Genomic DNA, 57,671 nt, shown 5'->3' on the forward strand with positions numbered 1-57,671 from the left:
TAATTCTAAGCGTAGATAACCAAAGCGCATTACAATATTGAGCTATTGCTTAATTAGACTTTCTTTCTATGGTTGTCTGCTTCGAATTAGAGGCTTATTAGATAGTGGAATTACGGCCTGCTATCAATATTAATTATAAAAGTATAAATAGAAAGTGCGCCTTGTTTTAACAGGGCGCACAGATAGTTTTTTATTTAAATTCATAGTCAGATCTTTATCGAACTGACATTTTTATCGACAACGATTGGCATAAGGTATCGGAGACTTCATATGTCTAAAGAAGGAAGTGTAGCTCCTAAAGAGCGGATTAATATTAAATATATTCCGGCTACAGGGGATGCACAGGCTGAAATTGAACTCCCTTTAAAAACGCTCGTAGTGGGTGATTTTAAAGGACATCCAGAAGAAACACCGCTTGAAGAGCGTTCAGCAGTACGAGTTGATAAAAACAACTTTGAATCTGTAATGCGTGAAAGCGAGCTGCATATTTCTACAACAGTAAAAAACAAGCTCGTAGATGATGAAAACGCTGACCTCCCAGTTGAGCTGAACTTCAAATCTCTAGCGGACTTCTCACCAGATGCAGTGGCATCACAAGTACCTGAATTAAAAAAACTAATTGAGTTACGTGAAGCATTGGTTGCGCTAAAAGGTCCTCTTGGCAATATTCCAGCTTTCCGTGATCGTCTTCAAACACTTCTGAATTCAGAAGAGTCTCGTGAAAAGCTTTTGGCTGAGTTGAACTTGGTCGGCGGCGAGAAAAAAGAAGAAGAGCCTCAAGCTTAATTGAACGATATTCGTTACTAATCAAAATTTAGGATTTACTTAATGTCTACAACTGAATCGGTATTGGAAACCCCCCAGTTAGCGGAAGGTAGCCTGCTAGACGAGATCATGCAGCAAACGCGCATTGCTCCTAGTGAAGATGGCTATGATATCGCTAAGAAAGGTGTTGCTGCATTTATTGAAAACTTACTGGGTTCTCCACAATCAGAAGAGCCAGTAAACAAATCTTTGGTTGACCAAATGTTGGTTGAACTGGACAAGAAAGTCAGCGCGCAGATGGATGAGATCCTTCACAACGCAGACTACCAGCAAATGGAATCTTCATGGCGTGGTCTTAAGTTATTCATTGATCGCACAGACTTCCGCGAGAATAACAAAGTGGAAATTCTGCACGTAACAAAAGATGAATTGCTAGAAGATTTTGAATTCGCTCCTGAAACATGTCAGGCGGGCTTGTACAAACATGTTTATTCGTCAGGTTATGGTCAGTTTGGTGGCGAACCAACAGGCGCGATTATCGGTAACTATGCATTTTCGCCATCAACACCTGATATGAAACTTTTACAGTACATGGGTGCATTGGGTGCAATGTCTCATGCTCCATTCATCTCGAGTGTTGGCCCTGAGTTCTTTGGTATTGATTCGTTTGAAGAATTACCAAACATCAAAGATTTGAAGTCTACATTCGAAAGTCCGAAGTACACAAAATGGCGTTCTCTACGTGAGTCTGAAGACGCACGCTATTTAGGTTTGACAGCACCACGCTTCTTATTACGCGTTCCTTATGATCCAACAGAGAACCCGATCAAATCATTTAACTACACAGAAAATGTAAGCAGCTCTCACGAGCATTACCTGTGGGGTAATACTGCCTTTGCGTTTGCGACTCGCTTAACTGATAGCTTTGCGAAATACCGTTGGTGTCCAAACATCATTGGCCCACAAAGCGGTGGTGCCGTTGAAGATTTGCCTGTACACGTATTTGAATCAATGGGTGCGCTGCAAAGCAAGATTCCTACAGAAGTACTGATCACAGATCGCAAGGAATTTGAATTGGCAGAAGAGGGTTTTATCGCTCTTACTATGCGTAAAGGTAGTGATAACGCAGCATTCTTCTCTGCGAACTCAATTCAAAAACCAAAGATCTTCCCGAATACTAAGGAAGGTAAAGAAGCTGAGACCAACTACAAACTGGGTACTCAGCTTCCTTACATGATGATCATCAACCGTCTAGCGCATTACGTTAAGGTACTGCAACGTGAGCAAATTGGTGCATGGAAAGAGCGCCAAGACCTTGAGCGTGAACTAAACACTTGGATTAAGCAATATGTGGCTGACCAGGAGAACCCACCAGCAGACGTACGTAGTCGCCGCCCATTACGTGCAGCTCGTATTGAAGTTGCTGATGTTGAGGGGAACCCAGGTTGGTACCAAGTATCGCTTTCAGTTCGTCCTCACTTTAAATACATGGGTGCGAACTTCGAGCTTTCTTTGGTAGGTCGTCTAGATCAAGCTTGATTATGACGCACATAGCACCTGAAGAGAGTGCATTTGGTGTTGGCTTTTTTGAACGTTTGGAAGCCAACGCCAAACCGATGTCTTTGACCCAAGGGCCAGACGCATCAGATGTACTCGACTCAATTAAACGTAATGTATCAAACATTTTGAACTCTCGGATCGGTGGTTCTCAAAGTGCACCGGATCTGGGCTTAGTAGATTTTAACGATGCAACGCTCGAAACCTTAGATTTATCAGTTCGTATCAAGCTCGCGATTCAAAATTGTTTGGAGCGTTATGAGCCTCGCCTGACACATGTGGTCGTAAACGCAGAACAAGATACGTTCAATCCGTTAACTCTTAGGTTTCATATTATCGCGACGATTAATAGCGAAGCGTTACACGAAAAAGTCCAGTTCAGTCTGTTATTGGATCAAAACAGAAAATATCGAGTGTTTTAACCTTTATGACGCAAGACAAGTATTTCAGAGAAGAACTCGCGTTTCTAAAAGAGCAAGGGAAAGAGTTTACAGAAATCCACCCTCAGCTTTCACGCTTTCTTCATGGCCGAACAACAGATCCTGATGTTGAACGTTTGCTAGAGGGCTTTGCCTTTCTAACTGCACGCCTGCGTGAAAAAGTAGAAGACGAATTCCCAGAGCTTACTCATTCAATTATTAATATGCTTTGGCCTAACTACTTGCGTCCTATTCCTAGTATGAGCGTTGTCGCCTTCGCGCCAGATAAAAGCGTCAGCGAAAAGCAGGTAATAACTCGTGGCACTCAGTTGGATAGCAAGCCTGTATTTGGGACGCCTTGCCATTTTAAAACATGTCGAGATGTCGAGCTTTATCCACTTCAATGCGAAGATGTAAGCGCAGAGCACACTCGTGAAGCAACCACCATAAAGCTCTCTCTTGCTATGACAGGAGACATGACAGCAGGAGATGCCAAACTTGGCACGCTTCGCTTTTACTTAGGCGGAGACAAATACAGCTCTCAAACTTTGTATTTGTGGCTACACCATTACCTACAAAAAATGACCGTTGAAGTTGACGGTGTTGAGTTTGCACTACCTGCTGACGCATTTGCCACAGTCGGTTTTGATAGCGAGCAAGCACTGTTGCCTTACCCTAAAAATGTCTACGACGGCTACCGAATCTTACAAGAGTATTTATCTTTCCCCGAGGCATTCCACTTTTTCGACGTGAAAGGTCTTGCTAGCGCTTTACCAAAATCTGTTACGGGTGAATTTACGTTAAATATTCATTTTTCTAAAACGTTGCCAGCAGATACGCGAGTCAGAAAGGATAACTTCCAACTTTATTGCACTCCTATTATCAATTTATTTAGACATGACGCAGATCCGGTCGACTTAAACGGCCGTCGCACTGAGTACAGGATTTTCCCCTCTAGTCGCTATCCTGCGCATTATGAGATTTTCAGCGTTGACAGTGTAGTCGGTTGGCAAGATACAGAGTCCGAAGGCAGACGCATCAGAGGTGCAAAGCGAGTTTATGAGTCTTTCGAGAGCTTTCAACACGAAGTAGAACGTGTACGTAATCGCCAAGCTCTTTACTACCGTACGAGAGTGAAGGAAAGCATCCGAGGCGATGGATTTGATTCATTTATTTCGTTTATTCGAGGAGATGAAACATCTGCTGTCGGTGTTGATGAAGCGGTTTCAATTAAACTTACATGTACGAATCGCCTATTGCCATTAGAGCTAGGAGTGGGTGATATTTGTGTTGCAACCGATACTTCACCACCATTTGCGACATTCCAGAATATAACCGTCCCGTCGCAATCGCTTAGACCCGTTCTAGATGGCAGTTTGCTATGGACGCTGATCTCCAACTTGTCACTCAACTACCTGTCATTATTGTCGAAAGAGGCACTGAGCTGCGTCCTAAGAGCCTACGACTTTAGAGCGCTTGTTGATCGTCAGGCAGAACGAGTTGCTCGCATGCGTTTAGACGGAATCGTAAAAATCGAGTCTCATCCGGTCGACAAAATTCTAAGAGGTTTACCTGTTCGAGGGCTACAGTCGACTTTACATATTGACCAAAACGGATTTGGCTCGGAAGGAGACTTATTTTTGTTTGGCACGGTACTGAGTCACTTCTTTGCGCTCTACGCCAGCATTAACTCATTCCACGAACTTGTCGTGGTGAACGTCACGAACAAAGAGAGATACACATGGGGAACCCAGAGTGGAATGCAGCCGTTGATTTAGACGGTGAAGAATTTCACCCCCCAACGGGTGAGCTGTCAGCCAAAGTTAGAGAATACAGTTTCTATCAACTAGTTGAATTGTTGCAGAAACTCAATGATTTAAACCCAGAGTCAGAAGAATGGGAGCGACACTGCCGCCTCGTGTTTAGTGCAAACCCAAGTCTGGGGTTTTCGCCATGTGATGTAAAGGCGTTAGAAACACGACACGATGAAAGGCAAGTGCTTTTAACCAACTTTTTTGGACTTTCCGGAGCTCAATCGCCTTTACCGAGCTTTATTTTGGAGCAGTTAGCAACGGAAGAAGCTGGTGGGTTTAAACAGCCATTTTTAGACTTTTTTAATAACCGCTTGATCAACCTCGTTTATCGAGTATGGCGAAAGTACCGTTATTACGTTCGCTTTCAAGCTGGAGCACAGGACCAGTTCTCTGCGCAGCTATTCGCCTTGGTAGGACTAGGTGATCCTGACCTTCGAGGTGAAACACCGATTAACTGGTGCAAAATGTTGGCGTATGCAGGCACGCTGGCTGGTCGAAGTCGCTCACCCCAGGTTGTGGCAGGCATCATCGCCCACTGTTTCGACTTAGAAGATGTCACTATCAGGCAATGGGTGAGACGACGGGTGCTCATTGATAAAAGTCAGCAATTAGGTTTAGGCGTGCAGAATGCGAGCCTTGGCATTGATTCAATCATTGGTGAATCGGTTGTTGATTGTAGTGGCAAGTTTGTCATTTGTATCGGTAATTTAACGCAGGAACGCTTCGCAGACTTCTTGCCATCTGGGAAAGAGCATCAGCCACTGTGTAAGTTGGTCGAGTTTATTTTACGAGAGCAGATGGCCTATGACGTTGAACTGACGATGAAAGAAAGTGAAGCCCCTGATTTTTGTTTACATCCAGAACAAGGTGTTGCACTGGGTTGGACCTCGTTCCTTGGAAGCGACACAACGAATAAAAACGTATTGATTCAGGTAAGGCAATAACCATGAATAAACCAAAACTGCCATCTTTGACTTTATTGGTAACAAACGCGCAGCGTTTGGAATCTGGTTTGTCGGCTCAACATACTTGGAAGGAAACTGGCGGAATTATCGGCGCGGCGACGACATCAGAGTGGCGACTCACCGACTCGGATGGACAAGTAAGCTCAGAGCATTGTGAAGTGGTTGTACTCGATGGAGCGTATTGCTTAAAAGATATTTGCGGGAGCACGTACGTCAACGGCGCTCACTTACCGCTAGGGAAAGGCCAGTTAGCTCGCCTGAATCATAAAGACGAAGTTTCCATTGGGCCGTATCAATTGCGCATCCTATTTGGTAACGCTAATGAAGTCGAGGAACAGCATGGCTCATTGGACGCGCTGTTTACCTCACAAGACGAAGATCTACTTTCTGATTTGGCATACGAAGAAGAGCCTGAATTGGAAAGTGAAAGTATCGATGCTGACCCACTAAACGCGCTTGATGAATTAATGGGTTCTCAAGAAGCCAACGAAAACAGGTTAATTGAACCAGATCCTGAGCCAAGAGAATTACCCAAGCAATCATTAGTGCCGGATGAGGATTTGGGATTACATGAAGTTGCGTTTACCCCACAAGCGGATAGTGAGTATGAAATGACATCATCTATTCGTCTCAAGAAGATTTTAGGTTTTGGTTTTAACAAATTGAAACCCTCGAATAAAGAAGAGCGAACCAACGTTTCTCAATCTGTGGCACAGCCCACCCAACTAAATAACAACGATAGCAACGTATCAGAAGGTTTCACAATGGATGAAAAAGTACTGGATCTGTTAGAAGAGGAAGTGGCAAAGAGCATCCAGCCACAGACAGAGACATTTAACCATAGTAATACACAAACTAACCACCTTATCACGGGCCCAATGCTTGACGGTTTAGGGGTGGATTTGAGTGATGAAGACAATATGGCTCGAATGCATTTATTGTCACAAGAAATGGGTGAATCTCTTCAAGCATGTGTGCGCGGATTACTGGATTTGCATCAACAGGTGAGCGAGGGGCGCTTCGGAACGCTAAACCGAAACCTTCAACCTATCGAAGATAACCCACTGCGCCTAGGACTGTCATATGAAGAAACGGTTAAAACTCTTTATGACGCAGACAAAAGTTTGGTGCACTTATCTGCACCTGCGGCGATAGCAGAAAGCCTCAAAACGGTGCGCGATCACAACGAAGCAATGCAGCATGCAACCGCAGACGCGTTGAGTCAGATTTTAACTGCGTTCTCTCCGGAGGTGATGCTACGTCGCTTTCATCACTACAAACGCACCACTGATACGACGCAAACAACAAGTGATGAGTGGGCTTGGAAGATGTATTGCAACTACTACCGCGAATTAACTTCCAACCGCCAGAGAGGGTTCGAGAAACTGTTCTGGGAAATCTTTGAGCAGTCATACGACCGAAAAATTCGAGAAAAGCAACGGGAGCTATAGCCGTGATAAGAGTGCTATGGATGTTGTGCTCATTACTGATGCTGACCGCATGCAGTAGCGCGCCGGAACCTTATGAACCCGCGAAAGCACAAACAAAATTGACGTTCAGTTTGGTCAGTGATGATTTGGTCAACCCCAACATTTGGGGTGAATCATCACCAGTAGAGATTCAGGTATTCGAATTAAAAGACGATTCGATGTTTATGTCAGCGGACTATGACCAGCTAAAAAAAGACTACAAAACAGCGCTTCGAAGTAACTTCGTCAAAATTTACGACTACGTGTTGCTACCTGAACAGTTCAAATTCATCGATGCTTTTGAAGTCGACGAAGAAACCAACTACATCGGAGTGATGGCCCATTTTGCTGAACCAGAGCTCAGTGAATGGAAAAAAGCCGTCAAAATACTGAATAAGGGCAGGGAGTACCACTTGCTCATGATGTTTAAAGATTACAACGTAAAATTGGACAGGGTGGAATAGCATACGATGTTTGCGCGTAACCGAGTGATCTGGAATGAAGGCTTGTTCATTAAGCCTCAGCACTTCCAGCAACAACAGAGATATACAGAGTACTGCATCGATGAGCGTCTAGGCTCCGTTAGTCGTTACTTATACGGTGTTTCCGAGTTGTCATTAAACCCTGAGTACTTATCGTTTGGTCGTATTGCAATTGAGCGAGCTGTTGGGGTGATGCCTGATGGTACAGTCTTCCGTATTCCTCAAGAAGACCATATGCCCGACGCTCTAGAAGTTGATGATGCGTCGCTCGCGAACCAAATCGTTTACCTTGCCGTCCCTTTACGTAGTGAATCCTTGATGGAGATAAACTGGCCGGAAGAGCGAGGCACAGGACGTTATGTGAGTCGTCGTCAAGAAGTTCGTGATGTGCACAGCGTACAAGGTGACACCACTACAGTAGAGGTATCACCGATCCGTATGCAGATCATGTTAGAGCGAGAAGACAGAAGCTCTTACGCATCAATCGCTATTGGCCGTATTTTAGAGAAACGCCCAGACGGAAGTGTGGTATTGGATCCAGACTTTATCCCGTGCCACTTGAATGTGGTTGGTATGTCCTCATTGCATCGTTTCATCAACGAAATGTCGGGATTGATGAGGGAACGAGCAAAAAACATCGCACAACGCATTAGCTCACCGTCTCAAGGCGGCGTTGCAGATGTGTCCGATTTCATGCTGTTGCAGGCGCTTAACCGATTACAACCTCAGATGAAACATCTAGCGGAGCTTAGAAGTTTGCATCCAGAGCGGTTGTTTGAGTGTCTTTCAACCGTATGTGGTGAGCTTGCTACATTTACAGATGAAAGTCGATTGCCACCAAGCTTGCCAAGTTACAGTCACGATTTACCGAGTCAATCATTTCAACCATTGATTCGAAACTTACGTCAGAGTTTGAGTGTTGTATTGGAACCAAGAGCGGTCTCAATCCAACTAGAAAAACGCAAGTACGGATTAATGGTTGCACCGATCCACGATCCTCAATTGATGGAAAGTGCAGAGTTCATTATTGCTGTCAAAGCAAGAATGCCACTAGACGAGTTACGCCGTTTGTTCACGCAGCAAACCAAAGTGTCTTCAGTGGAGAAGATCCGCGAGCTGATCTCACTTCAGCTTCAGGGTATTCCGCTAACGTCACTACCGGTCGCTCCTCGCCAGCTTCCATATCACGCGGGTTATACATATTACCAGCTGGACAAAACAAGCCCTGCGTGGTCAATGCTGAACCATTCCAGTGGTTTTGCGTTCCATGTAGCTGGTGCATTTGAAGATCTAGACCTTCAGTTCTGGGCGATCAGGAGTTAAACATGGAGCCAACCAAAAAAGACTCCCCATTGTCGAGCTTACTGTTTGACGATGTGGAAAAAATCAACCACGACCAAGACTACTGGTTTCAACTTCGTGGCGACAACCCAAACCCTTTGATCGATGCAGCCACACCCTTGTTTGGCCTTTCGCTACGAGTTCGCTCACTTACTGAGTGTGAAAATATCGACCTCATTTATCGTCAAACAGTCGAAGAAATCAAAACGATAGAAATCGAGCTGTCAGAGCAAGGCTATGAGCATGCCATCTTAATGGCGTATCGCTACATTTTGTGTGCATGTCTGGATGAGTCTGTAATGGGCACCGAGTGGGGTGCGTCAAGCGTATGGGCAGAGCATTCGATGCTATCGCGCTTTCATAATGAAACCTGGGGTGGTGAAAAAGTATTTACCATTCTAAATCGTTTAGAGGGCGAGCCGGAGCGATACAAATCTTTACTCGAGTTTATCTATCACTGCTTGATTTTGGGCTTTGAAGGAAAATACCGCGTTATGGAAGGTGGTCATGCAGAGCGCGAAAAGGTGATTACACGTCTGCACGATATTCTGAGTAGCTTTGACGAACGTGAACCTCAAGCTCTTACTAGCGCGACTGAACATGTCGTTCGTGCCAAATATAAGTTAAGTCGACAAATTCCGGTTTGGTCGGTGTTCCTAGGGTTCGTCGTTCTCTGGGCTGGGCTGTTTTTGGGGTACACATACGTACTGCATAACAAATCAAGCGACGTTTTAAATCAATTAAATCAAATACTTTAATAATAATTAGGCTAGGTGGTACGTTGTGATCCGTATAGAATTACCAACTCTTATCTCAAAACTTAACGCTCAAAGTAAATTAGCTTTAGAGCAAGCGGCTTCGATTTGTATTGAACGCCAACATCCAGAAGTGACACTAGAGCACTATTTAGATGTGCTTCTAGATAACCCACTATCGGATGTTCGCCTAATTCTGAAACAAGCTGGGTTGGAAGTAGAAACGGTAAAGCAAGCAATTGTCGAGACGTACAGTCGCGAGCAAGTGCTTGATACTTATCCTGCATTTTCCCCACTACTCGTTGAGTTGCTTCAAGAAGCATGGCTTCTCTCAACCACAGAGCTAGAACAAAATGAGTTACGCTCTGGTGCAGTATTTCTTGCTGCACTAACTCGAGTTGACCGTTATCTTCCTTTCAAACTGATTGCTCTTTTCGAAGGCATCAACCGAGAAAGCTTAAAGAAAAACTTCGCGTTAATATTAAACGAATCAGCAGAAACTGCCGTTGAGAACAAAAGTGAGCAGCGTCAATCACCACTTCAAAATGCTGCAGAAACGCCACTTGGTAAATTCTGTACCAACGTAACAGAGCAAGCACGTCAGGGTGAACTTGACCCAGTATTGTGTCGTGAAAACGAACTAAATCTGATGATTGATATCCTCTGCCGCCGTCGCAAAAATAACCCTATTGTTGTCGGCGACGCGGGTGTTGGTAAAAGTGCCATGATCGAAGGTCTAGCCTTGCGCGTGGTTGCTGGTAATGTGCCGACTCAACTACAAAACGTAGAGTTATATTCATTAGATTTGGGCCGATTGCAAGCGGGTGCTTCGGTTAAAGGTGAATTTGAAAAACGCCTTAAAGGTGTTATCGATGCCATTAAGGACTCGCCAAAGCCAATCATTCTATTTATCGATGAAGCGCATACACTTATCGGTTCAGGTAACCAAGAAGGTGGTAGCGATGCCGCTAACCTTCTCAAGCCTGCGCTAGCACGTGGTGAGCTAAGCACTGTTGCCGCCACAACTTGGAAAGAATACAAAAAATACTTTGAAAAAGATCCTGCGCTAACTCGCCGATTCCAGCTCGTAAAACTCGATGAGCCTAGTATCGAACAGGCCGTTGATATTTTACGTGGTCTAAATGGTGTGTATGAGAAAGCGCACAATGTATTAATCACTGATGACGCTTTGAAAGCAGCGGCGGAACTGTCTGCTCGCTACATCTCAGGACGTCAACTTCCGGATAAAGCGATTGATGTGCTCGATACTGCCTGTGCACGTATTGCGATCAACATGACAACGCCGCCTAAACGTTTAGCGATGCTAGAAACACTTTGTCACCAGCGCCAGCTTGAAATTGATATGTTGGAGCGTGCCCAGTACCTTGGGCAGACTGTCGATGCAGAGCGCCTTGATGTTCTTCGCACGCAAGAAATGGTAGATGAAGCAGAAAAAGCTGAACTCACAGAAAGCTGGCAGCACCAAAAAGAACTGGTGGAATCGATCATCGAGTTACGTGCTGAACTCATGTCCCTGAGCAAAGCAGAAGAACAAGACGCGGAAAAAACCGAGCAGGTTTACACTGAGCTGCAAGAGAAATACGGTGAACTGGACGCGATTGCACATGAGCAACGTTTGATGTATCCCCAAGTTGATTCAGACCAAATCGCAGAGGTTATCGCCGATTGGACTGGTGTGCCGGTTGATCAGATGAATACCAATGAGCTGAACAAGATCACTCACCTTACAGCAACACTAGGAGAGGCGATCAAAGGGCAAGATATCGCAATTGAGCGCATTCATCGCCACTTGCTAACCGCTCGTGCTGATTTACGTCGCCCTGGCAGACCAAAAGGCGCTTTCTTACTTGTTGGCCCAAGTGGTGTTGGTAAAACAGAAACTGTTGTTCAGCTAGCCGAGCAGTTATATGGTGGTAAGCAGTTCTTAACAACGATCAATATGTCGGAGTATCAAGAGAAACACACAGTATCTCGCCTAATTGGTTCACCTCCAGGTTACGTTGGTTACGGTGAAGGTGGTGTATTAACCGAAGCCATCCGTAAAATGCCTTACTCAGTTGTCCTTTTGGATGAAGTAGAAAAAGCACACCCAGAAGTATTGAACATCTTCTATCAAGGCTTTGATAAAGGTGAACTTGCCGATGGTGAAGGCCGCTTGATCGACTGTCAAAATATCGTGTTTTTCCTAACCTCTAACCTTGGTTACCAAACCATAGTGGATTACGCAGAAGACAAAGAAAAACTCGATGATGCGCTATATCCAGAACTGGCAGCATTCTTCAAGCCTGCACTATTAGCTCGTATGGAAGTGATTCCTTACCTTCCGTTAGGTAAAGAAGTACTTGATCAAATTGTTCGCGGCAAGCTAACACGCCTAGAGAAGCTATTTAAGTCTCGCTACAACGCAGAGATGGAAATAGGTGAAGGTCTAATTGACGAAATTCTAAGCCGAGCAACTCGTAGCGAAAATGGTGCTCGTATGCTTGAGGCCATCATCGAAGGTCAGCTATTACCACCAGTATCGCTTGCTCTCCTTAACAAGTTAGCCGAAAGAGAGCCGATTCATCGCATTCGTCTTGCTGCATCGGATGGCGAGTTTATCGGGGAGGTAGAGTAACCATGAGTCAATGGTTGGCGTTTGCTACCGAATTGGTGGGGATAAGAAAACCCCACCTGCTCGCGTTGCGTTTTGTCGATTTGCTTAATAAAGGCATGAAACTAAGGGACAGTTTTTTATTGTTACCGTCGTCAGATGGTCGCAATTTGGTTCCGCATGACTCTCAGCGCCAATACGCATGGTCAGTAACTGATTTCGATGCCCCATTTGCACATGTTCTGCAATCACTTAAAACGATGCACCTTACCGCAGAAGACTTGATTTTCTGGCGTTCAAACCGAGCGTTCTCTGAACTGGTCGAGAACGTTGGAATGTTTGATTCAGTTTGTGTGCAGCCTTTGCCAATGGGTGATAGACAAGTCCATTCGATACTGCTGATGATTGGAGAAAACCACACGGTCTCAAACGTACTTAAAGACACGGGCTTCATAAGGTTTGTTGATGTGTTTGCGCAGCAATGGAAATTGCTCACGGAAATGGAACGTGAAGAGCAAACTCGTATGGAAATGAAAGAGTCGCTTTATGATATACAACGCGACTCAGCGCAACGAATGATGGCAAATAGCTTGGCAACCACGTTAATCGGGGAAAGTGCGGCAATGCAAAAGTTGAGAGAGCAAATCGTATCTGCAGCAAACTCTCAGCTTTCCATAATGGTTCAAGGTGAAACAGGGACAGGGAAAGAACTTGTTGCTGCCGCTGTTCATGAGCTTTCATCTCGTCAGTCTGCACCAATGGTCGCTGTTAACTGTGCCGCCATCCCTGAACATCTCCTAGAGAGTGAGTTGTTTGGTTACTGTAAAGGTGCTTTCTCCGGTGCAGATACCGATAAGCAAGGTCTCATCGCACAAGCAGACGGAGGCACATTATTTCTTGATGAAATTGGTGACATGCCCCTGACGCTTCAAGCAAAGTTACTTCGCGTACTCGAAACTCGAACATTTCGCCCTCTTGGTGGAAAGCAAGAGCAGAGCTCCGATTTTCGATTGGTTTCAGCAACACATGTCAATTTGATCGAGCAGGTAAGAAAGAAAACCTTCCGACAAGACTTGTATTATCGACTGTTTCAATATCCGATTTCATTGCCTAACTTGTCAGTTCGATTAGACGATTTGGCTTTGCTATGTAGTCACTTTGTACGCATGTTTAACCAGCAACACGGCACAAGTATTCGTGGGCTCAACTATCGAGCACTGGACTGTTTAAAACAGTATGATTTTCCGGGCAATGTCCGTGAGCTAAAGCATCTGGTGGAGTTTGGTTGTGCACAAACACTAGATGGAACAGAAATCGAAGCGGGTTGCTTTGTTCACCGTTTAAACTTAATGCGTAATCTTGACCCCGTTGCTGAATCGGACTCTGCTTCCGTTTCGGAGCAAGTACTTTCTATTGAAGAACAAAGTTATACGCCTAACTTTGCGGTTATTGATGACTTGAAGCAAGCCATCAACGACTTTGAAGCTACCATTATTACCGAAAGGTTAACGCGTTTCTCTGGTGATCGTGCCAAGGCAGCAAAAAGCCTAGGCATTCCAAAACGGACGCTGGCGTACAAGTGTCAAAAACTGGAGATCAAAGCATGAAACAGTGCCTTGTAGCAGTAATTGTTGCATCCAGTTGCCTTAGCGTTAGCTCGGACAGTTTTGCAAATCAAACAGAGACATTGGTAGAGCAGGCAAATCAGTGCCGAGAAATACCAGCGCGCCTAGACCGCCTTGCATGTTTTGACGGTGTCTTCGCGACGCCATTAGAAGAGCATACTACCCCCGTTGCTGATAACCCTTACCCTTCTGAGTGGAATCGGGCGATCGAGGCTCGTGATGGTCTAGAGCCCGGAGAGGGGTGGGCCTTAGTTGTTGAAGGTGAAGGTAAAGATGGGAGTGCTTGGGTCGCTTTACCTGCTCAAAATACCACGTTTGCAGAGCAAGACGCGCCAGTGCTTCTGCTCAGTTGCATCAACAACTTGAGCCGTGTTGAATTAGCGTTGCCTCAAGAAGCGGCCGATGCTCGTATCCAAGTTTCTGTTCGTGGAGCGATGCAATATTGGCGTAGTGATGACTATGGCGTGTTGTTTTCGTCGGCGCGGGGGTTACCTGCAATCGACATGATGAAGCGCATTGGGAATGACTCATATCTGACGCTGCGCTCCAATTCAGATCTCGCTGATGGCCTTCAGTTTAACACTCGCGACTTAAAGCATGGCCTTCGAGCGTTACGCGAACGTTGTGGTTGGTAGGAGGACAAATGGAAATTACCGAATACCGCCAATGTATCGCTAAACCGATCAGTAATGATAGCCCGGTAGGCGAACGACTTGTCGATCATCCCCTTTTTGACTTTGTCGAAGATCAGATGATGAAAGTTGGCTCGCTTGCACATGCATCGGTCCAGTGGGATGAAGTTGAGCACAGCACGCTGAAGCTTCTTGGAGAGCAGAGCAAAGATATTAAACTGCTCGTTTATTTACTCCAGTGTTTACACAATCAAGTCACGCCAATGCGCCTTATTACGTCGTTTGAAGTAATGGGGGAGTTTATAAGTCACTATTGGAACGAGAGCTTTCCAGCACCGGGACCAAGGGGGAACTTGCCAAGGAGAAAGTTCTTCAGCCAAATGGCCCAACGCTTTACTTTAGTGATTGATAAGTTTGACTTCTCCACGTTAGACGAAACAGATCGCCAAGCGTTACAAAAAGCCGTAGCAGAATGGCAAGAGGCGATTGAGAAACTGGAACTTACCTCAGAGCTAGTCGACTCTGTCGTGGTTCGAGTGAAAGGAGAGCTTTCTCGTGCTGAAGAAAGCCAACGAGTAACGGAACAAAGTGCGCAGAGTGAGGCGAAAACCGAGCAAGTTGCACCGACATCTGTCACTCCATCATCTTCTAGTGTTGTGGTGGATCACTCAAGCGATAAAGCGGCTAAACAAACACTGTTGAAAGTGGCTGATTTCCTTTCCGAACAGGATTACGGAATTGCGCTGGCGATTCGACTTAGACGTTTCGCCGTATGGGGCAGTATTTCTTCATTACCAGATCATAAACAAGATGGCGAAACCATGCTTCGTGGGATGCAAGTTGATCGAGTAAAAGACTATCAAGATCAGCTTCGTCACCCAGACCTTGCTCTATGGCGAAAAGTAGAACAAAGCCTGACGCTTGCTCCCTATTGGTTTGAGGGTCAACTCATGAGCCATACCATCGCCAAACAGTTAGGCAAAGAAGACTGGTGCAAAGCCATAGTGGAAGAGACGCAAAACTTTCTCAATCGCATGCCTTCTTTATTCGAACTGAAGTTTAAAGGTGGTGAACCATTCGTTTCAGAAAGTGTGAAAGAGTGGTTAATCAACGTTGGTCAAGCTGACGGTTCATCAGGTCAGTCTGTTGGGGGAGATTGGCAGGAAAAACGTAAAGAAGCGTTTCAGTTGGCAAAAGAAGGTGGCATCGCCGTCGCGCTTTCCATGTTGAATGATGGCCTAGTCAGCGCTGTCGAGCCAAGAGACCAGTTTTATTGGCGACTTTTGGCGGCTGATCTAATGCGCACCAACCATCTCGATGCAATGGCAAAAGAACAATACCAAACACTCAATAGTCAGATCGAAAATCTCACCGTTCCTGACTGGGAGCCGAGTTTGGTTGAACAAATACAAAGATATACAACGTCAGAGTAAACAAGGACACAATTCATGTGGAAATTTATTGTCGGAATAGTAAAACGGCTTAAACCTGGGCTTGCTGCGGCAATGCCTATTTTGCTATTCACAACGTTCATATTGTTGAACGTTGCCATTTGGTGGGCAGGACCATGGTTAGTTATTGCGGAGCAAAGGCCGCTGGAGTCCATTACGGCTCGTGCTGTTGCTAGTAGCTTGTTTACTCTGGGCGCATTAGCGATTTGGGGCGTCTGGCAGTGGCGTAAATTACAAGGATTTAAAGCGGAGCAAGTACGCGAAGAGAAACTGCGTCAAGATCCAATCAAAGTCTATGAAGAGCGCCAAGAAGTTGAGCTGAATCAGGTCATGGTAAACATGAAACAAAGCCTGAACAAGCACAACTATTTGTATGCATTACCTTGGTACCTTGTCCTCGGGTTAGAGAATGCCGGCAAAACAAGTTTGATCAACCGTTCGGGTCAAAATTTCGTATTCTCATCAGTAATGCGTGCTTCGGGCCAGAAAAGCGAAAACCCTTACTCATTTGATTGGTGGGTAGGGGATGAATCGGTTTTGATCGACCCTGACGGAGAGTTGCTAACACAAGGTAACCGAAGCGAAGAAAACAACGGTGAGATGGAGCGTCGACTGTGGTTACACTTTGTTAATTGGCTAGAGCGTACGCGTAGTCGTCGACCGCTTAATGGTATTGTATTGGCGTTAGATGTTTCGCATTTGGCAACCGCAACCGCATCAGAGCGTAAAGCATACGCAAATTTATTGCGTGCCCGCTTACGTGAATTAATGGAGACATTATCGACTCGTTTACCAGTGTACATCTCACTAACAAAACTCGATTTGCTATACGGCTTTGAACCTTTCTTCAAGCATTACACAAAAGCGCAGCGAGAAGAGGTGCTCGGTTTTACTTTTTCAATGGATTCCGTTGATAACCTAGACTCTTGGTTGGAAGAATTTGTCTCTGAATACACGCAATTCGTTGAACGTATTAACGATATGCTGCCTCATACCGTATCTGCACCAATGACATTGGAAGAGCGTAATGCTATTTACAGCTTTACGCGCCAGATTGCAGGCTTAAAAGACATACTAGAGCTCTTCTTCCAGGAAGCATTGGCAAGTGACCAGTTCTCTACCTCCGCTCTGGTTCGTGGTGCTTACTTTACGTCCGTGTATCAGCAGGGTGTTCCAAGCAATGCATTTGATGATGCAGCCTCGCGTCGTTACGGTTTATCCCATGCGATCAACACCGCGCAGAGAGCAAAAAACTCCACGGTATACTTCACTGAGAAACTGTTCACCCACATAATTTATCCAGAAGCTGGCTTGGCATCCGATAACTTCCGTGTGGCGAGAAACAAACGTCGTCTGCTTATGCTTTCTTTCGTTGCGTGTTCTATTGCGACGGTACTGCTAGTCGGTAACTGGCACCGTAACTACATGAGTAACGTTCAGCATGCGGATAAAGTGCTAGCCAAAGTTAACCAATATAAAGAGCAGTTTAGTGGTAACAAGAGTCTGAAATCGCAACAAAATGTTCTAGATCCTCTTAATCAGATCCGTGAAGCCACACTTGAATTTGGTTTCTTCCGAGAAAAGCCTAAGTACATATCAGACTTTGGATTGTACCAAGGCCATACCATCGGGCCGAAAGTTGAGGAAACGTACCTAAATTTACTAGAGACTCGTTTACTGCCACTGTTGATGGCCGATGTTGTTGTAGATCTAAACCAAGCTCAAACCGACGAAGAGAAGTTGGCAGTACTTAGAGTCTATCGAATGCTAGTTGACAAGAGTGGTCGCTACCAAGATTACGTTCTGGACTACTTTGCCAAGTACTGGCAACAAGAGTTTTCAGGTCAGCGTAAAATTCAAGAAGACTTGCTAGGGCACCTAGATTACGCAATGCGCCATACTGACTTAGAGGCAGATCGCCTAAATGGTGACAAAGATGCTGAGTCGGTGATGAAGCCTTACGATAGAGTGATCGCACGAGCACAAACCGAGCTAAGCACAATGCCAAACGACCAGCGTGTTTACCGAAACTTGAAACTAAGTGCTCAGACGCTACTAGGCCCAGCAGTCAACTTAAGAAGTCTTGTTGGCCCAGTGTTTGACGTGGTTTTTGAAGAACGCGTGATGAACAGTGAGAGCCTTTACATTCCGCAAATGCTGACGAAACGAGGCTTTGAAGATTTCTTCATGCCACAATCTGAGTCGGTCTCAGAGTTGGCGCTGATTGACAGTTGGGTATTGGGGCAAACCAAAACCGCGCAGTTTAGTGAAGCCGACAAACAAGCGCTTAGAGATAAGATTCGCAGCTTGTACGTAGCCGATTACACAAACACATGGCGTGCAGCGCTGAATGAAATTGATGTGAAGTATTTCAATGACATCAACGACGCAGTTATGGTGTTAGAAAATCTCACCAGCAACCTTGAGCCGATGCAGCGTCTATTGCGTACGCTGGACAATAACACCCAACTATTTACCACGTTACCTGCAGACGACGCAGCACAGAATGAGTTGTTGAAGAGTCCAAAATACAAAGTCGCCTCCATGATCGAGACACCGTTTGCGGATCTTAACGGGATGCTCACTCAAGTGGATGGCCAGCCAGCATACATCAACGAAGTTCTGGCTTCCGTTGACGAGCTTAAGAGCTACTTAACGGCTATTAAAGATGCGCCAGATGTCGGAATGGCAGCCCTTGATGCTACCAAAGCACGAGTTAAGTTAATTAACGCAGACCCAATCTATACGTTGAAGCGAATCTCATCTGGTTTGCCTAAACCAATGGACAGCATGTTTGCGAAATTGGCAGATGAAAGTTGGTATGTTGTGAAGCAAGAGGCGATCAAGCATTTGGAAGTTCGCTGGACAGAAGATGTGTATGCGCCATTCCAGAGCAAACTGGCAGGGCGCTATCCATTTACGCAAGGTTCTAAGAAAGACGCGTCGCTACAAGATTTCGAATCTTTCTTTGCTCCTAACGGCACGCTGGATAGCTTTTACAACAACCAACTGAAAATGTTTATTGAAGAAAACATTACAGTGACAGCCGATGATTCTGCTCAATCGATCATTCGTAAAGAAGTGCTGGATCAGATCCAACAAGCCCAGAAAATTCGTGAAGCATTCTTCAACAGAAAAGGCATATTGGATGTGAACTTCTCGGTAGAACCGATGAGCCTAACCAACAATAAGCGTCGCAGTTTGCTTAATGTGGACGGGCAATTCCTTGCTTACAGCCACGGCCCGCGTGAAAGCGTAGAGCTGATCTGGCCTAACACACTGAGAGACTCTGCTGTATCGAAAGTGACTTTGATTCCAACCAAATCAAACATGTCACCTCGCAGTGTTCAACTTCAAGGTCCGTGGGCGTTCTTCCGCCTGCTAGACAAAGCGTCGGTTGTTTCAGCAAGCCCAACCTCAGTCGACTTTAAGTTTGATGTTGATGGTGGTGAGATGATTTACCGCGTTAACTCAGAGGCAGATGCGAACCCATTTACTGAGCGTTTATTCAAATCGTTCAAGTTGTCTAAAACACTTTACTAACCCAAAGAGCCAGAGCGAGTGATTCGCTCTGGCCTTTTCAGGACGATATCTACAATGTCCAATGTGATTTATATTGATAATGCGTTTTTTCGACTAACTCAGGATTCTGACTCAATTCGAGTCTTAGAGCCTTACATCCGAGTAAGAGAAGAAATCAACCGTCGCTTTAACCCTATTGCTGGTGGCAGTGATTGGGAGGCAGTTAAAGAAAACTGTGAAGTATTAGCACGTGGCCCTGGGATTGATTTTATGATGTGCGGCTACTACACAGTGGCATGTCTAAAGACTCAAGGCTTGACTGGCTTCGCTACGGGTCTAGAGCTATTAAGCAGTAGTCTAGCGAATCAGAGTGGCGGTGATACCAAAACAGCCAAAATGCGTAAAGAGCTTCTCGATTGGGTCAACGGGCGTGTTGTACAAGAGCTGAAAGCGTTGAAACCGGATCACGGTACTCTCCGTGAACTGTATCGAGCAGAGCGATTTTGCGATCGTTTACACCAATTAGTTGAGAAGCAAAGTACCGATTATAAAGTCGATTTTGAAGGAGTGGGGTTCGCGCTTTTTGAACATATTGACCGCATAGAAACCCAATACCACAATTTACTCAAGAAACAGGAGCGAAGTGAACCACCTAAGCTAAAGTTCTGGCAAAAAGGACTCGGCATGTCGACGATAGCGGCGTGTGCTGTCGTTGTGGGTGTATTGGCCGGGTGGAAAGGTTGGCCATGGTACCACTCTACACCTTATGGGCAGCCTCAGCTTATTAGCAAAATAAATGATACGCAGCAGGCTAAGTTGTTTGTTGAGCAGTCTTCCGACAAGCAACGAGCACGTTGGCAAAAAGATCTTGTTCCATTATATGGCGAGGCACTAGAGCACGACATGTTGGAATCATTCTCCGATTCCAAACGACAAGCGATGGCTCATGTTCAACTGCTTAAAACGTTATATCCTCAAGATGATAAAACAACACAGCTCGAAGCAATGTTTTCAGAGCAGCAGCAAGTAGCACTAGAACAAACCGAGTTATTTGTTGCTAAGTTCAGTGACATTCGAACTAAGATGGCGAACATTTCCTTACTAGCGAAGCGTGGAAAATGGCGAGACTTACAAAAGCAAACCAAATCCTTGGAGGCCTTTGCCATTAGCTTATCTCCAATCTACGGGCGTGTGGATTATGTTCAAGAACTCATAAAAAACGGTGAGCTAGAAACCGCTGAAAAAGAGTTTGATATTCTTAAAGATCGGCTTAACAACCTTAGCTGGAAGATAGCTGTATTAGAACAGGAAATTGATAGTTCCGGCAGTATCACTCAATAGGATGAATTGATTATATTTTTATAGCGAACCAATTAGGTTCGCTATTTATTATATTAAAAGCACGTGAATGCTGATTATGGGAAAGGAAAATTCCTCTACAGAAAAGCAGGATGCTCAAATATATGGAATAGATAATGAGCTTTATATTTCATTGGTCTGCAAAAATGCAGCAAGCTTTTGAGGAGTTTGAGCATACAATGGGTGTGCATCGTGGTTTCCCCATCGTTAGCAGTACACCAGTCCCCTCTGAGGTTCTTGAACAATACGACGGAGTATTGCCTAAAAATCTGCTTGCCTATTGGGAGCGCCATGGCTGGTGTGGATACGATAATGGGATGTTTTGGACGGTAAACCCTAACGACTACCGAGAAATTATTGAGCGCCTATCAGCAATCAGTCAGCTAGATGACCCGTCGGAGAATTTTGTGATAGCCAGAGGGGCATTTGGTGATCTGGAAATCTGGAATCGCAAACGAGGTGATGTCATGTCTTTCTGCCCAGTGATTGGGTTGTTATATAAGTGGCATATTGACGTCAAGCCTGAGAAAACCGAAGAAGAACTAGAGTCGAATATGGCCTCTTTCTTTTGGCGAGCTTCAAGCTATGACCAAGACCAAGAAGATGAAAATGACGAACTTTTGTTTGAACGTGCTTTAGACAAACTCGGCCCTTTAGCGGAAAACGAAATGTATGCGTTTGTTCCAGCGACTTGTTTAGGTGGAAAGTGGCTTTTGGAAAATCTGCAAAAAGTGGATATCACCACCCACATAGAAATGTTAATGAATCTTGAAGAGCCGAATATTAATATCATGCGCTAGTTTCATTATTTGGATAAATAGACGACAAGTTAAATCCGTTCATCGGTTAAAGGGCTGGCAACAATTCATTCAACGTGCTTTGAAAAGAGAATGCCACGCCTTAGCTAAATAGAGAGCTAACACTATGCCAAGAGCGAGCTTAGAATTCGCCGCAACATTATATCAAGAGCAGAACGAACTATTAGAAAGCATGCGGGATGATAATGATAGTGTGCTTGATGCCATTTATGATGCGCAAAAGCGCTATGATGATTATGTTCGAAAATTATCAACTCAGCCAGAAGTCGTAGCGGCGGTGCCTAGTTTTGTAAACGACCGATACAATGCTTATTTTCAAGCGGCTGCGTGGCATGTGGTGTATTTGTCTCAAAATACAGACGTTCTTGATAAGATGTTTATGCTCGAATTCGCCCCCGGAGATGCGCCTAGGTGGACAGACCATAGAAGCTTTCATTTTTTGGAGGAAAAGGAAGCCGATTATATTATTAATTACTTGAAAACGAAGGAGGAGGAAGATTGGTTGTCCACTGTGGATAACTACATTTCACGCAACCGTCGAGCTGAACATTTAAATTTGTTTGTACGCGAAGGAAAGCTTCGTTTTTCAGGAAATTTTTGGGACGTTGCTAGTTATTTTAATACCCCTCAATCGGTACAACTCATTAAAGAGTTGGATCAAACGTCTGGCACAGGGATATACATTCGTGACCTACTTTTATTACAACAGTCTGAAGCTTGGGAGCGAGTCAGGACGCGAGAGGGTATAGAAAGTGACTTTGGCGATACCCTAGCGCGATATGGTACGCCCGATGATTTGGACTTGTTTACGCAGTTTATTGAATCCACTCCCCTTGACCTCAGGTACCTTTATCTAAAGACCATAGTCTCTTTTGGTAATTTACGTGCCTTAACTTGGTTGTTCAGTCAGCTCAAGCATTCAGATGCGGTCTATCGTGCAATTTGCTTTCAAAAAATGTGTGAGTTCTTTCCTGAAGAGTTGGATGATGACCCTGACTTTGAAGACATTTTAGAAGTGTATGAGGACACCCTGTCGCTTGAGGGGGAAGAGGAAGAAGAGTGGGAAGATCGAGTCCCAGAGCCAGCGTATCTTCAGTCGTTATGGGTTGACGTTCAAAGTAACGTGTTAGCCGTCAGAGACATCAATAAGCGCTATGATGGAGCTGGAGAGCGTGATCATGAATTTGACTTACTCTATATTCTTCGCACCAACCGCTACAACGGGATACGAAGTCGATTAGATACATTGTTTGAAGACCTTATCATGTACACGGGACAATATTTCCCTTTCGATTGTGATGCCTATATGGAAAAGCAGGATGCTCAAATAGATGTATGGGAAAAATACCTCGTAGAAAACAGAGAAAAATACTTGCCAGGGCGTTGGGTTCGTTGGGGGGAATACATTGACTAGCGTATGAATAATAAGCAGCTGAATTCGTTACCTGTGAATATATGGAAAAAATAATGGGAAGTCAGTTTGAGCGCTTTCAACGAGGTATAAGGACAGCTTTTGTTTTCCAGAAGTACCATTAATCGCTTTAGAGCACTCATTCATTCAACGTGCTTTGAAAAGAGAATGCCACGCCTTAGCTAATTGGAGAACAACACTATGCCAAGAGCGAGCTTAGAATTCGCCGCAACTTTACACCAAGAGCAGAACGAACTATTAGAAAGCATGCGGGATGACGATGATAGTGTGCTTGATGCCATTTATGATGCGCAAAAGCGTTATGATGACTATGTTCGAAAACTATCAACTCAACCAGAAATTGTGGCGGCGGTGCCTAGTTTTGTAAACGACCGATACAATGCTTATTTTCAAGCGGCTGCGTGGCATGTGGTGTATTTGTCCCAAAATACCGACGTGCTTGATCAGATGTTTATGCTCGAATATGCCCCCGGAGATGCGCCTAGGTGGACAGATCATAGAAGCTTTCATTTTTTGGAAGACAAAGAAGCCGATTTTATTATTAATTACTTGAAAACCAAGGGTGAAAAACTTTGGCTGCATAGTGTGAGTAACTATATTTCACGCAACCGACGAGCCGAGCATTTAGAGCTGTTTGTACGTGAAGGGCAATATCGTTTCCCAAGTAGTTTTTGGGGGGTAGGTAGCTATTTTCATACCGCTCAATCGGTACAACTCATCAAAGAGTTAGATCAAGCGTCTGAGACCGGGATATACATTCGTGACCTACTGTTATTACAACAGCCTGAAGTTTGGGAGCGAGTCAGGACGCGAGAGGAGATAGAAAGTGACTTTGGCGATACCCTAGCGCGATATGGTACGCCCGATGATTTGGACTTGTTTACACAGTTTATTGATGCCACTCCCGTAGGCCTTAGGTTCCCTTATTTAGATACCATAGTGTCTTTTGGTAATTTACGTGCCTTAACTTGGTTGTTCACTCAACTCAAATACTCGGATGCGGTTTATCGAGCTATTTGCTTTCAAAAAATGTGTGAGTTCTTTCCTGAAGAGTTGGATGATGACCCTGACTTTGAAGACATTTTAGAAGTGTATGAGGACACTCTGTCGCTTGAGGGGGAAGAGGAAGAAGAGTGGGAAGATCGAGTCCCAGAGCCAGAGTATCTTCAGTCGTTATGGGTTGATGTTCAAAGTAACTTGTTGGCTATCAGAGACATCAATAAGCGCTATGATGGAGCTGGAGAGTGTGATCATGAGTTTGACTTACTCTATATTCTTCGCACTAACCGCTATAACGGTATACGAAGCCGATTAAATAGTTTGTTTAACCAGTTAATTATTTACACGGGTCAATATTTTCCATTCGATTGTGATGCCTATATGGAAAAACAGGATACTCAAATCGATGTGTGGGAAAAGTACCTCGTAGAAAACAGAGAAAAATACTTGCCAGGGCGTTGGGTTCGTTGGGGGGAATACATTGACTAGTTTATTAAAAATAAGCGGATGAATTCGTTACCTGTGAATATATGGAATAGATAATGAGCTTTAAATTTCATTGGTCTGCAAAAATGCAGCAAGCTTTTGTTGAATTTGAGCATACAATGGGCGTGCATCGTGGTTTCCCCATCGTTTGCAGTACACCAGTCCCCTCTGAGGTTCTTGAACAATACGACGGAGTATTGCCTAAAAATCTGCTGACCTATTGGGAGCGTCATGGCTGGTGTGGGTATAACAACGGTTTGTATTGGACGGTAAATCCCAACGACTACCGAGACATTATTGAGCGCTTATCAGCAATTAGTCAGTTTGATGACCCGTCGGAGAATTTTGTGATAGCCAGAGGGGCATTTGGTGATCTGGAAATTTGGAATCGCAAACGAGGTGATGTCATGTCTTTCTGCCCAGTGATTGGGCTACTGCATCAGTGGCACACCGATGAAATGCCAGAGCAAAGTGAAGAAGAGTTGGAATTAGATATGGCTCTTTTTTTTGAAAGCGCTTCAAGCTATGACCAAGACCAAGAAGATGAAAATGACGAACTTTTGTTTGAACAAGCTTTAGAAAAGCTCGGCCCTTTAGCGGAAAACGAAATGTATGCGTTTGTTCCAGCGACTTGTTTAGGTGGAAAGTGGCTTTTGGAAAATCTGCAAAAAGTGGATATCACCACCCACATAGAAATGTTAATGAATCTTGAAGAGCCGAATATTAATATCATGCGCTAGTTTCATTACTTGGATAAATAGACGACAAGTTAAATCCGTTCATCGGTTAAAGGGCTGGCAACAATTCATTCAACGTGCTTTGAAAAGAGAATGCCACGCCTTAGCTAAATAGAGAGCAACACTATGCCAAGAGCGAGCTTAGAATTTGCCGCAACTTTATACCAAGAGCAGAACGAACTATTAGAAAGCATGCGCGATGACGACGATAGTGTGCTTGATGCCATTTATGATGCGCAAAAGCGCTATGATGACTATGTACGAAAACTATCAACTCAGCCAGAAGTTGTAGCGGCGGTGCCTAGTTTTGTAAACGACCGATACAATGCTTATTTTCAAGCGGCTGCGTGGCATGTGGTGTATTTGTCTCAAAATACCGATGTGCTTGAGCAGATGTTTATGCTCAAAACCTCTAAGTGGACAGACCATAGAAGCTTTCATTTTTTGGAAGACAAAGAAGCCGATTTTGTTATTAATTATTTGAAAACCAAGGGCGAAAACGAGCGAGGATGGCTATTTCGTGTGAGTAACTACATCTCACGCAATCGACGAGCCGAGCATTTAGATCTGTTTGTACGTGAAGGGCAATATCGTTTCCCAAGTAGTTTTTGGGGGGTAGGTAGCTATTTTCATACCGCTCAATCGGTACAACTCATCAAAGAGTTGGATCAAGAGTCTGAGACAGGTACATACATTCGTGACCTACTGTTATTGCAACAGCCTGAAGTTTGGGAGCGAGTTAGGACGCGAGAGGAGATAGAAAGTGACTTTGGCGATACCCTCGCGCGATATGGTACGCCCGATGATTTGGACTTGTTTACACAGTTTATTGATGCCACTCCTGTAGGCCTTAGGTTCCCTTATTTAGATACAATTGTTTCTTTTGGTAATTTACGTGCCTTAACTTGGTTGTTCAGTCAACTCAAACACTCGGATGCGGTTTATCGAGCTATTTGTTTTCAAAAAATGTGTGAGTTCTTTCCTGAAGAGTTGGATGATGACCCTGACTTTGAAGACATTTTAGAAGTGTATGAGGACACTCTGTCGCTTGAGGGTGAAGAGGAAGACGAGTGGGAAGATCGAGTCCCTGAATCAGCGTATCTTCAATCGTTATGGGTTGATGTTCAAAGTAACGTGTTAGCCATCAGAGACATCAATAAGCGCTATGATGGAGCTGGAGAGTGTGATCATGAGTTTGACTTACTCTATATTCTTCGCACTAACCGCTATAACGGTATACGAAGCCGATTAAATAGTTTGTTTAACCAGTTAATTATTTACACGGGTCAATATTTTCCATTCGATTGTGATGCCTATATGGAAAAACAGGATACTCAAATCGATGTGTGGGAAAAGTACCTCGTAGAAAACAGAGAAAAATACTTGCCAGGGCGTTGGGTTCGTTGGGGGGAATACATTGACTAGCGTATGAATAATAAGCAGCTGAATTCGTTACCTGTAAATATATGGAATAGACAATGAGCTTTAAATTTCATTGGTCTGCAAAAATGCAGCAAGCTTTTGAGGAGTTTGAGCATACAATGGGCGTGCATCGTGGTTTCCCCATCGTTTGCAGTACACCAGTTCTCTCTGAGGTTCTTGAACAATACGACGGAGTATTGCCTAAAAATCTGCTGACCTATTGGGAGCGTCATGGCTGGTGTGGGTATAACAACGGTTTGTATTGGACGGTAAATCCCAACGACTACCGAGACATTATTGAACGCCTATGTGCGCTTAGTCAGCTAGATGACCCGTCGGAAACCTTTGTGATAGCCAGAGGGGCGTTTGGGAATCTGGAAATCTGGAACAGTAAGCGCGGTAATGTGATGTCTTATTATCCGGTGATAGGGCTACTGCATCAGTGGCACGCCGAAGAAATGCCAGAGCAAAGTGAAGAAGAGTTGGAATTAGATATGGCTCTTTTTTTGAAAGCGCTTCAAGTTACAGACATGACCAAGTAGACGAATATGAAGAACCTCTGTTTGAACGGGCTTTAGAAAAACTCGGCCCTTTGGCGGAAAATGAAATGTATGCGTTTGTTCCAGCGACTTGTTTAGATGGAAAGTGGCTTTTGGAAAATCTGCAAAAAGTGGATATCACCACCCACCTAGAAATGTTAATGGATCTGGAAGAGCCGAGTATTGATATTCTGCGCTAGTCTCATTACTTAGGAAACAAGGGCAGCATTTGGCAGGTCGTGTTGCTCCTATTTTTCTCAATCACTTATCTCTCCTTTTTATTGTGGCTCCTAAGTGTGGTGGATTCTTTCCAATTCAGATGCATACCCATAAAGAGCGGAATTTCGTTTGCTGATGCCGACATAGAAGCAACGAGTTTAGAGGCAAGCAAATTGCTACTTGCCTTTGAGCAATAATTTACTCGCTCTGGGTAATTTATTACCTGTGATGAGCGTAATGTCACTTTAAGTGACTGTATTTAAAGACTATAAATTTGGCATGACTCTTGATTAGTACTGACTGCATTCATATATGTTTTTGTTTTCAAACTAATTAAGGATTAAGTAATGCCAACTCCATGTTATATCTCAATTGAAGGTCAAACTCAGGGTCTAATCACTGCTGGTGCATGTACAGCAGATTCAATCGGTGACTCATTTGTTGAAGGTCATGAAGATGAGATGCTAGTACAACAGTTCGACCACAACGTTACTGTTCCAACTGACCCACAATCTGGCCAACCTTCAGGTCAACGTGTTCACAAACCATTTAAGTTCACAGTATGTCTAAACAAAGCGGTACCGCTGCTATACAACGCATTGGCATCAGGCGAGAAAATGACAAACGTAGAGCTGAAATGGTACCGCACCTCTATTGAAGGTAAGCAAGAAAACTTCTTCACAACCAAGCTAGAGAACGCGTCTATCGTCGATATCCACTGTGAAATGCCTCACTGTCAAGATCCTGCGAAATACGACTTTACTCAAAACGTAACAGTATCGCTTTCTTACCGCAAAATTACGTGGGATCACGTAAACGCGGGTACGTCTGGCTCTGACGACTGGCGTAAACCAATCGAGGCGTAATCCTCGTCTGTTCATCAATATTGATTTGATGTTCAGTCAGACCGGTGTGGGTGGCAACACCCACACTGGTCTTTGTTTCTCATATTAAGAAGGCACAGTTGATGGCAAAGTTAACATTCACCCTAACCGTTGAAGGATTACCAGAAGAGACATTTGTGGTTACTGGTTATCAAGGTAAAGAATCGCTATCGGATTCGAGCTTTGGCGTATCTCAGGCTTGTTATGGTTTTCGCTATAACATTGAATTGGCAAGCCGACAATCCGGTATAACCGCTCAACAGGTCGTGGATAAAACCGCCCAACTGACCATGAAACGCAATGGCGAACCCGTTCAATTTGTGAATGGTATTATTCGTCAGTTTTCTCAAGGTGACATTGGTCATCATCATACCGTTTATTCTCTAGTTTTAGTGCCGGCGCTTGAGCGTCTATCGTTACGTCAAAACAGTCGAATTTTCCAGTTAAAGACGGTTCAAGACATCATTAGCCAAATACTGGGAGAGATGGGCGTAGCGGATTTTAGTTTTGCACTAAAAAGATCCCTTTCTCAACGTGAATTCTGCGTTCAATATCGTGAAACAGACTTAGAGTTTGTGCACCGTCTCGCTGCAGAAGAGGGGATTACCTATTACATTGAACAAGCCGACGGCAAACATACGGTTGTGTTCTTTGACGACAGCGCTTTGATTAGCAAGTATGGCGCGCCTGTATTACACAATGGCTTGGCAGGCGGACAATCGGGTGAACCCTTTGTTTCCCAATTTAAAATTGAACATCAAAGCGAGCCAAGTCACCTCACTTTCAAAGATTACAGCTTCAAAAAGCCAAGCTATGGCTTTTTGCAAGAGCAGCAAGGTGCAGACCTGAGCTTCCAACAAAGCAGCTACGAACATTACGACTTTCCGGGACGATACAAAGATGATGGCTCTGGTATCGCCTTTAGCCAACTTCGTCTCGAATACTTACGCCGAGAATCAAACCTAGGGCATGGTAAAAGTAACCACCATGCACTCCAAGCTGGGGTTAAATTTGATTTAAGTGAAAACCTAGAAGCGAGCGCAAACCGCGATTGGATTGTAGTTGCGGTGACGCATCAAGGTACCCAACCTCAAGCGCTAGAAGAAGATGGTGGCCACGGAGCAACCACGTATTCGAATCAATTTACCGTTATCCCCGCAAACAAGACTTGGCGAGCGAAGCCTCAACCGAAACCGCAAGTTGATGGCCCAATGATAGCGAAAGTAGTCGGCCCCGCAGGTGAAGAGATCTACTGTGACGAACATGGTCGGGTAAAAGTGCATTTCCCATGGGATAGAGAAAGCGAACAAAACGAGCATAGTTCATGCTGGGTGCGCGTATCTCAGGGTTGGGCAGGGGCTCAATATGGTTTCATGGCTGTGCCACGTATTGGTCATGAAGTTATCGTCTCATTCTTACATGGCGATCCAGATCAGCCGATCATCACAGGCCGCACTTATCATGCGACAAATGTGACGCCGTATATGTTACCAAACCATAAAACTCGGACCGTAATAAAAACCCAAACCCATCAGGGAGAAGGTTCTAATGAAATCCGATTTGAAGATCAGGCCAGCATTGAGCAGATTTTCATTCACGCGCAAAAAGACCAAGACATCATTACCGAGAACAATCATCGAGAGCTTGTGGGTGTAGACCGACACTTGAGAATAGGTCGAAACTGGTTGCAAATGATCACTGAAAACGTCAATCGAATGGTTGGCAAAAATGTGATTGAAGAATTTGGTCAAGATCATCAGATCAAAATTGGCAGAGATGTCATTAAGCAGATTTTAGGCAAGATAAGTCAGCACGTTGTAGGCGGAATTATCTCTAAGATTGATGGAAGTACAGTCACTCAAATTGGCGCATCTGAAGAAAAAGAGATTGGTGCCAACCAACGTGTGAGTGTTGCAAACGAAAGTTACTTAAAAGCAACCAAAGTTGTACTAGAAGCTGGAGACTCCCTCACAATTAAGGGACCAGGTGGGTTCGTTAAAATTGATGGCGGTGGGGTAACTATTTCAGGAACCAAGGTCAAAATTAACGAAGGTGGTTCACCCGATACTGGTACAGCTCCTGCTATGATCAAGCCGCAAGACCCTGATAAACCTCAAGAACCTGATGGTCCGGATGAGAGGGGGTAATCATGCCGAGTGCAGCAAGGTTAGGTGACAGCGGCGGTGGTCACGGATGTTTCCCTGCCACGCCGATTATAGCGGGCAGTGGTGATGTATCTATTAATGGTAAACCAGCAGCTCGAAAAGGAGATGCGGTTCTACTCCACGCTTGTCCGTGTCCGTATAAGCCACATGGTGTCCATGGGCGTAGTATATCTGCTGGTTCGTCAAACGTTTCAATAAACGGAAAGCCAGCAGCTCGTGTCGGGGATGCTATTGATTGTGGTGGCTCTGTTGCATCAGGTTCGGGAAATGTATTCATTGGGGACACGCCATATCAGTCTCCAACACATGAATGTGGTGAAGGCGCAAGCGGGGAAAAAATTCCATTCTTGCGTATCCTACCGATGGCGACGCCAAAGCCCGCTTTTTGGGCGAAAGCGCCTTTCATACCCGAGCAATTTGCTGAGCTAGCAAAGCAGCAGGTGAAAACGCAACTGACAGAAGTTCAACCCGGCGCCTTGCCTCCTCTGGCTGAAGAGATTGTTAACTCGGTAAAAAACGGTGCGTCGAAAAAAGAGATGTTGGCGCTGCTAGAAGGTGAAACCACCAAGGCGATGCGACGTAAAGCACGAGAAGCCATTACAGAACAAGCGAGTGCTAAGGCCCCTGAGAAGGCAGAACGCTTTAGTAAAGATATGGATGCCGCTGAAAAAGCCATGCTCAGTGACCACATCTACACACTAGATAAACCAGTTGATGAACTAGATGATAGGCGTAAGCAACTAGCAGATGATTTTGATAACGACTCTGGTTGGTCGTTGGCGAGTGATGAAGATTTGGATGAGCTCGGCATTACGTCTTCAGATTTAGTCATTCCAGATAGTAATTTCCGTGCGCAGGTGTATGTACCGGAGCCCGAAGTGTTTGGAGAGCAGGCGAATCCTGTATTGGTTTTCAGAGGCACTGAAGGGGGAAGCGATTGGACTCAAGCTAACCTACCTCAAGGGTTAAATAGAGATTCAGTTTATTACGAACAAGCCGTATTACTTGGAATGCAGACCCAAAAAGCTGAGCAGACGATAGAGGTCGCAGGACACTCTTTAGGTGGTGGTTTAGCTTCCGCTGCATCGAAAGCCAGTGGTTTCAAAACAACGACGTTCAACAGTGCTGGTTTACACAAAAAGACAGTAGAGCGTTATGGTGTACCTAAAGCCTTGCAAGGCAGTGATGACAGTATCACTCGATATCGAATAGATGGAGAGCTGCTTACTTTTCTTCAAGAAGATATACCTTTGGCTAGCCGTTTGGTGCCAGATGCGATAGGCAATACTACGCACACTATGCCAAAGCCTAAATCATTGACTGCGGCAGCAGTGGGAACCGGTGCTGCATTGGGGCTTGGGCTTGGGCCTGGCGGAGCGCTAGCTGGTTTTGCCGGTGTAAAAGGTAAAGAGAAATTGGATCTACACGGTATGGATATGATGCGAGAAGCGATAGAAGAGCGTAAAGTCAGTGATTTACATTCCCTAGCACAACAGGCCTAAGCAATGACACGCTATGTTATTTTTTCACTTTTGGTAGTGCTATTACTACCTTTGACCACAAAAGCAGGAGTGCTCAATATGTTTCGTAGTAAACCGTATCCAGAAGTGTTTTTTTCAGGTGATTTACTGACAGTTGCCGAAGCCATTAAGAAAAAGGATATTGAAAAAGCTAAGCAGTTGGCAGAAAAGCTGCCGGACATTGATGCTCCGGGTACGGAAAACTACACGTTACTTGCTTTTGCGGTTGCAGATACCAATATTCCGGCTATCAAAATGTTGATGGCACTGGGGGCCGACCCTTCAACCGAACTAGGGTCGCAAGGGCAGAACGGCTCTGTTGCTTATTTGGCTATGTGGCGCAAAACTACAGAGGCACTTAAAGCTATGTTGGAAGCTGGAATGGATACAGAGATCCAAAGGGGTAGCAGTACCTTGATTTACGACGTACCTACTCTAGAAGATAACGATTCTTTGAGGCTCTTGGTTGAGTTTGGCGCTGATGTAAACGCTCGGGATCGTCTTGGTCAAACTGTATTATTTAATTTTATCAACGTAAAGTTTGACGAAGCTTTGTATCTCTTAGACAACGGCGCAGATCCCTTTGTAATGTCTAAATCAGGAATGACAGCTGCTTACTCTGTTCAAAAGTCACTCAATAGTATGGATAAGTCTACAGAGGCTTACCAAAAAATGCTTACCATCCAGCAGAAGATGATAGATCTTGGTGTGAAGTTTCCTGCACTAACCCCTTACGGCGAGCGTTTTCGTAATGACATCGTCTATTGCAAAGAGCCCAAGGGTTATCGACCACGCTCAGAGTGTAAGGTTGAAGGCGTGAGTCGATTTGAAAAGCCTCAATCCGAAGAATCTAAGTTGGCTGATGAAAAGATTCTACGCGAGCGCTATGGAATTAACGCAAAGCTGTAGCCCTCGAAGGTTCAGTAAAGTGCTAAAAGTTGCCTTATGGTTATTAGTTTTTGCACTGTGCTCTGTTCTTACCAGCAAGGTTGTGGATGCGATGTCGATAGTTGATAGTAAACCTTATCCTTCTGCCTTTTTCTCAGGTGAACTGTTACTTGTGGCACAAGCAATAAAAGAAAAAGAGATCAAAAAAGCCAACAAGCTAGCAGAAGCATTACCTGATATTGACGCACCAGGCAAAGAGAATTTTACCCTGTTAGCTTTTGCCGTGGCTGATAACAATGTTCCAGCCATTAAAATGTTGATGGCGTTAGGGGCTGATCCTGCTCACCAAATAGGTAAACACAAAGATAGAGGAACAATTGGTTCCTTTTCGATGTGGAATCGAAGCACGAAAGCGCTAAGAGCTCTGCTTGAGTCAGGGATGGACCCTGATCAAAGAGAAACTGATAGAACATTGATATATAAAGTTCCTGAACTTAGAGACAATGACTCGCTCAAGCTTCTCGTTGAGTTTGGTGCTGATGTAAATGCCAGAGATCGCTTAGGCCAAACGCCTTTATTTGATTTTATTAATGTTAGTTTCGATGAGGCGTTATATCTGTTGGACCATGGCGCGGATCCTTTTGTAATGGATAGATCAGGAATGACAACTGCTTATTCTGTTCAGGATGAGCTTAATAATATGGATAAGTCTACAGAAGCTTATCAAAAAATGCTTACAATCCAGCAGAAAATGACAGAGCTTGGTGTGACGTTTCCTGCACTCACTCCTTATGGCGAGCGTTTTCGTAATGGCATCGTCTATTGCAAAGAGCCTAGGGGATATCGACCTCGTGCAGAGTGCAAGGTTGAAGGAGTGAATCGATTTCTAAAGCCTCAATCTGAAGAATCTAAGTTGGCTGATGAAAAAATCTTAAGAGAGCGTTATGGCATTGACGTGCATCTGTAAACGTTGCTTAAAGGGTGTTGGTAAGTGGATAACTTAAAGTCAATTTTTGAAGTTCTCTCCGAAACGGAAGAGGGCACGCTGTATGTCATTTTCGATCAAGTGCAGCACCCTGAAGCGAATGAGTTTTGGCAAACGATGAGGCTGCGCTCTGATGTCGAGTGGTGTTACTTATGGCAAGACAGCCAGTATATGCAGTATCAAGATGCATCTCCGGTATTGATTACCATTGCTGATGGTAACCCTGGTGAAAGCTTATTGTATTGGTTGAACGACTATACCGAACATTATGAACGACTCGGAGTCGTCGGTCGTTATAACGGCAGCTTAAAACAAATTTATCAGCATTGGCGAAATTGGTTGTCTGTGCTTTATCCAGACGGGCAGGAAGCGTTATTACGTTTCTATGATCCGATGGTTATTGCCTCTTTTTACTCAGTCTTAACAGATATCCAAAAACAAGCTTTTAAAGGTGAACATTACCAGCTTTACACACCTAGTCTTAACGAGGATAAGCCACACCTCTGCGCAGTTATGAGTGGAGAAGTAGCGGGTGAGCCGACGGAAGAGCTAAACCAACAATCGATGACCTACCCAGTCAAGTTGACTCCTAGCCAGTACAGTCTGTTTTTCTATCCGGAGAGGTTGGACTCGCTGATTGATTCTCTGCATAACAAACTAGCACCGAATTATGCATGGTTGCTACCAAGAGAAAATGTTGCCATCCGATTCAACGAAGGGCTAGAACTTGCAGCACAAAAGTACCCAGATACCGATGCTCTCGGAAGGGAAACTTTTGCCTTGTATCGGTTTTATTTGGGTGACAAGTTCGATGAACACCCAGATTTTTATGATTTGTTAGCCCATCACTCATTGAGAAATGCAATTGGCAAGTTTGACGAAAAATACCAAGGTCGCAGCGAAGAACTCATGAATTATCGAACAGAAGGTTGGCTAGGCATGGAAGGAAAAGCAGGTTTCGAGTCATGATGAATCAATGGCCAAATATTGCAGAAGTTTCGCGCCAAGAGTGGCAAGAGAGCGCAAAACAAAAAGGCTGGTGGCTTTTAGTCGATTCAGCCATAAATTCGGACGTGTTGAACTTTATCCCTGCACCTCAACCTCAAAGTCGATTGTACTGGGATGAAATGGGCGAAGTTCACGCCTCAATTTCACCTTACTTGATACCAATGCATTCCATTGACTGGCTAGATGAAAATATTACCCATAAGTCAAACTGGGGAATGGCAATTCAGATAAATGAAGCTTTTCATGATGAGACGTTAGACAGACAACAAGAGATATTGCTCAGTCATTTACGAACTTGGTCATTGGCGCAAGCTCCCGAGCAGGAAGTGGCGATACTGCGGATCAATGACTGGAGCATTTTCCATGTTTTGTGGAATGCGACAGCTACGGAGAAACAGCCCGAGTTAAAAGGACCAATCCAATCGCTCTGCTATTGGGAAGCCAAAGATGAATCAGCATTCATGAGTAACCTTACCGGAGACATGAATCCAGAGGTGCTTGTAAAAACGCCCATTCAACTTACGGATGAGCAATACCTTGGTTTGTCTAACTGGGCTGACCGACATCAACACCAAAAATATCGTGAGCACTTGCAGCAACATCATCAGGATACTCACAAATGGAGTGAGGATGAGTGGAAAGCATTTTTGTCGCAGCAAACCAAACAAGCAAGAGATTACGGGTTTGAGCAACCTAACGATGTGGTGCGTTATTTAAGTCTCTCTGTCGTAATGGGGAAAGATTTTATTGATACCTCTTGGGCAAAAGAAGTGCTGAGTAAGCCAAGCCACCAAGGTAAAAAAAGTCACATGGACCAGCTATTTGCTCAAGCATTGAAACAATTAAACGAGGAGTCGTCGACATCATGAGCCAGAATAAGCACACGGAGCTAATGAGTAGTGCGCAAGCCGCTGAGCTTAATTTCTCTACGGACAATGTCAAAGAAGGCAACTGCAAAGAGTGCAATTGTGAAGTATTTGTACGTTGTCATTATGACGACGATAGCCCGATAAAAGAAGCGCCTTATACCCTAGTTGACAGCAAGAAAGGCGAAACGACCGGGCAAACAGATGAAAACGGCTTACTAAAAGTTATCAATATGCCTTGTGGTGGCTATGAGTTGTTTTTGGGAGAAGGCACCGATGCTTATGAGCCAAAGGACGTACTGACAAATAACCCTGCTCTGCAAACTAACCCAGAATATGCCGCCATCACAGGTGAGTACTTTGCGCTTTATACTATTTTAAATAGAAAAGGTTACCTCACTTACGATGCAGACGACAGCGACGAAGATGAAGTTGACGTTGATGGTGTGGGTATCATGTCGATGTTTGGCGTTGCTCCAGACGGATATGAAGAAGCGTACAAGCGATTCTGGGAACTCCATGAAGAGATTAACGACGGGCCGACCTCACTAAAAGAAGCTGTGAACCGCGCGCATTGTGGCCTAGCGGGTGAAGTTGCAGGACAAGCGAAAGACAACGAAGCATTGGTCTTATTCTGCGAAGTTGCGCTTGGCTTTGTGCCGGTAGTCGGTCAGGCGATGGATCTCTACGACCTTGGCGGCTGGGGCTGGAAAACTTATGAAGGTAAAAATCTTGATGAGTGGCACTGGGCGGAAGGTGCGCTTATTTCGTTGGGTTTTGTCCCAGGTCTGGGCGATGCCGGTAAAAAAATCGGTTTAACGATCCTGGATACGCTCAAAAAAGCCGATCCGGGTGTTATACAGCTAGCGATAAAAAAAATTCGCAGCCTGTCAAACGGTAACATTGTTAAGTACTTAATGAGTTTTGGCGACAAGCTCGATGAGGTGGCTGCTGAAGCGGATGTCCTGCTTAACAACATTATTAACGGTTTGACAAAAGTTCTCAAGGATTCAGCGAATAGCAGCTGGATTGTTTTAATGATGAAAAGCGAATTTGCGTTCTTCATTAAAGCGATGAAGGATTTAAAGAAAAAGATCAAAGAGTCCATTGATTGGATGCGTGGCAAAATTGATGAGTTCACAAAACTTGTATCAACGCGAATTCCAGGAACTGCAGCACGCAAAAACGCCAAGCTAACACCAGACAGTGCTGACGCCAGTAAAGCAGACCCACACCGAAAACAATCTGAGAAAGAGAACGGCAATACCGATATCAATGCCGGTGAAGGAGGCGGTAAGAAGACCAACGAGAAATGTGAGGGTAGTGAGCCGATTGATTTGTTAACGGGCAAAGCATATGAAAAAAGGGAAGACTTCGTTGTTGTGTCAAGACTTCCTCTTGTTCATGAACGCTACTATCAATCTGCAGGAGAACGAGAGACGGGTCTACTTGGCAAACTGTGGCGCAGCAATTGGGATATTAGCCTTATTGTAGAGGGTGGTCAGGTTAAGTTTATCGATAAAGATTATTCATTAGCCTATTTTGATGCGCCCTATCAAGGTTCACCGACTCGTTCAGAGCTGATGCCGCAATGGCGATTACATCGCGGTGAGCGTGGAGAGTTGATACTAAAAAACAAGAGCGGGCTTGAGTATCATTTTGAACACGCAGTAGGTACGACTTTACGTTTAACAATGCAGCAGGACGCGTATGGAAATGCTACGCAGTTTGTATACGATCGTGGTTGTTTAAAGTGGGTGGTACTTTGCGATGGTCGGTTAATCCAAGTCGAAACACAAAGAAACCGCATCAAAGAACTTACTTTATGCAAAGCAGATAAAACCCCAATCTGTAAGCTTGCCGAATACAGTTATAGTAGGCAAGGCTTCTTAAGTTCAGTACGTGCCGAGGCTGGACGCAACTTTGATTACCAATACAGTAAAGAAGGCTTTCTAACTTATTGGCGAGACCTCTCTCATACCTGGGTAGAGCATGACTTTGACGACAAAGGCCGTGCTATTGCAACTCGCTGTGCGGGTGGGTATTGGAATGATGGGATCACCTACGATGATGAAAACCGAGTCCATTACTATCACACGGCATTCGGTGGCACCCAAGCCCTTCACCTTGATGATCAAAACAGACCTCTGCAAATTGTTGATGAATTTGGCAACCCAACCAAAAGTGTTTGGCAAGATGATCTTCTGATTAGCCAAGAGAACGCACTCGGCGAAACCGTTCAATATGCCTACGACGATTGGGGTAACGTAACCAGTGCTATTGAGCCAAATGGTGCAGAACACGCCTATGAGTACAATGAACAAGGTTGGTTGCTGTCCTACACAAACCCAATGGGTGCGGTTTGGTCTTATGAATACAACAAGTATGGTGACGTAACTGCCATTACGGATCCAGAGGCGCACCAAACCCAAATTACCTATACCGAGTTTGGCCAACGTTCAAGCGTGACAGGGGCTGACGGCACAACAACTCATTATTCGTACTATAGCAACGGTTTGTTGGCAAGGGTTGAGCCACCCATCGGCTACGGTATGGACTTGTTTTACGACGAGCAGGGTCGCTTGATAAAGCGTGTGGCAGACAATAAGCAAGTGCGAGAGTGGTTTTACGAAAAGAACAACAAACAACCTTGTCGCATTCAATATGAAGATGGTACAGAAGCGCATTTTGAATACGATGTAGAAGGTAACTTAATTAAAGTGACGGATGCTCTGGGGCATAGTCAGCACTTTACTTATGGACCATTTGATAGGCTTGTGGAAGCGACGGATCCTTTAGGTGCCAAAACACATTATCACTACAATGCGGAAGCCGAGTTTGCGGGTGTTACAAACACTCATGGTCAAAAGTGGTACTACGATTTTGATAAAGGCGGACGAGTGGCTGCCGAGCACCACTATGATGCCCGTGTCGATCACTATCAGTATGATGCAGCAGGTCGATTGAATCGGCATATCAAGCCAGATGGTGTACAGCACAGTCACAGTTACGATCCTTCAGGAAAACTACTCGAGACGGTGACGCTCGATCACAACGAGCAACAATTGGGTAAAGCTTGGTATGAGTACGACGCTGCATCCCGCTTAACCTACACCGAAAATGGTGATGCATGGGTATCCTTTGCTTACAGCCAATCTGGGCTGCTATTGGAAGAAAACCTCAATGGCACCCCAATCGTTCATGAATACGATGAACATGGCCGCCGCATTGGCTCTTCAGGCAGTAAAACTGCGCGACAATATCAATGGTCCAAGCACCAATTACAGCAACTCTCTGTAGGCGAGCATACCCCGCTGCTATTTGCGTATCATCCCGGTGGGCAAGAGCAAACTCGCTCCACAGAGCAGGGGTTTAGCCTTCACCATCAATGGAGTGAAACAGGGTTACTGTTAGAGCAACAGCTCGGTAGCAATGGTGATAGCTTACGCCAATATCAATACGATGCCCTCGATAGGCTGGTGGGCATTAACGATGCCAAACGCGGTCAATCTAGGTTCAGTTTAAACGCTAATGGACAAGTTCAAGCCGAACGCCAGCAAAAGACGTGGGAAAGCCAGCAACGCTTTGTACACTTGTTTGGTTACGACAGTGAGCTTAACCTTAACCAACAAGGCTTTGCGACTGAATACGGTGATAGCGCCAGCAATGTGGTCTCGCTCGATGACGCACGAGTCAAACGCCAATCTCGCCAATACGATAAGGCTGGCCGTGTATTGGATACGGGACGATTCCGTTATCACTACGACATGTGTGGTCGCGTGGTCGAGAAAACCGAATACAAAGACGGCTTCCGACCAAAAACCACTCGTTTTGTTTGGAATGGGGATGACAGGCTCACACATATCGAACTGCCCGATGGTGGGCGGTACCGCTACCGTTATGACCCGTTAGGCAGGCGAGTCGCAAAAGAATGTTTGAGCACCCAGCGAATCACTGAGTATTTGTGGGATGGGGCAAACATTGTCCAGCACAGCCAAAAGACTGCCGATGGCAGTGTCATTCAGGAAATTGAATACCTGTACGAGCCAGAGACCTTCCGCCCACTCGCGCAGGTGACGCATAAGGCCAACCAAGCGTCTCAGCTACACTATATCGTGACTGACCATGCTGGAACGCCACAGGAGCTGTGCAGTGAAAATGGCGATGTAGTTTGGCAAGGTGAACAAGCCTTATGGGGCCATTACCAACAACGAAATGCACTTCCTAATCATGGTTTTAGAGAAAACGCCCACAACGATGAGCTATACTGTGACCTGCGTTACCAAGGGCAAATAGAAGACCGCGAATCCGGCCTTTACTATAACGTTAATCGCTATTACGATGCAGACAGTGGCCAGTACCTAAGCCCAGACCCTATCGGGTTTGCGGGAGGATTAAGGCCACAGGCGTATGTGTTTAACCCGCTGGATTGGGTTGACCCGCTGGGGTTGGCGGGCGAAGCTCATGAAGGGAAGGGTAAAGATGTTACAAAGGGTGGAAGATACGGAAAAGTTAGGTATGCTAATAAAGGTGGGGAAGTCCACCATATGCCAGCAAATTCAGTTACTGATTTGAAGCATAGCCAAGGCCCTTCCATTCATATGTCTGTAGAGGATCATCGGAAGACCGCAAGTCATGGCCACCAAGGCTTTGCGGGTGCGGAATACAGAGCAAAACAAAAAGCGCTCATCAAATCCGGTAAATTTGATGACGCAATCCAAATGGATATTGATGACATTCAGAGTAAGTTTGGTAACAAGTACGATGACGCCATTCTGCAAATGATAGACTCTTTAGATTGAGGTACGATTTATGACTGACTTAATTTTTAACCCATATGTCGGCGTTGGCCCCATACGCTTTGGAATGGATCCGTCGGACGTTGGAAAAGTATTAGGCAAACCGGACTCAATATCTACTAGTGGACGAGGTGAAACCGAAGAGCATCGAGGGGACATAACAATACGATATGACTCTGAAACTAACTGTGTTGTTGAAATGTCGTTTTGCCCTGATAGTGACTTGATGCTAGACAACGAGAGGTTATATAGCTCAAATGACTTGACTAAGTACCTTATGTCTAAAGATCCTCAGCCTGTTGAATGTTTTGGTTTCCTACTTTTTTTAAATCTTGGGATCGCTGCTACAGGTTTCCATGATGATGATGTAGATCAACTAGCTATTTCTGTATTCATAAAAGGCCGATGGGACTCAATGAAGGATAGCTTCACACCGTTCTTAAAAAAATAACAAAAAAAATAACAAGGACAGGCACTATTAATTGCATTATAAAGGCCACATGCTAAAACAGCACGTCGTCTTGGTTGGTCCTTGTTGCGATAGGTAAGTGGCCAAATCTAGGCAGTAACGAGTGATATTTGAACGGATTTACGCTCTGACAATGAATAGTCGGAATTGCCAAGCGCTAACAAGTTGACTCTTTGTTTAGCTTAGGGCGTGATGATAAAGGTGGGGGATGGGAAACTAGCTATCCAATCGAAGTAAGTGGATACGACGCTTGTTCAAGTTGAGCTTCGCTTGTTCTGCACTTTCTTGGCAGCCGACAGCTGTACTGCGGCAGCGCTCTAACTGAGTGCATGCCTCCAGCCAGTTTCGCTGGCTGATATTTAGACGTTGTAATATCGGTGGAATATGTATTTCCATACTGGCTTTGTTGTCTCGGTATTGACGCGCTGTCCAATCAACGAGTTCTATATAGTCCATCAGACGGAATGGAATACCGTCGATGGCTTCATTGGAGGGATTGCCGATAAATGGATGAAGACAAGGTGCCGTCGGCTGCTGGTGGTTCAGAGCCTCTAACCTTGCCTGAATCGAGGTATAGTCAGAGGCTTCTGGTGTGTCTGCAATACCTGTTCTAAGGGGATTTAAATCGACGTACGCCATCGCTGCCGCAAGGGCCTGTTCGTCTAGCAGGGCTTGGCTTTTAAAGCGGTTTTCCCAAAAGTGGCCTTAAAAATAACAAGGACAGGCACTCCTGAATAAACCTCAAGCTTATACAGCGCGAGGCTTTGGTTTGCCCTTGTCGCGATAGGTAAGTGGTCCAACCTAGGGAGTAGCCAGTAATATTGGCATGGAATTAAGCTCTGACAATGAACAGCAGGAATTGCCAAGCCTCCTTCCTTTACTGTGTCTGTCCATTCAATTCTTTTTATGAACAAATTAGTAAATCTTGTAAATAAAAGGATGAACATGAGCATTGTACATAAAGCAACCAGTAATGCGTCTTCTGAGTATACTGGTGTTATGTTTGGGGGAGCTTTCCCAGATTCGATGGGTAAGTTTCATAATCCAGCAGGAGATGAGTTGTTATTAGTCGCGTCTATTGATGGTGAAAAAATTAATGAAACTCTTTCTAAGGAGCTATTCCCTAAAGGGAGCGAAATTACAAGGTCAGGCACTACTAAAAAGGCCACATACTTATACAGCGCGAGGCTTTGCTTTGTCCTTATCGCTATAGGTAAGGGACAGCATCCATTATGGCGTCTGTCCCTTCAATTGATTATGAAAATAAAATTAGAGAATACGGGAAAACAAATAGCTCTTAGTGACCTTTTTGACTTGGAAAGAATAATAGGTTTTGAGCTCCCGGAACAATTTAGGAACTTGTATTTAAAGAGTAATGGTGGGGAACCTAACCCCGATCATTTTCCTGCTCATAAAGAATTTGATCCAATATGTATTTCCGCTTTTTTGTGTGTAAAATATCCATTTGGCACAGAAAGCAATGTGGAAGATACATATCAGAAAGGAGTGCAAAAAAACTACTTACCGAGTGATTTATTACCATTCGCTGTTGATTGGGGGGGTAATTATATTTGTATAAATAAAATGAATGAAATATTTTTTTATGCAGCAGATAGATGGTCTGAAGATTTAGATAATCACGAAAATATGAATAGAAATAAGAGATTTATTTGTCAGTCATTTGAAGACTTTACTAATTCATTGGTTGATGAAGATGAAGCATATGATTAGTGTTTTATTGACAATGGAGCATGGAGCATGGAGCATGGAGCATGGAGCATGGAGCATGGAGCATGGAGCATGGAGCATGGAGCATGGAGCATGGAGCATGGAGCAACAGGGGTAGGCGTTACTATAAAGGTCACATACTAATATGGTGCGAGGACTTGGTTAGCCCTTATCTCGATAGGTAAGTTGTTAAATCTAGGCATTAGTTAGTGACATTTGAATAGTAAAATAACAAAGACAGGCACTCCTGAAGAAACTTCATGCTAATACAGGGTAATGCTTTGGTTGCCCCTTGCGGTGAAAGACAAGTGGCCGGAAAACTAGCAAGGACAGGCACTGCTATAAAGGCCAAATGCTTATACAGCGTGAGGCCTTGGTATGCCCTTATCGCGATAGGTAAGTGACTAAATCTTGGCAGTAACGAGTGATATTTGAACGGATTTACGCTCTGACAATGAATAGTTGGAATTGCCAAGCGTCAATAAGTCGATAGTTTGTTGCTATTAGTGCGTGATGATAAAGGTGGGGGACGGGAAGCTAGCTATCCAATCGAAGTAAATGTATACGACGTTTGTTCAAGTTGAGCTTCGCTTGTTCTGCACTTTCTTGGCAGCCTACAGCTGTACTGCGGCGACGCTCTAACAGAGTGCATGCCTCCAGCCAGTTTCGCTGGCTGATATTCAGACGTTGTAATATCGGTGGAATATGTATTCCCATACTGGCTTTGTTGTCTCGGTATTGACGCGCTGTCCAATCAACGAGTTCGATATAGTCCATCAGACGGAATGGAATACCGTCGATGGCTTCATTGGAGGGATTGCCGATAAATGGATGAAGACAAGGCGCCGTCGGCTGCTGGTGTTTCAGAGCCTCTAACCTTGCCTGAATCGAGGTATAGTCAGAGGCTTCTGGTGTGTCTGCAATACCTGCTCTAAGGGGATTTAAATCGACGTACGCCATCGCTGCCGCAAGGGCCTGTTCGTCTAGCAGAGCCTGGCTTTTAAAGCGACTTTCCCAGAAATGGCCTTTGCAGTCGTCTTCTTTGTTTGCCTGACAAGCGATGTCAAAGTTGAGCTCTTTCATAAACCAGCTTAGGTTCCATAGCCGTTCTCGCCAAGACTCTATAATCGTCATACACGCATCGATTTCTGCTTGGCTAGTGAGTTGCCCTGACAGCCACCGAGTGACCAAAGTAGGTAATTTATGCTCTTGCTTCCAACGTGCAATGACATCGGAGTTTGATAGATCCAGGGCTTTCTCTCGGTTGATATGTACCACAAGATGATAGTGGTTACTCATGATGGCATAAGCGCAAACATCGATGCAGTAGACTTGTGAAAGGGCGTACATTTTTTGCTTTATCCACTCACGGCGATGTTCATAGTTTCGTTGCGTGGTTGGATCTTCACCGCATAGGAAGCTTCGCCTCACACAACGAGAAACACAGTGATAATAAGGCGTTGTCTCTACACAAATCTGTTGGCTTCTCGCGGTGGCCATCTCATACCCTTATGGTGAATTACCGATTCAGGTTAAGAAACAGTCTAATAGGTCGCAATCTGTTACGAGCCAACCTCTGACTGAGGTATCAACAACCCACACTTATTTCATTCTTTGTGGTGTCTGTCCCTTTAATTCGCCTTTAATTCGCACTTCAATTCTTGTGAGAAAAATATGATATTGATCCCGTAACTGATGTTTCCGCATTAATGTGGGCTGAGAATAAGGGACATTCGGTGGCCAATGCTGAGCTCGTAGCCGATAAGCTTGAAGCGTCGCATAAAAAAATAAACAGTAAAGGGTTAGCAACTCTAGAAGCAGCAAAAGAAATGAGATCAGCTCTTCAGAAAATAGGACTTGAAGTTTTTGGTAGTTAACTTTGTGAGGTATATATGAACTGGGATAATTTTGAAGAAAAGTGTTTTAAAGCAACTGTAGAAGTATTGAATAAACTTATATCTGAGCACAAGAATGAAAAAATTTATGCTTTTGCTTTGTATACTGATAGTAGTGCTATGACTGTCTCTGTGAGTGCTAACTCAGAAGAAAGGTTAAATTTGATACTTGATGAAGACAGTGACAAAAGTAAAGAAAATCAGAACTATTATAAGTGGGCAACTTCTGAATGGGCTTATGAGTCATATGACGATTACTTGTACTGTGAACTATGTAAAGAATTAAGGCATTCATCAGATAGAGAAAATTTCTTTAATTTTAGAAATAGCCTTATTACTTCAATGACAAATGTTCTAGTAAGAGTGAGGAAGGAAATGCTTAACGATGCACTTGCTTCTATTACCTTGTTTGTATCAGTAACTGATGATGATGATTCTGAGGACATCGAAAATGAGTCATCCGAAAAGATAAATGAAATAGCAATACATGAAAACTTCTTAAATAGATATGACAGTTAAGAACAATAAAGATAATAAGGACAGACACCACTTTAAAGGCTACATGCTAATACAGCGCGTCGTCTTGGTTGCTCCTTGTTGCGATAGACAAGTGGTTAAATCTAGGCAGTAGTCAGTGACGTTTGAATGGATTTACTCTCTGACAATGAACAGCAGGAATTGCCAAGCGCAGAGTTGATACCAAGAGCTCAACATAAGGATCCTAGAATGCTACAACATAGTTTACACCCAAATCAGCAGGGTGGCTTTAAAAAACTAAGTAGTAAGTGCTGATAACATTGAACGAGGTAATATATGGAGCTTATTTCTATTGGAGATGTTTTGTCTTCTCCAGATAATAATCCTGAATGGTTTTGTTTACCTTCAGATAGAGGCAGTTGGACGTTAGATACAAAAGGGATATTCACTTTAGATTCACGCGATTTTGATCCAGAATCTAATGATTACTTGCCAGAGCAGGTTAAAAGCGAAGGATGGATTGAAGTATTGGATGGAGGCACAATTGAAGAAATTGTAGACAATGCGAAAATACAGCTAAACTCCCCATTGTTAAGTGATTTGTTTAGAGCATTTGTTTTCTACTATGAAAATGATGCTTTCATTACTTTCTAAAAAATAACAAGGGCAGGTACTACTATAAAGACCACATGCTAATAAAGCGTGAGAACTTTGTTGACCTTTGTCGCCATAAACAAGAGGTCAATCCTAGGTAATAACCAGAGGTATTTGAATGGATTTACGCTCTGACAATGAACAGCAGGAACTACCAAACGCTAACAAGTTGATGCTTTGTTTAGATTAGTGCGTGATGATAAAGATGGGTGACGGGAAGTTAGCTATCCAGTCGAAATAAATGGATGCGACGTTTGTTAAAATTCAACTTAGCCTGTTATTTCATCTATTGTGATTCCTTTTCCCTTCAATTCGTTGTAAAGCTCTACACGGGCTCATAGAAGTTGGAAATAGAAGTTGGAAATAGTTTCCTAAAAAATGCTTGACTAGAGCGTCAATGTAATAGATTTAGAAAGAACTACTGGAGAAGTAGAATCTTAGTTTTTATGAGGTAATAATGAAAACAATTGCTGAGTTAATAGAATATTTAAATGACAATTCTGATGATGAGGTTTTTTGGCTAGGAGAGGCTAGTGATGGACAAATTGAAATCTTAGAGTTGGAGTTGGGGGCGATACTTCCCGAATCATTAAAGAACTTTTTCCGCTTAGTCGGTGGGGGAGGTACTGTAGAAGAAGAGATATCCGGAATTATCGCTGATAATGCACTAGTAGAATCTCATGGTAGCATACTGTTTGATACATTTTATTGTAGACGTGAGTTTGGATTACCTGATTATTTAATAGTTATATATTTAAGGGAAGATGAAGTTTGCTGGTGTCTTAACTTATTGCCCGATGGATTTGGTAAGATCGTTAGTTATGACCTGTTCAAGCAGAAAGTTGATAGAGTAATGTATGATTCTTTTGAAAAGTTCTTAGAAGAATATGTTGAACTTAGAACGGCGTAGAGAATGAATGTAAGCAGCATATATAACGGGTAATCAACAACGAGTACCTTTAACCTTTCGCTAGTGGTTTACCGCCTCGAGACTTATACCAAAGTGCTACCAAAATCATCGAATTGGTATTGATGTTGAAGGCAGTATTGCTGCCATCATTTTCGTACTTCCCTGTAGGAATGCTGCGAGAGTGCAAACTGTTTTCCAGAACTTCATCGTATAGACGTCGACTAAAGTTATCGTGAAATATTACACTGAATCCAAAAGCAACTTTGTTGCTAAACACTTGCGGATTTTCAATGATTTTTCCAGAGGGGCTAACGCTGGTCCATGGCTTTCCGTAGTAATAGAGGTTGTTATAAGCAAACCATGGGTTTTTGTTCATCGCATCTTCAGCGTAGGCAGAGATGATACCTTGTTCCTTCCATTTTACCATGTGCACTTGGTAGATGGATTCAATTTTGTTCCAAGCTTGGTGTTGACCATACTCAATGCTCGCTAAAACAAAAGGGTCGCTTGTAAAGAACGGCACATTCCGGACATCAATGGGCAGTGTTGTTCCTTCAATTTCTACCTGTTTCAGGTAATCAGTTAAGTTTGGAAGAGAAACGTCGTAATCAAACCATATGAATCCCTGTGCCGCGTATTGAAGATACCCGTTCCTGCCTTCTTGTCGGTAATACTCTTTGCCACTGGTGTAGTTAACCCCATATAGAGTGCCATTGTTCACTGCGCGCTCGAGTTTCCACTTTTGGGAAATTGCCGTAACACGATCTTGGAATTCAGGGTGCTGAATTTGAAGTATGTTTAACCAAATAAGCAGACGCCCTATATCTAGGGCTGACCAGCCATTCCCATTACGCTTACTATCGCTATTTCGGCCTGATGGCATTGCAGTTTTGGTGCTGTATTCTCTATTTGGCAATTCGTCATTGTATAGTGGTAAACGATATAGTGTATCTAGAGTGAGGTTGAGTTGGTTCCTTGTTGACTCTGAGCTAACAATGCCCAGAGCTTCTAGCGAAAGCGTTGCAGCGATGCCACTAGCAATGTCCCACATAGTGGTGTGTGAATATCCTTGTACCGAATCCCAAAGGCCTGTTTCTTTGCGATAGTTTCGCTTGAAGTAATAATGTGCCTTCTTGGCCAACAGTAGGTCATTTCTTGAAAGCGGTATTTCCGTATTTATTTTTTTGTCCTCAGACTTTTCGTTGAGTACTTGTTGTTCATTTTCGCTTGTCTGAGTTAGTGTTTCTGAGTTGATTATGGGAGCAATAACTCGTCGATGAAAGTGTTGTGTTGTGGTTTGTGGTTTCGCCTCTGAAGATACGACGTTTCTCTGGCCGTAAAAACTCACATCTTCGGCAGCCGCAACATTGAGAGCGCCTGCAGTGGCCAGTATGAATGCGGGTAGTAAGTAGGAAGATTTCAGAAAACTGATGGTTAGCAATGCAACTTTACTCATAATGTCTGTTAACTTAATGATAATACAAGAATTACAATCTGCTTGATTTGTTGTTATTAAGAGAGCGGAATTACGTTGCCATCACACTTAATCGCAAGTCGCCAAGAGACAGCGATTAAGATAATGAAGTTTTGATTAAAAATTAACCTGTTTAATTGTCGTTTATAGGGATTGGCTGTTAAACTCAACGCATAACAACGGACATTACTGGCTAGATGGACTTAGATTTAGACAGGAAAATATTGTTATGAGTGAAACGCCTCCTTATCATGAACCTTTTGAACACAAATCTCGCTATCAATTGGAAGACCTCGCAAGAAAGCGTATTCAAAATTACGTCGCTTCTACGGTTTTAAAGCGTCGTTCTTTCGGCAAAATTCAGGAATCAAAAGCGATCGTTGCTTTTTCATTTGGTGATAGTGCTGAAGTGAATAAAGATCTCGCGGAGCTTATTTCTTCTGAAGTTTCGGGCGTTGATATTCCGCTGTATTTGCAACAAGAGATTGCGTCTCATATGCCAGAAAGTGAGCACATTGCCATCGAAAACCAATCCTATCAAACAACGAAAGACGTTGCGGCAGTTGTTCTAAAGAATATTGGGGAACAATCGGTTACTGTCGTGGCGCAAGCTTTTCACGCGCAGCGTTGTATTGATACCTGCAATGAGATTGGGCTTGATGTTGTCGCTTTGCGCGTTGTAAACCGTTTCCCGTCGAATGATCCACAGCCTTGGGTGAGAAGCGAAGTTAACTGGATTATTAAAGAAAGTCACCGCGATACTTATACAGGGTATGAGATCAGTGACAAATATAAATTGTCTTAACACGTCAACTAACTCTTTACCTTGCAAAACCTTGTCTATACTCAATTTATAATAATATGCAACATGGTTGGTAGGGTATGGATCATAATCCGTTTAATGCTGTTCGCAGAGAATGTTGGGCCGCATTGATGTTCAGTTTGGGGATAAACTTTTTGGTGCTCGCTGTGCCCGTGTACAGCTTGCAATTGTTTGACCGAGTTATGATGAGTGCAAGTGTTGAAACGATGTTAGCCTTACTTGGCATCACTTTGTTTCTTGTCACTTCTCAAGGACTCTTAGAATATGTGCGGACGCTTTTATTACAGAGATCTGCTTTAAAGCTGGACACTCAGCTAAGTGGCACGCTTTTGTCTTCCAGTATTGTGCGGTCTTCTCAAAAAAACCGAATCGAAAAGCAGCCAATTTTGGACCTAACTGTTTTACGAAATTTTTTGGTCTCTCCATCGACCTCTTCGATACTCGACGTTCCGTTTACTCCTTTATTTCTTGCTTTGTTGTTTTTCCTACATCCTTATATCGGGTATTTGGCCCTTGCCGGTGTCGGAGTTTTTGCCTGTCTGACGTTACTCATGATGATCAGTGGGCGAAAGACGAGTTGTAAAGCCCAGGACTCTACAGCGAAGGTAAGTATGGAACTAAATGATTTCCTTCGTAATGCTCCAACGCTGAAAGCAATGGGAATGAGTGAAAGTATTGGACAAGTATGGCAACAAAAAAACAGAGAAGTGTTGGGCTTGCAATGGTTGGTTAATGCACGAGTTGGTTTGTTGGTTTCAATTAGCCGTTATTTTAGGACGATTCTACAAATATCGGTGTTGACTATTGGTGTATATCTCGCATTGCAACAGCAAATAGGGTTAGGGGCGGTAATAGCGAGTTCAATTATTATTGGTCGAGTTTTGAGCCCTTATGAAAGTGCCGTAAGTGGCTGGAAAACATGGTATGGCGCATATAAAGCGTGGGGGAGATTAAAGCGATACGGTGCAGTATGTAAAGAGCAGGACCGAACTCTACTTCCTGAACCTAAAGGCGATATTGAGTTTAAGAACGTGAGTTTAAAGTTTGAAGGTGCTGCTGCGCCAGTGTTGCAAAACATCAATTTTAAGCTGGGCGCAGGGAATGCGTTAGCGATCATGGGTAACTCCGGTTCTGGCAAATCGACATTAGTGGGCTTGTTGATGGGAATTCACCAAGCTTCTATGGGAGAGGTGAAGATCGATGGTGCGACTGTCGAAAAATGGAACCAGCAGCAATTTGGGCAATACATTGGCTACTTACCTCAGCACGTTGGACTATTAGCGGGAACGGTAAAGCAAAATATTGCGCGGTTTGCTAAAGCGAAAGATGAAGCTGTTGTTGCTGCGGCAAAACTTGCTTGTATTCATGAGTTGATCATGGCGCTTCCAAACGGATACGACACCTATATTGGAGAGGGGGGAGCGCTATTGAGTGGAGGACAAAAACAGAGAATTGGCCTTGCCAGAGCGATATACACGAACCCGAAAGTGTTGGTACTAGACGAGCCAAATTCTAACTTAGATCCAGAAGGTGAAACGGCTTTAGCGATTGTTTTACAGCACTGCAAAGAGCAACAAATTACTGTTGTGATGATTTCTCATCGTCCAGGGTTTCTGCGTCAAATGGATTGGGTTATCAAACTAAAAGAAGGGTGTGTAGAGCAAGCTGGGACATGCGAGCAATTTCTTGGTCTAAACACTGATAAGCGAGCTAATGTCACTCGACAAGAACAACCAATCGCCGGGTGAGGAAGCAATAATGGATAGAACTTTTAGTACAAAGAATTTAGTTGTCGTTGGCTCTCTCATCATGTTGGTAACTGTAGGCGGTTTTCTTACATGGTCCATGACTATGTCGCTGAGTGCGGCTTCTGTTGCCCACGGTAATCTAGTTGTAGAAAGTAAGCGCAAGCAAATACAGCATATTCAAGGTGGCTGGGTAAAAGAGGTCTTCGTTAAAGATGGCCAGAAAGTCAAAGTCGGGCAGTTATTGGTTGAGCTATCGGATGTAAAATCAGAGTCAGAATACAAACGATATCAATATAGGAACTATTCCCTACTTGCCCAACAAGCAAGGCTTAATTCCTTGATAAACAGTAAACGTGAGCTTGATGTTCCGGAGGTTTTCCACACGAAAAATGTCGAGGTGATGACCATTACACCAATCATTGAGAGTGAGAAGATACACTTCCAGCAAGGAATCTTAAGATTTCAGCTTATGAACTCGTTATACGAGCAAAAGCTATCTTTATTCCAAGAAAAAATACAGGGTAGCCAGTTCCAGAAGAGAGCAATTACCTCCCAAAGAGATTTGGTTAAGCAGGAAATCGACATGACGAAGGGGCTAGTTGCAAAGGGGTATGTTTCGAAAACTCGCATGTTAGAGCTTCAAAGGCATCATGCTCGAATTGAAGCGGAACTGGCAGAAATTAACCTAACAATAGAAGTAGCGAAGCGCGAGTTACAAAGCGTTCATGAGGCATTCAAAAACCAAACATTAGAACTTCAGCGCGAGTATGCGTTGCAGCTAAAAGCGGTCGAAGATGAGATTCGAGACGTTGGCCAGATCCTAAAAACGCTGGAGGATGTGCGCTCTCGTATTCAAATTAGAAGCGAGTTTAATGGTCATGTTGTCGGTTTGAATATCTCTAGTGTGGGAGGCGTTGTAAAGCCAGGACAGGTCTTGATGGAAATTGTTCCCGACAGTGACGATTTGATCGTCGAAGCTTTGGTTCCTCCAAAAGATATTGATATTGTTCGAAGCGGCCAATCGGCAAGGGTAAGGCTTACAGCGTATAGCGTGAGAGAAGTTCCTCCTGTCACAGGGGAGGTGATGAACGTTTCTGCAGACAGGATTTATAACAACAAGGGGACCGCAAAAGAGACACAGGGCTATTTAGTCAAAATCCGCTTGGACAAAAAAGCGCTTGAGCATTTACGAAGTGAGCAAGGGGTGGAGTTGTACCCTGGAATGCTTACCGAGGTACTCATTCTCGTTGAGCAAAGAACTGTGTGGGATTATCTCGTAAATCCTTTGATGTCCGGTATTAACCGCTCGATGAGGGAAATCTGATGGATGAACCTATGGTGTTTTGGCTCGGTTTTTATCTCTTCTTTTTGTGTTTGAGTACTTTCGTTGGCTACTTAAAAAACAATGTCATCGCTGGAGTTTTGTTAGGATACGTATTAGGGCCGATAGGCTTTCTGCTTTTGCTTTTAAGTCAAGATAGAAAGCATGGTCGGTGCCCATATTGCCAGAGGAAGGTCAATGTCCAAGCATACTTTTGTCCGCATTGTGAGAACAAATGCTACAAACAACTCATACTTAAGTGACACTAGGGGGAGGCTTAGTTAAGCCCGCTATGTTGAGATAGCGGGCTTTTGGGTTTTAAATGTGGTTATACTTCAGAGGTATCTGGGAACTGAATATTATCACTATCTAAATCACTCCAAATAACGACTTCTTGTCCAGCATCATTCTCGAATCGGTAGCCATATAGTGAGCCAGTATCGATGTTACTTGCTTGGTAGATACTTGCGAGTGAGTCACTCATCTCAATATGGCTCTCGGTTAGCTGCCAGCCCCAACCAGACAAATCGATGCCACTTGCACCGGTACAAACAAACTGTCCGGATGTTTCACCTGCCGTCGCGTTTGCAGCAACTTTATCCAATGCGATAGAGAGCTCTGTATCAGATGAGTTGATTTGGATACCTTCTAACTCCTGGAATGCGTTGTGCGTCATATCAATCATTTGGCTCTCATTGTCTTGATTGACGAGCAGTACATCAAAATCTGAGCCACCGCTAAAGTGTACGATGTTGCTTTCTCCTGTGGCCAGTTCAGTGGCATCAAAGACCAATTGATCGTTGCCTGCTCCTCCATAGAGTTGGTCCACTCCTGTACCACCATCAAGAATGTCGTTCCCTGTCTGCCCATAAAGTACATCATCGCCAGCATCGCCTGATAGTGTGTCGTTTCCAACCCCACCATCCAACGTATCAGCAGCATCGTTTCCACTTAATTGGTCATTACCTTCACCACCAGAAACATAGTCGTCGCCTGAGCCGCCTGATAGCTTATCGTCACCCTCTGCACCGTATAACATATCGTTGCCTCCACCAGCCGAGATTGTGTCATTGCCTAGTTCACCATGCAGAGTGTCGTTACCACCTCCGCCAATGAGTGTGTCGTTTCCGGTCCCCCCCCAAAGAGAATCTGCACCTGAATCACCTTTCAAGGTGTCATTACCTGCATCACCAAAGAGTGTGTCGTTACCAGAACCGCCAGAGAGGGTATCTTCGCCTTCACCACCAGATACTGTGTCATGGTCGCTTTGTCCCCATAGTGCATCATTACCACTGCCACCCTCCAAGGTATCATCTCCAGAGCCTGCGTATAGCTTGTCATCACCTTCACCGCCGAATAGAGCGTCGGCATTGCCGCCTGCCGAAAGTGTGTCGTTGCCATCGCCTCCATAGAGTTTATCTGATCCTTCACCAGTGGTTAGTTGATCGTTACCTTCTCCACCATGGACAGTGTTGTGGCCGTTATCAATGGTAATTTTATCGTCACCGACACCACCGTCCACGGTGTTGCTACCGCCTTCGGCAGTGATCGTATCGTTACCGGCGCCGCCTTCAATTTCGTTGTAGCCATTTCCGGTGACTTGAATCAGATCGTCTCCATCTCCACCGAGTATCTGGTTGTTGTCACCAGACACTCTGATGATATCGGCGTTGTCCCCTCCATCTACTGTATTGTTGCCAACGCCCGATACAGTGATTGAGTCTGAACCAGCTCCACCAGAAATAACGTTGCTAGCGCCAGAAAGATTGAAAACATCATCACCATCACCACCATCAGCAGTGTTATTGTCTGAAGCATCTTCTATGTAGTCATCACCCATACCACCAAGCAGTGTGTCGCTGCCTATGCCGCCGAGTAGGGTATCATTACCTTCTTCGCCTGAGAGGGTGTTGTCACCTTGCTCGCCTAGGAGCTTATCGTCTCCAGTACCACCGTACAGCTTATCGTTTCCTGAACCAGCATAAAGTTCATCATTGCCTTGATCGCCGTGTAAGGTATCGCTGCCGCTTCCACCAAATAGCAGGTCTCTCTCTGATCCCCCAGAAAGCACATCGTCACCTTCGCCAGCGTCAATTAGATCTTCACCTTCGCCACCTGATAGGTCATCGTTGCCAGATGCGCCATACAAAGTATCGTTTCCTAACCCACCTGCTGCGATATCTGCTCCAGAACCGCCATATAGAATGTCTGTACCTTCCCCAAGAGAGACGGTGTTTATCCCGGCTTCGCCATAAACGATGTCATTTCCTTTGCCTGCATCGATGTTGTCTTGGCCGTCACCTGCAAATAGCTGGTCCGCACCTTCTCCACCAGTGATTGTGTCATCGTCTGCGCCGCCATAGAGTGTGTCACTGACGTCACTGCCAATAATCGTGTCATTACCTTCACCGCCAAAAATGTTATGGCTTCCGCTTTCGGCAGCGATAAGAGTGTCATCACCTTTTTCGCCAAGGAGCGTATCTTGTCCATCGTCTCGCATTGTGTCATTACCGGCACCGCCAGCAAGAAAGTCATAGCCTTCACCGCCGATCAGTTCATCATCGCCGGCTCCACCAAATAAGGCATCGTTACCAATGCCACCTTCGATTGTGTCATCGCCGGCACCTGCATCAATATGGTCGTCGCCAGTGCCCGCTTGAATTTGGTCGTCGCCACCGCCAGAATAAATTTGGTCGTTGCCGTCACCTGTTTTGATTATGTCTGTATCGGTGCCGCCGTAGACAGTATCGTTGCCAAGGCCAGTATTGATCGTGTTGGAGCCAGATTCGCCATAAACAGTATCTGCACCGTCACCGGTATTAATGGTATCGGTACCTGAACCAGCGAAAACGGTATCATCTCCTTTACCAGATTCAATCACATCGTCCCCAGCTCCCCCCGCGAGTAGGTCATTTTGATCGGAGCTGGTAATAGTGTCGTTGCCATCGTCACCATAAATTTCGCTGCGACCAGTGCCGCCATCGAGGAGATCATCACCTTGGCCCCCAACAATCACGTCATCACCTTCACCGCCAGAGATAACATCGTTACCCGCGTCACCAATGAGCGTGTCGTTACCAAGACCACCAGTGATAATATCGTTACCAGAACCACCAAAGGCTACATCATGCCCTTCGCCTGCGGTGATTTGATCGTTTCCGTCATTACCCTCTAGGATGTCGTCACCAGAATCACCTGATAGAATGTCATCGTTGGTACCGCCGTAAAGTTTGTCGCTTTCAACAGACCCGATCAATGTATCTGAACCGCTACCACCGTATAGCTCGCTGGCATTTAACCCCGCAATCAGCGTATCGTTACCAGCTTCTCCGAACAGCTGGTTGTTACCTGACTCACCGTATACAGTATCGTCGCCAGCGCCTGAAAATACTTTGTCATTACCTTCGCCTGCAAGCACTTCGTCATCGCCGCCACCGGCAAAAGCTACATCGTGTCCTGAGCCTAATTCGAGCTTGTCTTCTCCGTCTCCGGAGTAAACTTCATCATGATCGGCTCCTGAATTGACGGTGTTATCGCCATCGCCCGCGTAGATTTTGTCGTGACCAGACCCGGAAGTTATCGTATCACTGCCAGAACCGGAAAATAGGAGGTCGTCACCATCACCTGATTCAATGTTGTTTACACCATCACCCGCGTAGACAGCGTCATGTCCGGTACCGGTAATTATTGTGTCATTGCCCGAATCTGTATAAACGGTATCATCGCCCGAGCCTGTATCAATGATGTTGTTTCCTGATTCGCCGTATACAGTGTCGACACCGTCACCTGTGTTGATGACATCATCTCCAGAACCTGCAAACACTTGATCATTACCAGCCCCTGTTTTAATAACATCGGCGCCTTCATTTGAGTGGATTAAATCGTCACCTTGATCGCCTTCAATCGTATCGTCGCCAAGGCCTCCATAGATTTCATCGTTGCCTAAACCGCCGCGTAGTATGTCATCTCCTGAGTCACCGTAGAGAGAGTCGTCCCCGTCGTTACCAGATAACTCGTCATTGCCAAGCTCGCCTACGAGGATGTCATTACCTTCATCTCCGGTAACGGTATCATCGCCTTCACCACCAAGAAGTAGGTCGTTATCTTGTCCGCCTGATATGGTATCTGCGCCAAGCCCGCCGAGGACAAAATCGTCGCCTTCAGCTGCAACCACCACGTCATCTCCCTCTTCGCCGTGGATCTCGTCATTACCTATATCGCCTTTAATATGATCGCCGCCTTTACCTCCAAACAGCATGTCATCCCCATCGTTACCATGAAGTACGTCTGTTCCATCGTCACCAATAAGCGTATCGTTACCGTCACCTCCGGAAAGGGTGTCGTCGCCAAGTTCACCCATGACTAAGTCGTCGCCTTCACCACCGTCGAGGGTATCGTCTCCGTCGGAGCCGAGTAGGGTATCGGTTCCCTCGTCTCCATAGAGCGTATCTTCACCATTCCCCCCAACGAGCACATCGTTATCTAAGCCTCCGTGCAACGTGTCATCGTTAATATCACCATCAAGAAAGTCGTTACCTTCTCCGCCATAAATGGTGTCATCCCCTTGCTGTCCTTTTAGGATGTCGTCACCTGAGCCACCATCAATGGTATCGTCATAAATGTTTTTGACTTTCACATCCATGTCATTGATTTCAGAGATTGGATTTTTGTTCTCGTCGAGTACCGTTATGGTGACCTCTCCGTTCTCGCCTAAAACCTCTTTAGCTAATTCGATGTCAACACTTACAGTCTGATCGTCATTTACTTTTGCCGTCTGTTCTCCAGCAACGTTACCGTCGACATCAGTAATTTGAATTGTTACCTCTTCATGTTGCTCTAATCCACCTACGCTTGTAGAGGTACTGACCGTATCGTTGACAACGAAGTCGTTTAGTTTGACGGAATGAGTCCCTTGTTCGGGAGCGGGTTCACCTGCATTATCGGAGTTATCCACGGTGAGGACGGTATGCTCTTTGCCCCATGAGTCGTCGGTTTCCCTTGTGTCATTTGTCGGCTGTTCTGCGTTTTCCTGAGGTTGATATTCCACATCACCTAGAACAATATCGTTACCATCACCGGCATTAACCGTATCGCTTCCTTCTCCGGCGGCTACAAAATCGTCACCTTCTTTCGTTTCTATTTCATCATTACCCGAGCGGCTGTTGATTGCATCATCTTCAGATGTTCCGATGATAACGTCGTCGTGCTTAGTTCCTTCCATGAGATATCTCCTAGCCAAAGTAGTACGAACTTGATGACACTAAGCAGTTATGGTGCCAGTTTCATATTGTTGTTTGCACTATTAAGGGTAGACAGGGCGAAGAAATGTGCCAATTTGTTTGAAAAATGGCGTTAAATCAGAGGCTAAAAAGTGAAACTATACGCTAGCGTAATCGCACCATCTTTGAACCTTCCCGTGTTTTCACCACGTTGAGATGAGCGCCAACGATTCCCAGAATAATTGTTATATTGCAAAGTGATGGTACCAGGACGCCAATCAAAATAACCAAAACCATAGGTGAAATCGGGGTTCCAGGGCTGCTGTTGGGATTTGTCAAAATAGTAAAATGCGGTTCCATTTACGTACCAGTTTCCCCAAATGGCGTATTTGCAACCCAGACTCATTGTTTGTTGA

General features: G+C 44.6%; 41 protein-coding genes and 3 pseudogenes (1 of these 44 only partly in view). 39 read left to right on the forward strand and 5 right to left on the reverse strand.

All coding sequences use genetic code 11. The annotated features are described in order from the left end of the window. Positions 1 to 270: 270 nt before the first annotated feature. The 31 genes and pseudogenes from tssB (at position 271) to J4N37_RS23925 (ending at position 40,988) form a co-directional block, all read left to right on the forward strand. Positions 271 to 786, forward strand: a complete 516-nt coding sequence (tssB, locus tag J4N37_RS23780) for a type VI secretion system contractile sheath small subunit (RefSeq protein ID WP_252042580.1) — start codon at positions 271 to 273, stop codon at positions 784 to 786. 42 nt (positions 787 to 828) lie between these two features. After that, positions 829 to 2,304, forward strand: a complete 1,476-nt coding sequence (gene tssC / locus J4N37_RS23785) for a type VI secretion system contractile sheath large subunit (RefSeq protein WP_010452458.1) — start codon at positions 829 to 831, stop codon at positions 2,302 to 2,304. Positions 2,305 to 2,306: 2 nt separating this feature from the next. After that, on the forward strand, positions 2,307 to 2,744 hold the full coding sequence (gene tssE / locus J4N37_RS23790; RefSeq protein WP_010452457.1) for a type VI secretion system baseplate subunit TssE: 438 nt from the start codon (positions 2,307 to 2,309) through the stop codon (positions 2,742 to 2,744). A gap of 5 nt (positions 2,745 to 2,749) precedes the next feature. Then, entirely contained in the window at positions 2,750 to 4,519 is a 1,770-nt protein-coding gene (tssF, locus tag J4N37_RS23795) for a type VI secretion system baseplate subunit TssF (protein WP_010452454.1), read from the forward strand. Beyond that, entirely contained in the window at positions 4,483 to 5,499 is a 1,017-nt protein-coding gene (gene tssG, locus J4N37_RS23800) for a type VI secretion system baseplate subunit TssG (protein WP_010452453.1), read from the forward strand. Before tssF ends, tssG begins: the two co-directional genes overlap by 37 nt. Positions 5,500 to 5,501: 2 nt before the next feature. Further along, a complete protein-coding gene (gene tagH / locus J4N37_RS23805) occupies positions 5,502 to 6,971 on the forward strand; it encodes a type VI secretion system-associated FHA domain protein TagH (RefSeq protein WP_252042582.1) in 1,470 nt (489 codons plus the stop codon). Positions 6,972 to 6,973: 2 nt separating this feature from the next. Further along, positions 6,974 to 7,453, forward strand: coding sequence for a type VI secretion system lipoprotein TssJ (gene tssJ / locus J4N37_RS23810; protein ID WP_029561125.1), 480 nt, complete (start codon positions 6,974 to 6,976; stop codon positions 7,451 to 7,453). A 6-nt stretch (positions 7,454 to 7,459) separates the two neighbouring features. Then, positions 7,460 to 8,794, forward strand: a complete 1,335-nt coding sequence (gene tssK, locus J4N37_RS23815; RefSeq protein ID WP_038887561.1) for a type VI secretion system baseplate subunit TssK — start codon at positions 7,460 to 7,462, stop codon at positions 8,792 to 8,794. A 2-nt stretch (positions 8,795 to 8,796) separates the two neighbouring features. After that, positions 8,797 to 9,570: a type IVB secretion system protein IcmH/DotU gene (icmH, locus tag J4N37_RS23820; protein ID WP_010452444.1), complete on the forward strand. Its 774-nt coding sequence runs from the start codon at positions 8,797 to 8,799 to the stop codon at positions 9,568 to 9,570. Positions 9,571 to 9,595: 25 nt separating this feature from the next. After that, entirely contained in the window at positions 9,596 to 12,205 is a 2,610-nt protein-coding gene (gene tssH, locus J4N37_RS23825) for a type VI secretion system ATPase TssH (protein WP_252042583.1), read from the forward strand. A gap of 2 nt (positions 12,206 to 12,207) precedes the next feature. Further along, positions 12,208 to 13,788 carry a sigma-54 interaction domain-containing protein gene (locus J4N37_RS23830; protein ID WP_252042584.1) on the forward strand — a complete coding sequence of 527 codons (1,581 nt, stop codon included), beginning with the start codon at positions 12,208 to 12,210 and terminating at the stop codon, positions 13,786 to 13,788. Then, positions 13,785 to 14,441: a type VI secretion system-associated protein VasI gene (gene vasI, locus J4N37_RS23835; protein WP_252042586.1), complete on the forward strand. Its 657-nt coding sequence runs from the start codon at positions 13,785 to 13,787 to the stop codon at positions 14,439 to 14,441. The genes J4N37_RS23830 and vasI overlap by 4 nt, the downstream gene beginning before the upstream one ends. An 8-nt stretch (positions 14,442 to 14,449) precedes the next feature. Then, on the forward strand, positions 14,450 to 15,871 hold the full coding sequence (gene tssA / locus J4N37_RS23840; RefSeq protein ID WP_045385695.1) for a type VI secretion system protein TssA: 1,422 nt from the start codon (positions 14,450 to 14,452) through the stop codon (positions 15,869 to 15,871). 15 nt (positions 15,872 to 15,886) lie between these two features. After that, positions 15,887 to 19,432: a type VI secretion system membrane subunit TssM gene (tssM, locus tag J4N37_RS23845; protein WP_252042587.1), complete on the forward strand. Its 3,546-nt coding sequence runs from the start codon at positions 15,887 to 15,889 to the stop codon at positions 19,430 to 19,432. 54 nt (positions 19,433 to 19,486) lie between these two features. Beyond that, a complete protein-coding gene (locus J4N37_RS23850) occupies positions 19,487 to 20,752 on the forward strand; it encodes a type VI secretion system ImpA family N-terminal domain-containing protein (protein WP_252042588.1) in 1,266 nt (421 codons plus the stop codon). 134 nt (positions 20,753 to 20,886) lie between these two features. Beyond that, positions 20,887 to 21,570, forward strand: coding sequence for a GAD-like domain-containing protein (locus J4N37_RS23855; RefSeq protein WP_252042589.1), 684 nt, complete (start codon positions 20,887 to 20,889; stop codon positions 21,568 to 21,570). A gap of 124 nt (positions 21,571 to 21,694) precedes the next feature. After that, complete coding sequence (locus J4N37_RS23860) at positions 21,695 to 23,002, forward strand: hypothetical protein (protein WP_252042590.1); 1,308 nt, start codon at positions 21,695 to 21,697, stop codon at positions 23,000 to 23,002. 198 nt (positions 23,003 to 23,200) lie between these two features. Continuing rightward, positions 23,201 to 24,508: a hypothetical protein gene (locus tag J4N37_RS23865; protein ID WP_252042591.1), complete on the forward strand. Its 1,308-nt coding sequence runs from the start codon at positions 23,201 to 23,203 to the stop codon at positions 24,506 to 24,508. Positions 24,509 to 24,561: 53 nt separating this feature from the next. Continuing rightward, on the forward strand, positions 24,562 to 25,245 hold the full coding sequence (locus J4N37_RS23870; RefSeq protein ID WP_252042592.1) for a GAD-like domain-containing protein: 684 nt from the start codon (positions 24,562 to 24,564) through the stop codon (positions 25,243 to 25,245). Positions 25,246 to 25,368: 123 nt separating this feature from the next. Continuing rightward, positions 25,369 to 26,667, forward strand: a complete 1,299-nt coding sequence (locus J4N37_RS23875; RefSeq protein WP_252042594.1) for a hypothetical protein — start codon at positions 25,369 to 25,371, stop codon at positions 26,665 to 26,667. A gap of 53 nt (positions 26,668 to 26,720) precedes the next feature. Continuing rightward, a pseudogene (locus J4N37_RS23880) lies at positions 26,721 to 27,403 on the forward strand (GAD-like domain-containing protein). 366 nt (positions 27,404 to 27,769) lie between these two features. Next, positions 27,770 to 28,288, forward strand: a complete 519-nt coding sequence (gene hcp-2 / locus J4N37_RS23885; RefSeq protein WP_143694185.1) for a type VI secretion system effector Hcp-2 — start codon at positions 27,770 to 27,772, stop codon at positions 28,286 to 28,288. Between the two features lie 101 nt (positions 28,289 to 28,389). Next, complete coding sequence (gene tssI / locus J4N37_RS23890) at positions 28,390 to 30,453, forward strand: type VI secretion system tip protein TssI/VgrG (RefSeq protein ID WP_252042595.1); 2,064 nt, start codon at positions 28,390 to 28,392, stop codon at positions 30,451 to 30,453. 2 nt (positions 30,454 to 30,455) lie between these two features. Continuing rightward, positions 30,456 to 30,752 (forward strand): annotated as a pseudogene (locus tag J4N37_RS25235) (PAAR domain-containing protein); the annotation flags it as partial. 81 nt (positions 30,753 to 30,833) lie between these two features. Then, entirely contained in the window at positions 30,834 to 31,973 is a 1,140-nt protein-coding gene (locus tag J4N37_RS25270; RefSeq protein ID WP_503049251.1) for a Tle-like phospholipase domain-containing protein, read from the forward strand. 78 nt (positions 31,974 to 32,051) lie between these two features. After that, on the forward strand, positions 32,052 to 32,900 hold the full coding sequence (locus tag J4N37_RS23900; RefSeq protein ID WP_252042597.1) for an ankyrin repeat domain-containing protein: 849 nt from the start codon (positions 32,052 to 32,054) through the stop codon (positions 32,898 to 32,900). Between the two features lie 19 nt (positions 32,901 to 32,919). Continuing rightward, the gene (locus tag J4N37_RS23905) at positions 32,920 to 33,846 is read left to right on the forward strand and encodes an ankyrin repeat domain-containing protein (protein ID WP_252042598.1); all 927 of its coding nucleotides are present in this window, start codon (positions 32,920 to 32,922) and stop codon (positions 33,844 to 33,846) included. 24 nt (positions 33,847 to 33,870) lie between these two features. Continuing rightward, complete coding sequence (locus J4N37_RS23910; RefSeq protein WP_252042599.1) at positions 33,871 to 34,833, forward strand: DUF4123 domain-containing protein; 963 nt, start codon at positions 33,871 to 33,873, stop codon at positions 34,831 to 34,833. Beyond that, positions 34,830 to 35,741 carry a DUF4123 domain-containing protein gene (locus J4N37_RS23915; RefSeq protein WP_252042600.1) on the forward strand — a complete coding sequence of 304 codons (912 nt, stop codon included), beginning with the start codon at positions 34,830 to 34,832 and terminating at the stop codon, positions 35,739 to 35,741. The genes J4N37_RS23910 and J4N37_RS23915 overlap by 4 nt, the downstream gene beginning before the upstream one ends. Beyond that, entirely contained in the window at positions 35,738 to 40,540 is a 4,803-nt protein-coding gene (locus J4N37_RS23920; RefSeq protein ID WP_252042601.1) for an RHS repeat-associated core domain-containing protein, read from the forward strand. The genes J4N37_RS23915 and J4N37_RS23920 overlap by 4 nt, the downstream gene beginning before the upstream one ends. A 10-nt stretch (positions 40,541 to 40,550) precedes the next feature. Beyond that, on the forward strand, positions 40,551 to 40,988 hold the full coding sequence (locus J4N37_RS23925) for a hypothetical protein (protein ID WP_252042602.1): 438 nt from the start codon (positions 40,551 to 40,553) through the stop codon (positions 40,986 to 40,988). Between the two features lie 234 nt (positions 40,989 to 41,222). On the opposite strand, the pseudogene J4N37_RS23930 reads toward J4N37_RS23925, so the two are convergent. Next, positions 41,223 to 41,711: pseudogene (locus tag J4N37_RS23930) on the reverse strand (transposase); the annotation flags it as partial. A 240-nt stretch (positions 41,712 to 41,951) separates the two neighbouring features. Here J4N37_RS23930 and J4N37_RS23935 point away from each other — a divergent pair. Then, positions 41,952 to 42,737 (forward strand): SMI1/KNR4 family protein, encoded by a 786-nt coding sequence (locus tag J4N37_RS23935; protein WP_252042603.1) that lies wholly within the window; start codon positions 41,952 to 41,954, stop codon positions 42,735 to 42,737. A 534-nt stretch (positions 42,738 to 43,271) separates the two neighbouring features. Here the strand turns inward: J4N37_RS23935 and J4N37_RS23940 are convergent. Next, a complete protein-coding gene (locus J4N37_RS23940) occupies positions 43,272 to 44,234 on the reverse strand; it encodes a transposase (RefSeq protein WP_252042604.1) in 963 nt (320 codons plus the stop codon). 236 nt (positions 44,235 to 44,470) lie between these two features. Here J4N37_RS23940 and J4N37_RS23945 point away from each other — a divergent pair, with 236 nt between their 5' ends. From J4N37_RS23945 to J4N37_RS23960, 4 genes are all read left to right on the forward strand, one after another. After that, positions 44,471 to 44,611 (forward strand): hypothetical protein, encoded by a 141-nt coding sequence (locus tag J4N37_RS23945; protein WP_010453860.1) that lies wholly within the window; start codon positions 44,471 to 44,473, stop codon positions 44,609 to 44,611. 15 nt (positions 44,612 to 44,626) lie between these two features. Next, positions 44,627 to 45,148 carry a DUF4303 domain-containing protein gene (locus J4N37_RS23950; protein ID WP_252042605.1) on the forward strand — a complete coding sequence of 174 codons (522 nt, stop codon included), beginning with the start codon at positions 44,627 to 44,629 and terminating at the stop codon, positions 45,146 to 45,148. 294 nt (positions 45,149 to 45,442) lie between these two features. Beyond that, a complete protein-coding gene (locus tag J4N37_RS23955; protein ID WP_045389149.1) occupies positions 45,443 to 45,760 on the forward strand; it encodes a DUF7716 domain-containing protein in 318 nt (105 codons plus the stop codon). A 457-nt stretch (positions 45,761 to 46,217) separates the two neighbouring features. Continuing rightward, entirely contained in the window at positions 46,218 to 46,670 is a 453-nt protein-coding gene (locus tag J4N37_RS23960) for an SMI1/KNR4 family protein (protein ID WP_252042606.1), read from the forward strand. 49 nt (positions 46,671 to 46,719) lie between these two features. On the opposite strand, the gene J4N37_RS23965 is transcribed toward J4N37_RS23960, so the two are convergent. After that, positions 46,720 to 48,126, reverse strand: coding sequence for a DUF3131 domain-containing protein (locus J4N37_RS23965; protein ID WP_252042607.1), 1,407 nt, complete (start codon positions 48,124 to 48,126; stop codon positions 46,720 to 46,722). A gap of 247 nt (positions 48,127 to 48,373) precedes the next feature. Between J4N37_RS23965 and J4N37_RS23970 the strand changes: the two genes are divergently transcribed. The 3 genes from J4N37_RS23970 to J4N37_RS23980 all read left to right on the forward strand — a co-directional run bounded on the left by J4N37_RS23970 (position 48,374) and on the right by J4N37_RS23980 (position 52,039). Next, entirely contained in the window at positions 48,374 to 48,949 is a 576-nt protein-coding gene (locus J4N37_RS23970; protein WP_252042608.1) for a hypothetical protein, read from the forward strand. 128 nt (positions 48,950 to 49,077) lie between these two features. After that, positions 49,078 to 50,715: a type I secretion system permease/ATPase gene (locus J4N37_RS23975; protein WP_353505833.1), complete on the forward strand. Its 1,638-nt coding sequence runs from the start codon at positions 49,078 to 49,080 to the stop codon at positions 50,713 to 50,715. Between the two features lie 10 nt (positions 50,716 to 50,725). Beyond that, positions 50,726 to 52,039 (forward strand): HlyD family type I secretion periplasmic adaptor subunit, encoded by a 1,314-nt coding sequence (locus J4N37_RS23980; protein WP_252042610.1) that lies wholly within the window; start codon positions 50,726 to 50,728, stop codon positions 52,037 to 52,039. Positions 52,040 to 52,364: 325 nt separating this feature from the next. Here the strand turns inward: J4N37_RS23980 and J4N37_RS25175 are convergent, their stop codons facing one another. Continuing rightward, positions 52,365 to 57,257 (reverse strand): beta strand repeat-containing protein, encoded by a 4,893-nt coding sequence (locus J4N37_RS25175; protein WP_286036627.1) that lies wholly within the window; start codon positions 57,255 to 57,257, stop codon positions 52,365 to 52,367. A gap of 143 nt (positions 57,258 to 57,400) precedes the next feature. Further along, positions 57,401 to 57,671: the end of a hypothetical protein gene (locus tag J4N37_RS24000; protein ID WP_252042612.1), read on the reverse strand. 743 nt of this gene lie beyond the right edge of the window; only the last 271 of its 1,014 coding nucleotides appear in the window; its start codon lies beyond the right edge, outside the window — the gene reads right to left on this strand; the stop codon is at positions 57,401 to 57,403.

It is taken from the genome of Vibrio sp. SCSIO 43153 (assembly GCF_023716625.1).
In the GTDB taxonomy this organism is placed as follows: Bacteria; Pseudomonadota; Gammaproteobacteria; order Enterobacterales; family Vibrionaceae; genus Vibrio; species Vibrio rotiferianus.

Excerpts from the sequence above, each read along its gene's own strand:
- tssB (WP_252042580.1), top strand. The coding sequence starts at position 271 with ATGTCTAAAGAAGGAAGTGTAGCTCCTAAAGAGCGGATTAATATTAAA.
- tssC (WP_010452458.1), top strand. The coding sequence starts at position 829 with ATGTCTACAACTGAATCGGTATTGGAAACCCCCCAGTTAGCGGAAGGT.
- tssE (WP_010452457.1), top strand. The coding sequence starts at position 2,307 with ATGACGCACATAGCACCTGAAGAGAGTGCATTTGGTGTTGGCTTTTTT.
- tssF (WP_010452454.1), top strand. The coding sequence starts at position 2,750 with ATGACGCAAGACAAGTATTTCAGAGAAGAACTCGCGTTTCTAAAAGAG.
- tssG (WP_010452453.1), top strand. The coding sequence starts at position 4,483 with ATGGGGAACCCAGAGTGGAATGCAGCCGTTGATTTAGACGGTGAAGAA.
- tagH (WP_252042582.1), top strand. The coding sequence starts at position 5,502 with ATGAATAAACCAAAACTGCCATCTTTGACTTTATTGGTAACAAACGCG.
- tssK (WP_038887561.1), top strand. The coding sequence starts at position 7,460 with ATGTTTGCGCGTAACCGAGTGATCTGGAATGAAGGCTTGTTCATTAAG.
- icmH (WP_010452444.1), top strand. The coding sequence starts at position 8,797 with ATGGAGCCAACCAAAAAAGACTCCCCATTGTCGAGCTTACTGTTTGAC.
- J4N37_RS23830 (WP_252042584.1), top strand. The coding sequence starts at position 12,208 with ATGAGTCAATGGTTGGCGTTTGCTACCGAATTGGTGGGGATAAGAAAA.
- vasI (WP_252042586.1), top strand. The coding sequence starts at position 13,785 with ATGAAACAGTGCCTTGTAGCAGTAATTGTTGCATCCAGTTGCCTTAGC.
- tssA (WP_045385695.1), top strand. The coding sequence starts at position 14,450 with ATGGAAATTACCGAATACCGCCAATGTATCGCTAAACCGATCAGTAAT.
- tssM (WP_252042587.1), top strand. The coding sequence starts at position 15,887 with ATGTGGAAATTTATTGTCGGAATAGTAAAACGGCTTAAACCTGGGCTT.
- J4N37_RS23850 (WP_252042588.1), top strand. The coding sequence starts at position 19,487 with ATGTCCAATGTGATTTATATTGATAATGCGTTTTTTCGACTAACTCAG.
- J4N37_RS23855 (WP_252042589.1), top strand. The coding sequence starts at position 20,887 with ATGAGCTTTATATTTCATTGGTCTGCAAAAATGCAGCAAGCTTTTGAG.
- J4N37_RS23860 (WP_252042590.1), top strand. The coding sequence starts at position 21,695 with ATGCCAAGAGCGAGCTTAGAATTCGCCGCAACATTATATCAAGAGCAG.
- J4N37_RS23865 (WP_252042591.1), top strand. The coding sequence starts at position 23,201 with ATGCCAAGAGCGAGCTTAGAATTCGCCGCAACTTTACACCAAGAGCAG.
- J4N37_RS23870 (WP_252042592.1), top strand. The coding sequence starts at position 24,562 with ATGAGCTTTAAATTTCATTGGTCTGCAAAAATGCAGCAAGCTTTTGTT.
- J4N37_RS23875 (WP_252042594.1), top strand. The coding sequence starts at position 25,369 with ATGCCAAGAGCGAGCTTAGAATTTGCCGCAACTTTATACCAAGAGCAG.
- hcp-2 (WP_143694185.1), top strand. The coding sequence starts at position 27,770 with ATGCCAACTCCATGTTATATCTCAATTGAAGGTCAAACTCAGGGTCTA.
- tssI (WP_252042595.1), top strand. The coding sequence starts at position 28,390 with ATGGCAAAGTTAACATTCACCCTAACCGTTGAAGGATTACCAGAAGAG.
- J4N37_RS25270 (WP_503049251.1), top strand. The coding sequence starts at position 30,834 with ATGGCGACGCCAAAGCCCGCTTTTTGGGCGAAAGCGCCTTTCATACCC.
- J4N37_RS23900 (WP_252042597.1), top strand. The coding sequence starts at position 32,052 with ATGTTTCGTAGTAAACCGTATCCAGAAGTGTTTTTTTCAGGTGATTTA.
- J4N37_RS23915 (WP_252042600.1), top strand. The coding sequence starts at position 34,830 with ATGATGAATCAATGGCCAAATATTGCAGAAGTTTCGCGCCAAGAGTGG.
- J4N37_RS23920 (WP_252042601.1), top strand. The coding sequence starts at position 35,738 with ATGAGCCAGAATAAGCACACGGAGCTAATGAGTAGTGCGCAAGCCGCT.
- J4N37_RS23925 (WP_252042602.1), top strand. The coding sequence starts at position 40,551 with ATGACTGACTTAATTTTTAACCCATATGTCGGCGTTGGCCCCATACGC.
- J4N37_RS23935 (WP_252042603.1), top strand. The coding sequence starts at position 41,952 with ATGAGCATTGTACATAAAGCAACCAGTAATGCGTCTTCTGAGTATACT.
- J4N37_RS23940 (WP_252042604.1), bottom strand. The coding sequence starts at position 44,234 with ATGGCCACCGCGAGAAGCCAACAGATTTGTGTAGAGACAACGCCTTAT.
- J4N37_RS23950 (WP_252042605.1), top strand. The coding sequence starts at position 44,627 with ATGAACTGGGATAATTTTGAAGAAAAGTGTTTTAAAGCAACTGTAGAA.
- J4N37_RS23955 (WP_045389149.1), top strand. The coding sequence starts at position 45,443 with ATGGAGCTTATTTCTATTGGAGATGTTTTGTCTTCTCCAGATAATAAT.
- J4N37_RS23960 (WP_252042606.1), top strand. The coding sequence starts at position 46,218 with ATGAAAACAATTGCTGAGTTAATAGAATATTTAAATGACAATTCTGAT.
- J4N37_RS23965 (WP_252042607.1), bottom strand. The coding sequence starts at position 48,126 with ATGAGTAAAGTTGCATTGCTAACCATCAGTTTTCTGAAATCTTCCTAC.
- J4N37_RS23970 (WP_252042608.1), top strand. The coding sequence starts at position 48,374 with ATGAGTGAAACGCCTCCTTATCATGAACCTTTTGAACACAAATCTCGC.
- J4N37_RS23975 (WP_353505833.1), top strand. The coding sequence starts at position 49,078 with ATGTTCAGTTTGGGGATAAACTTTTTGGTGCTCGCTGTGCCCGTGTAC.
- J4N37_RS23980 (WP_252042610.1), top strand. The coding sequence starts at position 50,726 with ATGGATAGAACTTTTAGTACAAAGAATTTAGTTGTCGTTGGCTCTCTC.
- J4N37_RS25175 (WP_286036627.1), bottom strand. The coding sequence starts at position 57,257 with ATGGAAGGAACTAAGCACGACGACGTTATCATCGGAACATCTGAAGAT.